The organism is Telluria sp. ZB4P37, from assembly GCF_059685855.1.
Genome location: NZ_JCASID010000004.1, coordinates 1 through 54,085, shown reverse-complemented (window position 1 = coordinate 54,085; position 54,085 = coordinate 1). Strand labels below are relative to the sequence as shown.

Genomic DNA, 54,085 nt, shown 5'->3' with positions numbered 1-54,085 from the left:
GGTGGCCTCGAACCCGGAACGCTCCAGCAGCGCGATCGCGTCGGCCTGCCGGTATTTGTAGCTGTTCTCGGTGTGGATGGTCTCGCCCGCCTGGAAGCTGCGGCCGCCGCCCGTCCAATGCACCTCCTGGGCGCGGGTTGCTTCCAGGTGCATTTCGACGCGGCCGCGCGCTTCATTATAGAAGCCATGGTGGCGCCATGCACGAACGTCGAAATCGGCCCCGATCAGGTGGTTCACGTGGCGCAGCGCATTGAGGTTGAAGGCGGCGGTCACGCCCAGCGCGTCGTCGTAGGCGGCGTCGAGGATGGATTTCTCCTTGACCAGGTCGATGCCGATCAGTACCGCGCCATCGTCACCGCATTGCCGGCGCAGGCGGCGCAGGAAGCCCTGGGCTTCGTCGGGCGTGAAATTGCCGAGGGAAGAGCCCGGATAGAAGAACAGGCGGCGCTCGGCCCTTACCGTCGGCGGCAGCTCGAAGCGGCTTGAAAAATCCATGCCCAGCCCTTCCATGGCAATCTGCGGGAAACGTTGGCGAAGGCGCAGCAGGGCGTCGTTCAGGAACTCGGCCGAGATGTCGATCGCGACATACTGGCTTGGGGCGAGCAGCGGGAACAGCGCGGCCGCCTTGGAGCAGTTGCCGGCGCCGAGGTCGACCAGGGTGGTGCCGGAGCCCGCGACCCGTGCGATCTCGGCGCCATGGCGCGCGAAGATAGCAGCCTCGGTGCGGGTCGGGTAATACTCGGGCAGTTCGCAAATGGCTTCGAACAGCTTGGAGCCGAGCGCGTCGTACAGGAATTTGGGCGAGATCCACGCATCGGGAGCGTCGAGCCCGGCATGCAGTTCGTCTGCGACGTGGGCATTGGCGGCGCGCGGCGGATCTTGCGTGCAGGAGGTGTGCATAAGCGTTATCATTCGTGCCGCCACTTCGCACCATGCGTCATGGCAAAGGGGTTACCGCTTCGAAGTTGCCGATTTGGCTATCATAGCGGAATACGGTTTTTTACCGCTTTCGCGTGGCGCGCAAACGTGGCGTGCGGCGTGAATGCCTCCGCTTCATCCCATTTCCAAAATTCAATGAGAAAGCCCGACATGACTTCGTTTTCGCCTTCGCGTGTCCTGAAATCCCTGTTCGCCGCCACCGCTACTGCCGGCCTGATGTTCGCCGCCGGCGGCGCATATGCCCAGAACACCCCGGGCGTGCTGCGCGTCTCGGCCATTCCCGACGAAGCGCCGACCGAGCTGCAGCGCAAGTTCAAGCCGCTGGGCGACTACCTGGCCAAGGCGACCGGCCTGAAGGTCGAGTTCACCCCGGTCACCGACTACGCCGCTTCAGTCGAAGGCCTGGTCAACCGCAAGATCGACATGGTCTGGTTCGGCGGCTTCACCTTCGTCCAGGCGCACGAGCGCAGCAAGGGCATGGTCACGCCGCTGGTGCAGCGTCTTGAGGACGAAAAATTCCGCTCGGTCTTCATCACCACCAACCCGGCCATCACCAAGCTGGACGACCTGAAGGGCAAGACCCTGTCCTTCGGTTCGGAATCGTCGACCTCGGGCCACCTGATGCCGCGCTCCTTCCTGCTGCGCGCCAAGATCAACCCGGACACCGACCTCAAGCGCATCGCTTTTTCGGGCGCGCATGATGCCACCGTCGCCGCGGTCGCGGGCGGGAAGGTCGATGCGGGCGCGCTGAACATTTCGGTCTGGGACAAGCTGGTCGAAGCGAAAAAGGTCGATCCGAAAACCGTGCGCGTGTTCTACACTACCCCCGGCTATTTCGACTACAACTGGACGGTCCGCAGCGACATGAATGCCGCGCTGAAGAAGAAGATCACCGACGCCTTCCTGGCGCTGGACGCTTCGACTCCCGAAGGCAAGGAAATCCTGGAACTGCAGCGCGCTACCAGATTCATCCCGACCAAGGTCGCGAACTACGCGGAAATCGAAGCCGCCGCCCGCAACGCCGGCCTGCTGAAGTAAGCGCTGTCCAGCCTCGACGATGACTTACAGGCTCGCCCAACTCACGGTACGCCACCTGGTGGCGGGGGCCGGCGTCGCCCCTGCCCTGCAGGCGCTCGACCTGGTCATCGAACCGGGCGAGCAGCTCGCCCTGATCGGCCCTTCGGGTGCCGGCAAGACTACCCTGCTCGCCACCCTCGCCTGCGCCCACAAGCCGGGCGAAGGCAGCTTCTCCGTCTTTGGCCAGGACCCGTGGACCCTGTCGCAGGCTGCCCGCCACCGCCTGCGCGCGCGCCTGTTCCTGGCGCCGCAGACGCCGCCGCTGCCGCCGCGCCAGCGGGTGGTGACCACGGTGCTGGCCGCGCGCCTGCCGCACATGGGTTTCTGGCAGGCCTTCGCTTCGCTGGTGCGCCCAAGTGACCCCGATGCCGCCCACGCCGCCCTGGCCCGCTTCGGCCTGGGCGACAAGCTGTATGCCCGCGTCGATCGCCTGTCCGGCGGCGAGCGCCAGCGCTGCGGCCTGGCGCGGCTGATGCTGTCCAGCGCCGAAGTCTTGCTGGTCGACGAGCCGATCTCCGCGCTCGACCCGGCCCTGGCGCAGCACACCCTGGCTACGCTGCAGCAGGAAGCCGGCGCGCGCCGCGCCACCCTGGTGTGCAGCCTGCACCAGGTCGAGATGGCGCGCGCCCACTTCCCGCGCCTGGTCGGCCTGCGCGACGGCCGCATCGTGTTCGACCTGCCGCGGGAAGCGGTAACCGATGCCATGATCGCGGCACTCTACGACAACGAACACGTGCAGCCGGCGTCCATGCATGCGCACGAATCGCCGGACCGGATCGCGGTCGGCGCTTGCTTCTGATGGGCTTCGCACGAACGGGACCTGCGCACCCGGACCCGGCCTGGCGCGGGCGCGTCATGGCAACCATCGTCTGCCTGGCCTTGCTGTGGCCAATGCTGGTGGCCAGCGAATTCAAGCCCTGGATCCTGTTCGATCCGCAAAGCCTGGCGGCCGCCGGCATGTTCTTGTCCGATTTCCTGCGCCCGGCGCTGGGCGCGGAATTCCTGGCCATGGTGCTGCGCGCGACCTGGCAGACGGTCGCCATCGCCACCGCGGGCCTGAGCCTGGCGCTGCTGGGGGCGATTCCCGCCACAATCATGATCACCGGGCGGCTGTCGGTATCGCTCCTGGGCACCAATCGCATGCGCCCGGTGTCAAGGCTCATCCGCCAGCTGCTGCGCTGGGTGCTGGTGCTGCTGCGCAGCGTGCCGGAACTGGTATGGGCGCTGCTGTTCGTGCGCATCGCCGGACTGGGCCCGACCGCGGGCGTGCTGGCGATTGCCCTGACCTATTGCGGCATGCTGGCCAAGGTGTATGCCGAGATCCTCGAGTCGAGCGACGCGCATGCCACGGACACGTTGCTGGCCAATGGCGCCGGGCGCCTGCCGGCGCTGCTGTATGGCGCGCTGCCGGCATCGTCGGCCGAACTGGTGTCCTACACCGTCTACCGCTGGGAGTGCGCCATTCGCGGCTCGGCGGTGATGGGTTTCGTCGGCGCAGGCGGCCTGGGCCAGCGCATGGACGAATCGACCAAGATGATGGCCGGCGGCGAAGTGGCCACCATGCTGGTCATGTTCGTGCTGCTGGTGGCCCTGGCCGACCTCGTGTCGAAACTGCTGCGCCGGAGGCTGGGATGACGCTAACAGTGCCCCCGCCGCCGCCACGCTCGCCCGGCACGATCCTGCTGCTGGCCGGATTGGCGTCGCTGGTGGTGGCCAGCTTCGCCTCGCTGCCCCTGCAATGGGCCGCCTTCTTCGCGCCGGAAGCCCTGGGCTCGGCGGCCGAATTCCTGGCCGGCTTCTCTCCGCCCGATACCGCGCCCGCTTTCCTGGCCAAGACCTTCGGGGCGCTGTGGGAGACGCTGGCCATGTCCCTGATCGGCACGCTGCTGGCGGTGGCCGGTGGCCTGGCGCTGGCCTTGCCGGCGTCCGGCCGCATGGGCGGGGCCTCGCGCGGCGCCATCCGCGCCCTGCTCAATGTCCTGCGCTCGATCCCGGAACTGGTGTGGGCTTCGCTGCTGCTGGTGGCGGCCGGCCTCGGACCCTTTACCGGAACCCTGGCGCTGGCCGCGCACACGACCGGCGTGCTGGGGCGCCTGTTTGCCGACGCGCTGGAGAACGTCGAACCGCTGCCGGAAACCACCCTGCGCACGAATGGCGCGGCGCCGCTGGCGGCCTTCCTGTACGCCGCCCTGCCGCAGGCGCTGCCGCAGATGCTGTCGTACGCGCTGTACCGGTGGGAGAACAATATCCGCGCCGCGGCGGTGCTGGGCGTGGTCGGGGCCGGAGGCCTGGGCCAGATGCTCAAATACCATCTGTCGCTATTCCAGATGCAGAGCGCGGCCACGGTGGTGATCGCGATGCTGCTGCTGGTGGCCATGGTCGACGCGGCCAGCTTCGCGCTGCGCCGCGCCCTCACCCGTTAAGCCTGGAAAGCCGATGCTCGTCCTCGACAATTTGAGCAAATCCTATGGCGGCCGCGTGGTGCTCGCCAGCCTGTCGCACAGCTTCCAGGGCGGCGAGTTTGTCGCCATCATGGGCGAATCAGGGGTGGGCAAGTCGACGCTGCTGAACCTCGTCGCGGGACTGGACGCCCCCGACAGCGGCCAGGTGATCGTGGACGGCACGCCGATGTCCGCGCTCGACGATGCCGCCGCCACCCGCCTGCGCCGCACCCGCATGGGCTTCATCTTCCAGGCCTTCCACGTGCTGCCCCACCTGACGCTGCGCCAGAACGTGGCGCTGCCGCTGCTGCTCAACCGGGAACCTGCCGACCGCGCCGACCAGATGCTGGAGGCGGTTGGATTGGGAGGGCGCGGCGAGGATTTCCCGCGCCAGCTCTCGGGCGGCGAACTGCAGCGGGTCGCGATCGCGCGCGCCCTGGTGCACCGCCCCGCCCTGCTGCTGGCCGATGAACCGACCGGCAACCTCGATCCCGAGACCGCCGCGGTCATCCTCGGCCTGCTGCGCCATGAAACCCGCGCCAGCGGGGCCGGTGCCATCATGGTCACCCACTCCCATGCCGCGGCCGCCATGGCCGACAAGGTGCTGGTCTTGAGTCGTTCCGGATTGAAATTAGCGTAAATTCCGCGAAGAAAGACCCAAATTCGGCGGTTTTGCGTTATACCCGTGAATCGTGCGTGACGTAATCGTAGTAATATCACAACGACCCGCCACCGAATAAGTGAACAAGAGCCAGGGCTTCCTCCAGAACAATCGGTTTGTCCCGAATCCATGTTTTCAAAATTCGGAGAAGCAACATGAGCGTACGACAGAAAAAACAGGAAATGCTCGCCGCTATGCATCGGGCCCGTGCAATGGAACCGCCGAGCTTTGTGCCCAACAAGCTACTGGACACGCTGATCGAGCGCATGCAGCTCAAGAACGACGCGGAGCTGTGCCGCGTGCTCGAGGTGCAGCCGCCGATCATCAGCAAGATCCGTCACCGCAAGCTCAATGTGGGCGCCACGATCCTGCTGCGGATGCACGAAAAATCGAACATCCCGATCCGTGAACTCAAGGAGCTGACCAGCGCCCCCATTCACTGATCGCTAGCCCGCTGCCGGCGGCCGCCCCGTTTTCAGCTGGGGCAGCGCCGCCAGCACCGCCTTGAGCGTGGCGATGTCGACCTGTCCCAGCAGGGCCACGCCCACGCGCAGCAGTTCACTCTTCTTGACGTCGACGCCGGCGCGCAGGCAGGCCCCCTTCACCTCGGCCAATACCGCGTATTCCTGCTCGGGCATGGTGAAGCTGTCGCGCACCAGCACCGGGCGCGCCGCCATGATGGTTTGCGGCGCCGTCGCCTGGAGCGCCGGCGCCCTGCGCACGGCTTTCCTTGGTGCGGGGTTCGACAGCGCTTTCGCTGCGGCTTTCACGGCAGTCTTGATGCCGGGCCTGGCGACTGGTTTGGCGACCGGTTTTGCGGCGGGTCTGGCAGCAGGCTTGACAGCCGGTTTTGCACGCTTGACCAAGGCGCTCTTGGCAGCGCGGGCCGGGGCTTTCGCCGTCTTGACTGGCACCGCTTTCGCGCGCGTTCCTGCTTTCGCTGCCGCTGCAACAGCGGCCGACTTCCTGGGCATTACCGACTCCATCATTCAACAAGCTAAACAATATAGTCGATTTGGGCCTGGACTGCCAGGCACCGCGCAGCTTCAGACCATGCGGGCGAACGCCGGCAGCCCCGGTGACAGGGCGAGACTACGCCGGTGCAGGTCCCACAGCGCGCCCACGCGCAAGCCGGCATGCACCGGCACCGTCTCGCCAATGCCGCACTCCTCCATCAGTGCCAGCAGCAGCGCCAGCCCGCCGGCCAGGTGGGGCGCACGTGCGGCAGGCGCCCAGGCCAGGCGCACCCGCGCGACGTGGCCGGTTTCGACGAAGCGCCGCCGCAGTCCGTAAAGGCTTTCGAGCGTCAGCCGCCCGTCCGCGATTCCTTCTTCCAGCACGATTTCGGCGAGCGCGCGCACGGTGCCGCAGGCGCCATACGCGATCGGCGGGTGGCGCCCGGCAAGCGTCGTCTCGGCAAAGCGGCTGCGCCCGGAGCGCACCGCGGCATCGAAACCGGCGGCATCGATGCGGCCGTCGGCGAAAAAGCTCAGGCTCTGGCGCACCGCGCCCACCGCAAAGGATTCGATGCACTCGATGGCCGGGCCGCGGCCCAGCACCAGTTCGGTCGAGGCGCTGCCGATGTCGAGCACCAGGCGCCGGTGCCCGTCGTCGTCGCCCAGGGTGCTGGCCACGCCCATGTAGACCAGGCGCCCGGCCTCGTCGTCGCCAATCAGTTCGATCGGACGGCGCAGCACGACTTCCGCGGCGGGCAGGAACACGCTCGCATTGCGCGCCAGGCGCAGGGCCGAGGTAGCAACGACGCGTACCGCCTGCGGGCGCCAGGACTCGAGGGTCTCGGCGAAGGCGCGCAGGCAGGCCAGCGCCCGGCGCAGGGCGGCCTCGCACAGGCTGCCGTCTTCTTCGAACGAAGCGGCCAGGTCTACCCTCTCGCACAGGCTGGCATCGAGCAGCAGTTCGCCGCCTTCGATGCGTCCGACGTGCAGGCGGAAACTGCCGGAGCCGAGTTCGACGGCGGCGTAGCGCGGAAGGTCCGGCGGTGTGATGGGCATGAAAGCTCCTGCTGCAAGAAAGCCGCAGGATACGTCCGCAATATGACGGCGATGTGACCGGCCCGTGAGGCTTGCGGCGCTAGGCCTTCAGGCCTCGACCGGGCTGGGCACCGCCTGGCTGACCCGGTTGCGCCCGCCGCTCTTGGCAGCCTGCAGGGCGTCGTCGGCGCGCTGGAACAGGGTCACGGTGCTGTCTTCCGGGCGCAGCACGGTCACGCCGAAGCTGGCGGTCATCGTGATCAGGGCCCGTTCGCTCTTGACCGGGGTGCTGGCAATCGCGGCGCGGATGCGTTCGGCCACGAGCAGGGCTTCATCGACGTTGGTGCGCGGCAGCAGGATCGCGAATTCGACGCCGACCAGGCGGCCGACCAGGTCGGAATCGCGCAGCTGGCGCTTGCACAGCTCGACCACGTTGCGCAGCACGGCGTCGCCGGCCGGATGGCCGTAGCTGTCGTTGACGCGCTTGAAGCCGTCCAGATCCAGCACCACCAGCGCGGTCGGCAGCCCCGGGCGGCGCGCCAGCGCCATCCAGGGCGCCAGGGCATGGAAGAAGCTGCGCCGGTTCGGCACATTGGTCAGCGGGTCCACCAGTTCCAGGCGCGCCAGTTCGCGCCCGGCGCGCTCGCGCCCGAGCAGCAGCATGCCGAAGCCGTTGGCCAGCATCAGGACGTAGAGCGCGGCGCTCGAGAGCTGGCGCAGCAGTTCGCTCGACAGCCAGCGCCAGCCGCCCGGCAACACCAGCACCGACAACCCGCGCAGGGCCACCACCAGGGCCAGCACGGCGGTGAGCAGCGCCAGGAAGCGCTGCAGCAGGCTGGCGCTGCGCCAGTTCGAGGCCAGCGCGATCGCGCCCAACAGGTAAAAAACGCCGAGCAGCAGCGACGAGGCGACGCTGCGCAGGCCCTGCTCGTCGATCAGGTAACAGATGAAGAAAGCGAAGATCCCGAGCGCGGCCGCCAGCAGCATCGGGCGGCGCCAGCCTTCGTGGCCATTGGTTTCCCAAGCCGCGCCGGCTTCGATCGCGACGCCGGCGAACAGCAGCGCATAGCCGCCCGGCAGTGCCAACGGCTCGGGCACCACGCCGAAGCCGCCCAGCGCCAGCAGGGTCCAGGCCCCGGCCTGCACCTGTTTCGACAGCGCCCAGGCGGCCAGCGCAGGCGGGCGCACCGGGCCATGGTCGTAGAAGGTCAGCACGGCGCACAGGGCCAGGTTACCCAGGGCCAGCACCAAGACCATCGTGGTCGCGTCGAGGTTCGTCATCGTTCGGGGTCCAGCGGCTTAGTATTCGTGTTCGACACGCTGGGTGCCGTCGCCGACCTTGCTGGCCCAGGCACGCGTAAAATAATCCTGCTCCTCCGGGTTGGGCGCCGCATGCCAGAACACGATCAGGGTGCCCTTGTGGTCGTGCAGCTGGGTCAGCTTCTCGACGAAGCCGGTATTGCCGGCATGCTCGGCCATGGCCATTGCGTAGCCGTACACGCGCTGCAGGCGCTCGATCCGGTCGGGCTCGGTCAGGGCGTTGGTGGCGGTAATGGAGGGATGGTCCAGGAACATGGGATCTTCCAGTTGTTCGAATGGTCAGCTTATCAGAAAGCGATGCTTCGCAACAAGCTGCGTCGAGTGCCTTTCCCTTCCCGGCACCGATGCGCCGCCATCATGGCGCGCATTTCATCCCTTACACTGGCCGCATGCCCGAACCGCGCAACCATCTTTCCCCGCCTGCCCCGATCGTCACGACCGTGGGCGACCGGCGCACCCTGGAATTCACGCCCGGCGACATCCAGAGCGAAATGCGGCTGTCGCGTCCTTGTGCGCTGGTGCTGGGCTATGCGCGCGCCATGATGTGCTTCGCGCTCCTGGTGCCGCGCCCGCGCCATATCGTGATGGTGGGCCTGGGCGGCGGCTCATTCGTCAAGTTCTGCCACCGCCATTTCCCTTGGGCGCGCCTCACGGTGCTGGAGGTGCGCGCCGACGTGATCGCGCTGCGCGGGCAGTTCCAGGTGCCGCCCGACGACGCCCGGCTGCGCGTGCTGCACGTCGATGCCGCCGTTTGGCTGTCCGGGCAGGACGCGATGGCCGACGTGCTGCTGGTCGATGGCTTCGACGCCGCCGGCCTGCCCCCCGCCCTGTCCAGCGCGGGCTTTTATGCCGACTGCAGGCGGGCCCTGCGGCCAGGCGGCGTGCTGGTAGCGAATATCTTTACCTATGATCCCGGCTATGTGACCGCGGTGCAACGCCTGCACGGCGCATTCGGCGGCGCCGTTTGTTGGCTGTCAGGCATGGCCGGCAACAACCAGATCCTGTTCGCGCAGCGCCCGCGGCATCCCGACGCCGCGCCCGGGCGCGCCCTTCGGCTCCTGCGCGACGCCCTTGGCAACCGGGGCCTGGGTGCGGCCCTGCCCAACCGCCTGCTGGCGCGGCTGGTGGTGGCATGGCTGGCCCGGCGCGGCAGGTCTGGAGCGGATTGACCCGCTGCTGGCGCGTGGATGCGGCCCATGCATACGACATTTCGTTTGCGGAAAACCACGCGCGTGTGACACACTTCACGTATTGATGCCTATCGGCAAGCCTTATCTCGTCACCATCCGGATCATTCCAATGCCGCGTCGCCTGCCCTTGTCGCTTACCCTCGCGGCGGCCCTTACGCTCGGGGGCGGCCTCGCCGTATCCGGCGCCCTGTTCCTGGGTGTCAGCCACCTCGAATACGAAAACATGGCGCTGGCCTTTGCCCAGCGCTCCAATGAGCGCGTCGCGGCGGTGCGCCAGGGCGTGAACCAGGCAGTCGAGCTTCTTACCGTCACCAACCAGTTGTTCGCCCGCGGGGAACCGGTCAGCCGCGAAAGTTTCCGTGACTTCACGGCGGCCCTGCTCGAGCGCCACCGCTATATCCAGGCCTTCAATTTCCACCGCTCGGTGCCGGGCGAGGCGCGTGCCGCCGTCGAAGCCGAGCTGCAGCGCATCCGGCCGGGCACCGTATTCACCGAACTCACGCCCGCCGGCCTGAAGCCCGCGCCAGTACGGGCGCGCTACCACATCGTCGACTACATCGAGCCGCTCGCCGGCAACGAGCGCGCCTTCGGCCTGAACATCACCGAAAACCTGCAGGTGATGAGCGCGCTCGAGATCGCCCGCGGCGAAGGCCGCGCCGCCGCCACCGACCTGTTCCGGCTGGCGCAGGACCCCAGCCACCAGCCGGCTTTCCAGCTGATCATGCCGGTGCTGGACCGCCAGGGCGTGCTGGCCGGCGATACCGCGGTCGTGATCCGCGGCCCAGAACTGGTGCGCGCCTCGCTGGCAGGCGCCGACCTGCTCGATTCGCGCGACATCTTCGTGTCGGTGTATGCAGGCGAACGCACCGGGCCCGAGGCCCTGCTGTTTTCCACCGGCGACACCCGCAAGCCGCCCGATAGCTGGCTGACCGGTTTCGTGGGCTCTGCGCACACCGGCCACAGCAGCGACCTGCTGCGCATCGCCGGCAAGATCTGGCGGATCGAAGTGGCGGCCGCCCCGCGTCCCTTCCTCCCGGACCACATGGCCTCGACCGCCCTGCTGGTCGGCGGCATCCTGATGACCGTAATGAGCACCGCTTTCGTGCAGGCTTCCGGCCGGCGCGCGCGCAAGGTCCAGCAACTGGTGCGCCAGCGCACCGCCGACTTGCGCCGAACCAACCGACGTTTGGTGGAAGACATGGCCGCGCGCGAACGCGCCGAGCGCGCCCTGCAGCAAAGCGAGCAGCGCTTCCGCCAGCTGGTATCGATGTCCTCCGACTGGTACTGGGAACAGGACCGCGAGCTGCGCTTTACCATGGTCACCGGCGGCTTCACCGAAAAAGCCGGCGTCGCCGTGGAAAGCCTGCTGGGCAAGACGCGCTGGGAATACGTGCCGGCCCTGCTCGAATCCGAGCAGGGGCGTGCCCACATCGCCCAGGTGCGCGCCCACGAACCCTTCGCCAACCTCGAATACCAGGTCATCGATCAGCACGGTGACACCCGCTGGTTCTGCGTGCACGGCCAGCCGGTGTTCGACGATGGCGGCGCCCTGATGGGCTACCGCGGCACCGGCAGCGACATCACCGAGCGCAAGCTCACCGAGCAGCGCGTGCACCACGTGGCCCAGCACGACGTGCTCACCGGCCTGCCGAACCGCTCGCTCCTGCAGGACCGGCTTGGCCAGGCGATCGCCTACGCCAACCGCAGCGGGCGCGCGATGTGGGTCATGCTGATCGACCTGGACCGCTTCAAGTTCGTCAACGACTCAATGGGCCACAAGGCGGGCGACGTGCTGCTGATGACGGTGGCGGCGCGCTTGAGCTCGTCGCTGCGCGACACCGATACCGTGGCGCGCCTGTCGGGCGACGAATTCGTCGTGATCCTCTCCGAGCAGCACGACGCGCCGCTGTCGAGCGACATCGTGCAGCGCGTGATGGATTCGGTGGCCCAGCCGGTCATGCTCGGTCCCAAGGAATTCTTCGTCACCTGCTCGATCGGAGTGGCGGTCTACCCGAGCGAAGGCACGCCGGCCGACAGCCTGATCGAGCACGCCGACATCGCGATGTACAGCGCCAAGAAGCTCGGCCGCAACAACTTCCAGTTCTACACCCCGGCCATGAACGAGGAGTCGATGGAGCGGGTGCGCATCGAAAGCGCGCTGCGCAACGCCCTCGAGCGCAACGAATTCGTGCTGCACTACCAGCCCCAGGTGGACCTGAAGACCGGCCAGATCGTCGGCATGGAAGCCCTGATCCGCTGGAAGCACCCGGAGCTGGGCATGGTGCCCCCTGGCCGCTTCATCGGCATTGCCGAGGAAACCGGCCTGATCGTGCAGATCGGCGCCTGGGTGATGCGCACCGCCTGTGCCCAGAACAAGGCCTGGCAGGATGCCGGCCTGGGCAAGCTGCGGGTGGCGGTGAATTTGTCGGCGCGCCAGTTCGGTGCGCCCGACTTGATCGCCGGGCTCGAATCGGTGCTGCTTGATACCATGCTGGACCCGGACTGCCTCGAGATCGAGCTAACCGAGAGCCTGTTCATGAGCGACGTCACCCCGGCGGTGGAACTCCTGCACCGGATGAAGTCGTTGGGGGTGAACCTGTCGATCGACGATTTCGGCACCGGCTTCTCGAGCCTGTCCTACCTGTCGCGCTTCCCGATCGACGTGCTCAAGATCGACCGCTCCTTCGTTGCCGACATCACCATTGACGCCAACGATGCGGCGATCGTCACCTCGATCATTGGCCTGGCCCACAACCTGAAGCTGGCGGTGATCGCGGAAGGCGTCGAGACCCTCGAGCAGCTCGACTACCTGCGCAGCCACGGCTGCGACGAGATACAGGGCTATTACTTCAGCAAGCCGCTGCCGACCGACGAGTTCGAAGCCATGCTGCGCCGCCGCCATTGCCTGCCGGCGCCCCACCAGCGCGAGCCTGAACCGGCCCTAGCTTGATGCAGATCGGCCGTGAATTGATAAATATCTAATCTAATTACATAAAAAGCTATTTATTTATAGCTAATCACTATCGTTGGTCTTAGAATACCTGTGTCTCTTTGGCAATCTTGGACCTACGGATATATATGATGATGAATGACACGGCTGACGTGGCCGTTGCTGCAAACCCAGCCGCGGCTCGTCGGCAGCGCACCGACAGCCGCACGCGCGACCTGATCAACCAGGCCATCGCGTCGGTACCGACCCTCGGGCTGCAGCGCGCAGCCGAATTCCTGGCGACGATGAACGTGCCGGCCGAAGTGGCGGTGCGGGTGCTGGTATATCCGAACCGGCGCCGCGCCAACTAAAGCAGGCGCGGCCCGGCTGTGACGGCAGCGTCTAGCGGCGCTGTTGTTCCTGCTGCTGGGTGATGTCGGCCAGCGATTCGCGGCCGCGCTCGGTCAGCGCATGGCCGCCGCCCTCGATCGGAGCGATATGCGACTTGGCGCTCAGGAAACGGGCGACGTCGTTGTCGATTGCCGCCGCAGGGTCGGTGGCCAGCGCCGTCAGGGCGTGCACGCAGCGGCGCAGGAACAGCACGGTCTGCCCCTTTTCCGTCAGGGCAATGCGCCCGTCGCGGGTAAATTCCATCATCTTCAGTCCCGACAGGCGCTTGGCATTGCGTCCCACGCAGGCACCCGGGGAATCGCGCTTGACACCACGGCGCACCAGCTCGAGTGCGTCGTATTCGTCCGTCGTCAGTTGTTCGTTCTTCATTCCTGCTTTCTTCAATCTAGGCGCGCCATGGTAACCGCCGCGCCGACCGAGGGCAAGCCTTGGCGCCGATTAGCGCACCATGCGCAGCGCCAGCAATCCGAGCCCGGCACTTGCGGCCAGTCCGATTGCCAGCGCCAGCCGCGCGCGGCGCAAGTAATACAGCGGGTGGCGGCCCAGGTAAATCGTGTCGTACAAGGTATGGCCCATTGTTCTCTCCGGCGTCACAGGACAGGCCCATTATAGGCAGCGCATCGTGTCAAGCGCATGACATGGATCGGGCAGCGCCTCGCCACGCGTGGCGCGCGCCGATGCCGGGGTGGGCCTGTTACGATCATACGACATCGACATCCCAACTGGAGCACAGCATGAATCAACCGACGCGACAAGTCGATCCGGCGGCAACCGGCCGCCCCCTGTATGACGAAGCCGATATCGGCAGCGGCGAAAAATCGCCGGGCGAAGCCGAGACCGAAGAAATGATCCGCCAGATCCCGCCCCTGCCCGCCGCCGGCAAGCAGCCCGAGCCCAAGTCTTCCCACCAACCGGGCACGCCAGCCACCTGATCCCTTCCCGCACCGCGTGCCCGCACCTGGGCGCGGGTGTGTGCAGCGGCAGGCGCCCTTACTTGGCCGCTTGCACTGCGCGCGTTTCGTCCTAAGCTGGAATGGGCAGCCGCCACAGGCCGCCCTGCCCGCGCCTGGCGCGCCGGCATTCCATTGACAGCGAGGGAGAAAAACATGAATCACCGCACTATCCTGAAAAGTGCCGCGGTCGTTTCGGCACTCTACGGCATCATCCTGGTCTTCGCGCCGAACACCTTGATGTCGATGTACGGCTCGCAAGCCGTCGAGGCGTCCGGGATGTATTTCGCCATGCTGTCGGGCGCCATGCTGCTGGGCTGGGCCGTCATGAACTGGGCCGCCAGCAACGCACCGGACATCGTCGAAATCCACTACGTCTTGCTGGGCAACCTGGCTTCACTGGTGCTGTCCTTCATCGTGACCCTGGTCCGGCAGCTCACGCATGCCGGCGCGCCGGACTCGGGCTGGATCAACGTGGGGATTTTCCTGGTGTTCTCGGCGCTGTTCGGCTACCTGTACAAGGCCAGCCCGGCCGGCTACAGGCTGCACGCCCGGGGCAGGCCGGCTTGACGCGGCCAAGGGGGCCGCGCGATAAAACTAGGCGGCCTTGATCGGCGGCTCGGGGAAGCGCGGTTCCTGCACCGGCGCATTGACCGGGTCGGGGACATCGTCGGGCACGGGCGGACGTGGATCGGGCGTCGGGGTACCGTTCGGCGTGTCGGGATCGGGAGTACTGTGGGCTTGCACGGGGGGTGAGCCCTGCAGCCTGGTGTCGTCAAGCATGCTCATGGTCAGCCTCTCGAAGAGGGCCTGTCCTACTGTGGCCCGGTGAAATGGCGGACGGCCTGGGCCGTCCGCCTGGGAACAAGCCGGATGGGGCTTAATGGCGCTCTTGCTGCTTGGCGCCGCCGCCCGCACCTTCGTTCTTGCCCGCTTTCTCGCGCGACATGTGGTCGTGGCTGCTCTTGTCGGTCTTACCGGCACGCTGCTTGGCCAGGTCTTCTTCGGACATGTGGTCGGACTGCTTGCTGTCCTGGGTACCGCCGGATTTGGATTGGGTCATGGTCATTCCTCCTGGATAGATGTGCTTGGGACGGCCGGGCGTGGCCGCTTCTGCGTTGGGGACAAGCCTAGCATGAATGACAATACCGGGACTTCAATCGTGCGCGCCAAATTCCCTCGAAACACTGTTTCCTCGGCTATAGTGGTCGCTCTTTTCCTTTCCCTGCCGACCATGCTACTGCACCGCATCCTGCTCTCCGGCCTGCTCGCCAGCGTGGCGGCCGGCGCCCAAGCCGCCGCCCCGATGAAACTAGCCGACTACCTCGCCCTCACCGGCCCCGCGCCGACTGCGCGCTATTCCTACGGTGAGGCGCCCTCGCAATTTGCCGAGCTATTCGTGCCCGCCGGCAGTGGACCCTTCCCGGTCGCGGTGCTGGTGCACGGCGGCTGCTGGACCAGCAAGTTCGGCGGCATCACCCAGCTGCGCAACATGGCAGGCGCACTCAGCGCGCGCGGCATCGCCGTGTGGAACGTGGAATACCGCCGCAGCGACGAGCCGGGCGGCGGCTATCCCGGCACTTACCAGGACATGCATGCCGCTCTCGACCTGCTGGCAAGCCAGGCCGGGCCGCACCGGCTCGACATGGAGCGCCTGGTCGCGGTCGGCCATTCGGCCGGCGGGCAGCTGGTGCAATGGATGGCCGGACGCGCACGGATTCCATCCGGCAGTCCCCTTTACCGCGCGCGGCCGGTGCCGGTGCGCGCCGTGGTCAGCCTCGGCGGCCTGGCCGACCTGCGCGGCGAAGCGGCCCTGATCAAGGCCAGCTGCGGCCGCGACACCGCCGAGCTGGCGGGCCTGCCCGGCCCGGGGCGCCCGGACGTGTTCACCGACACCAATGCGGCGGAACTCATGCCCAACGGCAGCCGCAGCTTCCTCGTCACCGGCGAACTCGACACGATCTCGCCGCCGCGCGTGGCCCACGACTACGCCGCGAAAGCGCGCAAGGCGGGCGACGCCGCGGAAGTGGTGATCCTGCCGGGCGCCAGCCATTACGACGAGGTGGCGGCCAGCTCGCCTGCCTGGCCGCAGGTACTGGAAGTGATCGAACGCGCGCTGGGCCTGCCCGCCAGGCCAACCGCGCCCTAGCCTGGTTTGGCCTGCCTGACAGGCCTGCGCACCTGGCTCCACAGATGGCGTCCCGGCTCACCTGTTTGCCCACCCGTATCCGTCGCGTGTCAGCCTTTCATGGGCTGGTTTGATCAACGCCCGACTCCCGAACAGCATGCGTAGAGATGCTTGCATCCGCTGGCGTCCCGGTGCCATTGGTTAATGCCCGTCTGCTCTGAAGCCACCCTATCAAGCGAGCATGTAGGGATGAAAGGGCTGAACAACAGGAACGGACATGTGCACTTTTTCTCTCGACCGCAGCCATGTAGTTTTCATTTCCTGCCGAGAGATTAACCTTCTCCAACCATCAGACAAGGACTATAACTAGAGGTCGGTGCATACCAAAGGAAAGGTCGCGAAAACAGGTTGTCCATTTCAACATTTGCAAAGAAGTGATGTTGGCGATTGCAGACCTGCCTTGATTGAAGGAGCCGTTATGACCAAGAGAAGAGACTTCCTTCGGATTGCCTCCAGTGCGGGTGTCTCCGCGTGCGCGGGAACAGTGCTTCCCAGGTTCGCGATGGCCCAAGGTGGACTGATCGCGACTACGCATTACATCGATCCAACCGCCATAGGTCCGGGTGACGGAACCCTTGCAAAACCTTTTCGCTCATGGACCAGCGTTTCCTGGGCGCCCGGTCACACTTACCTGCAAAAACGAGGCACCACGTATTCGGGTGTTTTCCAGGTGTCGGCGAGCGGCACTGCTTTTCAGCGCATCACAATCGGCGCTTATTATCGATCCAACGGCAGCGACGATACTTCACGGCCAAAACCGGTCATCATCTTGCCGCAGGCGCCAGCCACGCCGGCGAACGGCGCTTCAATCGCGATCTACAAGCAGGAGCGCGATTTCGTCACCTACCGTCATCTGGACATCCGGAATAGTGCCTTGCCGGAAGGGAGCGACGTGGCGATCATTTGGCTGGGCAATTACTGCGTTTTCGAAAATAACAATGTGACGTCGAATTGTGCCGGCGTATATATTTTCGAAAAAAACCATGTGACCGTCTCCGGATGCGTGCTCGACGTCATCAGCAACGCCGCCGCGTATGGCAATCAAGGGCTTCTGGTGGCCGGGAACGCCAATATCGACGACATCCGCCTGCTCAATAATATTGTCCGCCATCGGGGCGGAGGCACGGTGACCTCGTATGGCATCCGCTGTGAAACCTACGACAGCGCCGCCTTCCTCACGCGTCTTGTAATTCGCGGCAACCGCGTTTCTCCGCCATCCGGCGTCGCTTACAACCCGAACCGCAGAGCGATCGGCATCTACCTTATCCGGGGGGCCGCTGCCACACTGGACAACAATACCGTGACCGGTATGCTGACCGGCATCTTCATGAACGGTGGAGATCGCAACTATGTGGGCAACAATAACTGCAGCAACAATATGAATTTCGGAATTCATATCAGCGGCGTTTCCAGGTTTTACATTATCGAGCGCAATGTCTGCAATTCCAATGGCGGGACATTGGCTCCTACCTATTACGGCCGGGGTATCGAATTATCGTCGGCGGCCGGACAGGACGCCGTAACCGGACATACCATCCGCTACAACACTTGCAGGTTCAACTATAACTACGGCGGTCCGTTGGACAATGGTTCGGAAGGCGTTGGCATTGGTGTGGACGACGGGACCAGCAAGTGCTCGGTTTACGGAAACATTATTTCGAATAATGAAGGCAGCGGTATCCAAATGTACGGCGGCGGCGATCCGGCCAGGTGGCCTGACACAGGCGGTCACACGATCGATTCCAACAAGATGGGTTCAAACTGCAGCTTTTCCGTCCTCAATCGGCGTAGTGGAGGGAAAACACCGAGTCCATTTCAAGCGCATATTGCGCTGTCCTATATTTACGGCAGCCCAACCGTTGTCTCCAATAACAGGTTCTCGGGAAACACCCGTATGGGCGTCTACACCGACGGCACCGATTCGAACGTCACGATGGTCGGCAATGCCTAGCCAGGCATGCTGTGCCCGGCGAAATTATTGAAAGCAGCGCTGTAAATTGGCCTGGTAGCGTTGAACCCGGTGTGGAACCCGAGCCGGACAGCCACTGTACATAGGCGAAAACGCCAGCCTGGCGCCAGCGTTTCCTTATTTGCTCGTACCAGCTTTCAGGCGCGATCGACACGCCGCGCCAGCGGCGCCTCGATCTCCAGGTCGCCCAACGCGACCGCCACGCATGGCAGGATATATCCGTCGCGTTTCTCGTCAAACGAGAGCCCGGGCCATTCGATGGTGTGCGCCGCCTGCCCGCTGCGCAGGCGGCAGATGCAGGTGCGGCAAGTGCCGTTGCGGCAAGAGTTGGGCAGCTCGACGCCCGCCGCTTCGGCCGCCTTCAGGATGCTGGCACCGGGATCCGCCGAGAAGGCAATGCCGGATGGCTGGAGCGCGATGGTAGGGCTGGTCATGCCCGCGATTGTAGCGTCGCTGGCCTCTTTCCGTAGAGTTCGTTGTCGCACAGACCCGCCCCCGGCGCCACACTATTCTGAGGTTTCCAAAAGCAAGCATTGCAGGAAATCAAATGAAAAAATCGCAGACCCTCCCCCTCCTCCTGGCCGCCCTGATGGCCGGTCTTCCACTTGCCCAGGCCCAGCAGGCCGCGCCGGCACAGCCGGCCTCCCCGCCAGCACCTGTCCCGGCGCCCGCGCCCATGGCTGCTCCCGGCGCGCCGCAGGCTGCCGCCGCACCGCAGGCAGCGACTACGCGCGCCGCCCCAGCCAATTCCAAGCAGGCGAAATTCGAGCGCAACCTGCGCGCCCAGGTGCTGCTCGACCGCGCGCGCTTCTCGCCCGGCGAGATCGACGGTGCCTACGGCTCCAACATGCGCCAGGCCCTGAACGGCTTCCAGGCGGCGCGCAAGCTGCCCGTCACCGGCAAGCTCGACGAGGCTACCTGGAATGCGCTGAACGCCGACAACAGTCCGACCCTCACCACCTATACGCTGGCCGAATCCGACGTGGCCGGCCCGTTCGAGACCATCCCGACCGAAATGATGGAGAAGGCCGCGCTCAAGACGCTGGGCTATGAAAACGTGCTCGAGGGACTGGGCGAGAAGTTTCACGCCAAGCCGGCCATGATCGCAAGCCTGAACCAGGGCAAGGATCTCAACAGCGCAGGCACCCAGATCCAGGTGCCGAACGTGATCGGCAAGCAGCCGCTGGCGAAAGCCGCGAAAGTAGTGATCGACGGCAGCACGCGCACGCTGCAGTTGCTCGACGCGGCCGGCGCCCTGCTCGCCCAATATCCGGTCTCGACCGGCAGTGCCAACGATCCGCTGCCGATCGGCACCTGGAAAATCGAAGGCGTGCACGCCAACCCGACCTACCACTATAACCCGAAACTGTTCTGGGATGCCGAGCCGGGCGACAAGAAGGCCAAGATCGCGCCGGGCCCGAACAATCCGGTCGGCGTGGTCTGGATCGACCTGTCCAAGCCGCACTACGGCATCCACGGCACCCCGGTGCCGGGCCACGTCGGCAAGACCGAATCGCACGGCTGCATCCGCCTGACCAACTGGAGCGCCGCCGAAGTCGCAGGCGCCGTTGCCAAAGGCCTGGAAGTCGTACTGCAGGAGTGATTCCCGTCGTATTTTTTAAAAAAGTGATCGGAGAACAAGAATGAAATGGTTGATGACTTTCCTGCTGGGCGTGGTGGTCGGCGCCAGTGGCCTGTTCCTGTGGCTGCGCGAGATCCCGGACGATCCGGCCCCGGTGGTGGTGGCTACTGCGCCGGCGCCGGTCGCCGCGCCCGCGCCGCCGGTCGATGCCGCGGCTTCCGGCTCGGTGGTGCAGACCGACCTGGCCGAGGCCGACCTGCCGCTGCGTCCATCGAGCGCGCAGTCGAGCGCCAACGTGCCGGCCCCGGCCGATGCGGTGTCGGCCCAGGCCAAGCTGCTGGTGCCGGTGCAGGGGGTCAAGGCGGCCAGCCTCACCGACACGTTTGACCAGCCGCGCGGCAACCAGCGCCACCATGAAGCGCTCGACATCGTGGCCGCGAAAGGCACGCCGGTCGTGGCGGCCGCCGACGGCAAGGTCGAAAAGCTGTTCCAGAGCAAACCGGGCGGGACGACCCTGTACCAGTTCGACCCGAGCGGCAAGTACGCGTATTACTACGCGCACCTGGACCGCTACGCCGACGGCATCAAGGAAGGCATGGAACTCAAGCGCGGCGACGTGCTCGGCTATGTCGGCGTGAGCGGCAATTCCGACCCGAACGCGCCGCATCTGCACTTTGCAGTAGTCGAGCTGACGCCCGAGAAGCAGTGGTGGAAAGGCACGCCGCTCAATCCATATCCCTTGATGACGGATTGAGCGTCCAGTAAGGCTGGTCAGGTTCCAGGGGGCGGCGCCGGCTCGTCCACGTCCGCCCCGACATTGATCGCCGCATAGGCGCGCTGCACCGCGACCGCTTCCTTGCTGTCCTTGCCGTACAGCTCGGTGGCCGCTTCGATCATCTTGGCGCGCGCATCGGCATAGTTCGTCGACGAGGTGAACTTGGTCGTGTTCGCATGGAACCAGATGCGGAAGGCCTTGTCTAGACCGATGCCGGTCATGGCGGCCGGCTGCTTCACCAGGTATTTGCTGTAATAGTCGCCGCTACTATCGGCGCGCGAACCCTTGGCCAGGAAATAGAACATGCGGTTGTTCGGACCGCTGCTGTAGTGCACGTCCAGCCGGCGCAGCGAGCTGCTCCAGGCATCCGGGCTGCTGCCGTCCTTGCTCGGCCGGTACATCCAGCGCAGCGGCGTCGCATTGCGGCTGATTTCCGTCCCCAGCTGCCAGTCGTTGCCCTCTTCCGGGAAGGTATCGCCCTTGCCGCCGGCGCGCGCATAGGCTTCGACGATCTCGCCCGAGATGTCCGACGACGATTCGTTGAGCCCACCCGACTCCCCTGAATAAATCAGGCTTGATGTGGCTGCGGTAATCCCGTGGCCCATCTCGTGGCCGATCACGTCGATCGATCCCAGGCTGGTGAAATAGGTGCCGTCGCCGATAAACATGCAGCGGCAGGTGTCGCTGTAATAGGCGTTGTCGTAACCGCGGTTGACGTGGGCGGCGATATAGGTCGCGGTGTCGCGGCCGTCGAGCGAGAGCCAGCCCAGCACGTTCTTGTGCGCGTCATACGTATTCATCAGGCCCCACATCGCGTTCACCGCCGCCGTCTGGCCATTGATGCCGGTTGTGCTGCTGCCTTCGACGAACTGCTTGCCGTCGCCCCAGACGTTGGTCGCATTGTTGTATACCTTGCCCGCGCTGCTGCCGTTGTTGGCATTGGTGATCGCCATGGCCCCGAAGGTGCCGCCCTTGCCGCGCTCGGGGTCGAGCATCTGGTAGCTGCCGTTGACAAGCAGGGTGCTGATGGGCACCTCGCCGTTGTACTGGCTCTTGCCGGTGCCGAGGACGGTCTGCAGCATGTTCCACTGGTCGAGCACTGCGCCGTCGCGCGCGCTGATCACGGTATCGAAATAGACCGGCTGCTCGCCAAGGCGCATGCGGGTGCTGACCAGGTAGGCCAGCTCGTAGCGCTCGACCGCGTCCTGCACATCCAGCGCATTGAGTTCGGCTTCCTCCTTGGCGCCGGCGCCGACCACGCGCTGCATGCGCATCAGCGGATAGATCAGCAATTCGGCGCGCGGCGGCACCACGTGCACCGTGCCCGGTACCAGGGTCGCCAGCGCCGCCGCGATCGCGGCGCGGGTAGCAATCTGCGGCTGTACGCTGAAGCTGGCGGTCAGCGCGCCGAGCCGGTTCGAGCTGCCCTTGCCCAGGTGCAGGCGGCGTTCCGAGGCCGATTCGGACAGCACCTTCGCGCTCTTGTCGAGCACGATCACCGATTCGGAGCCGAACACGCGCAGGCCCTTGTAGGTATGCGCGGCGCGCAGCACCTGGGTGCCATTCGCGCCCGGATGCTGGGCGGTCAGCTTGTAATGGTGGTCCTGGTCCAGGCCCTTGGCCTGGCGCTGCCCCGTCAGATGTCCGAGCACCGAGGCGCGGACCTTGACGCTCAGCGTCGTGTGGGGACTCATGGTGGGCGCCGCGGCCAGCGGCAGGTGCGCAAACAGCAAGGCAGCGCCGAACAGCGCGGCCGGGAAAGTGGTGTGCGGGGTCATCTCGTCTCCGTCCGTGGAAGCACGGTTCCGAGATGGACCGTGCATCGGACAGTGTGGACGAGCCTGGCAGAACGGATTTGCTCAGGCGCAATAGCCGCGCTCGCAGGGTGGCCGGCTTTTCCGGCCGCGCGTTCACATCACGGTGATGCTGCCTATGCGGCTTTTCAACTGCTGGTTGAACGCGTGGGCAAGGAACTTGCCCACGCTACGGGTTAACGATAGCTCTTGGTGTGCTCATAGCGCACATAGCGCTCATCCTCGTCACGGTCGCGGCGCTTCATCAGATACACCGCCGTCCCCACCACCGCCGCGGCAATCGCCACCTTCTTGGCCAGGCCCGCCGGATTGTGCTTCATCTCCGCCTTGATGCCCATCTCGCCCAGCACGTTCGGGATGTGCCCGCGCGCCAGGTCTTCGGCGATGCCTTCGACCACATTGACGCGGTCGGCCAGCAGCAGGAGCAGCCAGTGGCGCAGGTCGTTCTCGCTGGCGTTGAAGGCCAGGCGCCGGATCATGCCGGACAACCCGGACGGCGGCTGCACGGTGCCGAACAGCTGGGTGATGCCCGGGCGCTCGCTCGAGACCAGCACCTCGACCTTTTCCTGCTGTTGCTGCGGATCGCCCTGGGGCTGGTTGATGAAGCGCGGCGGGGTGCGTTCCATCGGCACGCCGGGACGGTCCTTGCGGTCGAGGTCGGCGCCCCAGCCCTTGATGTGCTGCAGCTCGTCGCGCGAAGGGCGGCGCGGCGCGATGTGGCCCTGGCTCGGGTGCTGCTGGATGTGACCGTGATCGTGGTCGTGGCCGTGCTTGTGTTCAACGATATCGCGTTCCATGCTCGCTCCTTAATTCGTGGTGCTGGCCGCTACCTTGCGCACCTGGTTGGCGTTCGGCGGGATCAGGACGGTCTTGATGCACTCATCGAGCTTTTCCGAGAAGATGTGATATGCATCCGACACTTCTTCCAGCGGCACCCGGTGGGTGATGATTTCCTTCGGATTCAAACGCCCTGCGCGGATGTGCTCGATCAGGCGCGGCAAGTGACGGCGCACGCTGGCCTGGTTCATGCGCAGGGTCAGGCCCTTGTTCAGCGCATTGCCGATCGGGACCGCATTGAAGGTCGGACCATACACGCCGACGATCGACACGTTGCCGCCCTTGCGCACCGAGTTGATGCACCAGTGCAGCGCGGTGGCGGAGCCCGCCTGCGCCATCATGTAGCGGCCGGTAAGCGTCTGCATGGCATTGCCCGAGGCTTCGCAGCCGACCGCGTCGATGCAGACGTCGGCGCCCATCCAGTCGGTCATCTTCTTGATGTGCTCGGCCATATCGCGCACTTCCTTGAAGTTCACGATCTCGCACTGGGCATAGCGCTTGACGAATTCGAGGCGGTATTCGACGTGATCGACCACGATCACGCGGCCCGCGCCCATCAGCCAGGCCGACTTGGCGGCAAAGATGCCCACCGGCCCGGCGCCGAACACGACCACCGTATCGCCCTCCTTGATGTCGCCCATCTCGGCAGCCTGGTAGCCGGTCGGCACGGCGTCGGTCAGCAGCACGGCATCGTCGTCGTGGATGTCGTCGGGGATGATCATCGGGCCGACGTCGGCCATCGGCACGCGCACCAGTTCGGCCTGGCCGCCGTCGTAGCCGCCGGCGGTGTGCGAATAGCCGTAGATCGAGCCCACGGCGGTGGATTGCGCATTCATGTTGTGGCAATTGCCGTAGAGTTCGCGGTCGCAGAAGAAGCAGGACCCGCAGAACACGTTGAACGGCACCAGCACCTTGTCGCCCACCTTCAGCTTCTGGACTCCCGGGCCGACTTCTTCCACCACGCCGATGAACTCATGGCCGAAGGTGTGGCCGACACGGGTGTCGGGCACCAGGCCATGGTACAGGTGCAGGTCCGAGCCGCAGATGCACGAGCGGGTAACGCGCACGATGGCGTCGCCGGGGTGCTCGATGACGGGATCGGGCTTGTGTTCGGCGCGGACGCGGTACGGTCCGCGGTAGTTCATTGCCAGCATAAGTCCTCCTCGAAAAGGTCGTCACACAGTCACGACGCCCGCCAGCTCGGCAGGCCTATGAATTTACGTTATGACAAAACGCCGTGGATTGCGATACGCGCACGGAAACGAACGCGGCTTTTCTCGCACAAACGGGCGCCAAGGGCGCCCGTCGGGAACAAGTCCTACAGCGAACGACTTACAGCTGCCGTGCGTCGAAGGTGTTGCACTGCTCGACCTTGCCGCTGTCCAGGCCCCGGGTGAACCAGCGCACGCGCTGGGCCGAGCTGCCGTGGGTGAACGAGTCCGGCACCACCTGGCCCTGCGACTGGCGCTGCAGCGCGTCGTCGCCGATGGCGGTGGCGGCGGCCAGGGCGGTTTCGACGTCGCCCTTCTCCAGGATCTGTTCGCGCTGGTTGGTGCGGTTGGCCCAGACGCCGGCGAAGCAGTCGGCCTGCAGTTCGAGGCGCACCGACAGCGCATTGCCTTCTTTTTCGGAAGCGCGCTGCTGGGCGTCATGGACCTGGCCGGACACGCCCAGCAGGTTCTGGACGTGGTGCCCCACCTCGTGCGCGATCACATAGGCCTGGGCGAACTCGCCTTCCACCTTGAAGCGCTGCTGCATCAGGCGGAAGAAGCTCAGGTCGATATACACCTGGCGGTCGGACGGGCAGTAGAACGGCCCGGTGGCGCTGCGCCCGGTGCCGCAGGCGGTATCGGTGGCCTGTTCGAACAGCACCAGCCGGGCCGGCTGGTATTGCGCGCCCTGCTCCTTGAAGACCTGGGCCCAGACGTCTTCGGTATAGGCCAGCGTGGTCTTGACGAACTGGGTCTCGCGGTCGTTCGCGGGTGTCGCAGCCGGTCCCTGGGGCTGCTGCTGGACCTGCACCGGTCCGCCTCCGCCGCCAAGAAACACGCTCGGGTCGATGCCGAATACCGCGCTGCCAATCAGCGCCAGCACCAGGGTGCCGATACCCACCGACTTGCCGCCGAAACCGCCGAAGCCTCCACCACCGCCACCGCCGCGGCGGTCTTCCACGTTGTCGCTCTGCCGGTCACCTTCCCATTTCATCGTCCTGCCTCCTCATGTTCGTTTGTGTCTGGCACTGCCTGGGCCGTCTCAGCGGCCCGGATGGCGCCTGAGCGTGCTCGTATCGTCGCGCTCGCGCGCGTCCTTGGTACGGAAATCGTCGTGCGTCGCCAGCCCGGCCTTCGCCTCGTCCTGCAGTTCGCGCTCGTGGCGCTCACGTGCGACTTCCCGCTCGATCCTGCCCGTCGGTGTGTCGATGCCCTTGTTGCCCATGCTGTTACTCCCGGTTGCGAGTTGAATCCTTGTCTGTTCGAGTATGGGCAAGGGGCCGGGTTCGGTATGTTCGAACATTCACATAGTGGGGAAATATCTGGACGACAATCGGGTCCCGGGAGGCTAAGTGAAGCCGCGCACGGTAAGGATGCGCCCTGCATGCGAAGCTGGGCGCCATGACAACTCCCCATGCCAAGGCACTGGTTGCCCTGGGCCGCTACCTGCGCGCCCAGGACTACCGTTTCATCACGGTGACGCCCGCCACCCACCGCCGCATCAACCGCCGTCCCGGCAAGGAACGCAGCGCCGACCTGCGCGGGATCTTCGGCTGGAGCCGGCCGTTCGCGGAAAACGAGGTGGCGCCCGAACTGGTGGCGCTGATGGGTACGGCCGGCATCCTCGAGCGCGAGGGCAGCCTGCTGCGCTCGACGCTGCGCGCCTCGACCCTGGGCGAACTGCTGCTGTTCCACTCGGCCTACCCGACCGAGGACGACGACGCGGTCTTCTTCGGTCCCGACACCTACCGCTTCGTGGGCACGATGGAACGCGCCTTCCCCTGGCTGGGCTCGGGCCCGGTGCGGGCGATCGATCTCGGCTGCGGCGGCGGGGCCGGCGCGCTGGCCATCGCCCGGGCCTTCCCGCACGCCGACGTGGTGGCGGCCGACATCAATACCAAAGCCCTGGCGCTTACCAGGGTGAACAGCGAGCTGGCCGGCGTGCACAACCTCATGGCCTGCAAGAGCGATCTGTTCAACGAGGTGGAAGGCGATTTCGACCTCGTGGTGTCGAACCCGCCGTATGTGCTGGACCCATGCGAACTGCCCTACCGCCATGGGGGCGGCATGCGCGGCGCCGAGCTGTCGGTTCGCATCGTCAAAGAAAGCCTGGCGCGGCTGCGCCCGGGCGGCTGCCTGATGCTGTACACGGGCGTGGCGATCGCCGGCCCGGTCGACGAATTCCTGGAAGCCATCCGCCCCGACCTGGACGCCCTGTGCGACCACTGGAAGTACGACGAACTCGATCCGGACATCTTCGGCGGGCAGCTGGGCGAGCCGGGCTATGAAGACGTGGAACGGATCGCGGCAGTGTGGCTGCACGCGATCCGGCGTTAATTCCGGTTACTTGCCGGCCTGCTCCAGGAAGAAGGCCAGCATCTCCGTCGAGGCGCACGGACCGTTCGCATCCGTATGCGACCCCGCCGCCTTGCCGCCCATCCAGGCATGCGCCGCGCCGTGCACGACCCATTGCTCCGCGTGGCGGCGCCCGCCCGCATCGCGCCAGCTCGTCTTGGTATAGGCGCGTCCCGCTTCGCCGCGGGTTGACTCCTTCGTCAAGGCGCTTGCACCCGAGCTTGGGTGGGCGTCGGCAAACTGGCGCAGCACCGCGTCGCCATTGCCCGGGCTGACCACGTGGTCGGCGTCGCCATGGAAGACGATGATCGGGACCGCCTTGCCCAGGGTCGCCGCCTTGCCCGGCTTTTTCATGGCATGCAGGCCGGAGATCATGTCCTTGCCGCTGCCGGCCGCCAGGCCCGAGTGCACGCCGACTGCCGCGTACAGGTCCGGATACTCGGCGCCCAGGATGGCCGCCATCGCGCCGCCCGCCGACAGGCCGGCCACGAACACGCGCTTCGGGTCGGCGCCCTGCTCGGCCACAAGCTTGCGCGTCATGCCGGCAAGGATCGCCGGCTCGCCCTGGTCGCGCTGCTGCTGGGCGGCGTCGAACCAGTTCCAGCAGCCGTTATGGTTGGCGCTGCGGTCCTGCTCGGGATACAGCACCAGGCAGCCCGCTTCTTCCGCGACCAGGTTCATGCCGGTGCCGGCGGCAAAATCGCCCGCGTTCTGGGTGCAGCCGTGCAGCATCACCACCAGGGGACGCGGCCCTTCGGCGGCCTTGGCCGGGATATAGAGCTTGTAGCGGCGCTGGCCGGCACTGCAGGCGAAGCTGCCGTCGATGACGGTGCCGGGCGCCAGCTCCTCGGGCGCTGCGGGCGCGTGCTGCTTCCAGAAATCGGCGGCTTTTGGCAGCGGACTCCTGCGGGCGGCCTTGCGCGGCATGGCGCTGCGCCCGAAGGCTGGCGGCGGGTTCAGGTCGACGAAGGCAGGTTCCGCCTCAAAGCCGGACCCGGCCTGCGCGGTTTCCCGCATGGTGTCCATCTGCGGCGCCACCAGGCCCGCCTGCTTCAGCGCACGCTGGATGACGTCGGCGGCGCCGGTCGGGTTGTTGGAACGAACCAGCTTGGCTGACTCCATCATTTGCTGGACGAACTGATCTAGTTGCTTCATGGAAATTCCTTTATTGCGAGAGTATGCGGTCTGCCAGCACCTGCCGGGTGGCGGGTGCGGCAATGAATGCGCCCAGGACCTGGACCGACGCAATTGCCTGGTCGGCCAGCTCGGGCGTGACCTCGTCTTCGATCACGGCCAGTCCCAGTACGTGGATCTCGAGGCGCTGGCCGGAGGCGACAACTTCTTCGAGCTCGCGCCGCGAATAGCGGTGCTGTCCGAGCACGTAGCGCTTGCGCAGGACGGTTTGCCGGATCGACTCGGCGTGGACTTGCAGCTGGTTGCGGATGGCCGTGCGCACGAAGTCGGTGCGGTTCGAATAAAAGCCTTCGCCCACCAGTAAATCCATCTGGGCCAGGTCGACCAGGCCGACGTTGACGGTGACTTTATCGCTGTCGGGCAGGCGCTGCGGGGATGAGACAAGTTTCATGTTTTGGCTCCTTATACTCCAAGTGGAGTATAACCAGAGTATTTCAAGGCCATCGCCAATTTAATTTGTCGTGTTGTCGCTTCGCTATCCTGCCGTCGGGAATCGTGTTGGATGGGCAATGGTACGCCGGGTCAGGGAGCGCCACGTAGAATGAACGCCCATTGTCTTCAGGAGAACTCCATGAAACGCACGGCACTCATCGCAGGCATTACCGGCATCGGCGGTAACCACGTGGCCCGTGAATTGCTGGCGAATGGATGGGAAGTGATCGGCCTGTCGCGCCGCCCGCCGAAGGATCTGCCGGGCGTGCGGCACGTTTGCGCCGACCTGCTCGACCCGGCCGGCCTGGCCAGAGCCCTCGCCGGCGTGGCGCCGACCCACGTCTTCATCACCACCTGGATGCGCCAGGACACCGAGGCCGAGAACATCCGCGTCAATGCCGCCCTGGTGCGCAACCTGCTCGACGCACTCTCGCCGCAAAAAAGCCTGCGCCACGTCGCCCTGGTCACGGGCCTGAAGCACTACCTCGGCCCGTTCGAGGCCTATGCCAGCTCGGGCACCCTGCCCGCCACCCCGCTGCGCGAAAGCCAGCCGCGCCTGCCGCTGGAGAATTTTTATTATGCGCAGGAAGACGAGATGTACGCTGCGGCCGAGCGCGACCGATTCACCTGGACCGTGCACCGCCCGCACACCATCATCGGGCTGGCCGTGGGCAATGCCATGAACCTCGGCACCACGCTGGCCGTCTACGCCACCATCTGCAAGGAGGCCGGGCGCCCCTTCCAGTTCCCCGGTTCCGAGGCGCAGTGGAAGGGTCTGTCGGACGTGACCGATGCGCGCATGCTGGCCAAGCAGCTGGTCTGGGCGGCCGATACGGACGCGGCGCGCAACGAAGCCTTCAATATCGTCAACGGCGACGTGTTCCGCTGGAGCTGGCTGTGGCCGAAGCTGGCCGAATGGTTCGGCGTGGAGGCTGCCGGGTTCAATGGCAGCATCCAGCCGCTGGAGGCGGCAATGGCGAACGACGCCGGGCTGTGGCGCGAGATCGCCGGGCGCCATGGTTTGACGGAGCCGAATCTCGACCGGCTGGCGTCAAGCTGGCATACCGATCTCGATCTGGGCCGGCCGCTGGAAGTGATGACCGACATGGCCAACAGCCGCCGGCTGGGCTTTACGGCCTACCAGGCGACCGATCAATCCTTCTTCGATTTGTTCGCGCGGCTGCGCGCGGAGCGCCTGATCCCGTAAGAGATCTACGCGTTCGCCTGCGCGCGGCCGCTGCGTGCCGCCAGCACGGCAAATACGGCGGCAATGACCAGCAGCCCCGCGCTGAGGCTGAAGGTGGCGCGGTAGCCGCTGGTGTCGAACAGCAGCCCGCCCACCAGCGCGCCGAACATGATCGCCAGCTGCACCACCGCGACCATCAGGCCGCCGCCCGCCTCGGCATCTTTCGGCAGCGTGGTCGCCAGCCAGGTCCACCACCCGACCGGGGCGGCGGTGCCGACCAGTCCCCAGATTCCCAGCAGGACGGCAACCACCGGCAGCACGCCGCCCAGGCCGATCAAGGCCACCGCGATCAGCGCCATCAGCGCCGGGGTGACGACCAGGGTCCGGTACAGGTGCCCCTTGAGCAGGCCACCGATCAGAATCGTCCCCACGAAGCCGGCCAGGCCAATGGCGAGCAGCAGCAGCGACAGCGTGACGGTATCGACCCGGGTCACCTGCTCCAGGAAAGGGCGCAGGTAGGTAAACAGCGCGAACTGCCCCATGAAGAAGAAGCTGGCGGCGGCCATGCCGAAAGCCACTTCCGGGCGCTTGAGCAGCGTCCAGGCGCTCGCGGCCACCTGCCCGCGCTGGACCGGCATCGACGGCAGGCTGGCCAGCTTCCATGCAAAAGCCAGGGCCGCGACCGGAACGACGCAAAAGAAAGCGCCGCGCCAGCCGACGATCGCCCCTAAAAAGCTGCCCAGGGGCGCAGCCACCACGGTGGCCAGCGCATTGCCGCCATTGACGATGGCCAAGGCGCGCGGTACCTGGTGCAGGGGCACCAGGCGCATCGCGGTGGCCGCCGACATCGACCAGAAGCCGCCGATGGCCACGCCGATCAGGGCGCGGCCGACCATGAACCAGAAATAATTCGGCGCGAATGCCGCCAGGGTGCCTGATGCCATCATCAACACCGTCAGGGCCAGCAGCAGCAACCTGCGGTCGAAGCGCCCGGCAAGGCGCGCGATGAACAGGCTCGTGATCAAGGCAAAGGCACCCGAGATCGCGATGGCCTGCCCTGCCTGGCCCTCGCTGATGCCGAGATCTGACGCGATCGGCGTGAGCAGGCTGACCGGCATGAACTCGGAAGCGACCAGCACGAAGGCGCCCAGTGCGAGGGCGAACACGGCGCCCCAGGCCGCGGGCTGGGTGCGTTCGGCCGGAGCGGCCTGGGGGGTGATGGTGAGGTTCGGATTCATGCTCTGCCTCTTCAGGCGGCCAGCGTGCTGCTGTCGATGACGAAGCGGTATTTCACGTCGCCCTCGAGCATGCGCTCATAGGCCGCGTTGATCTGGTCGGCGCGGATCATCTCGATGTCCGCGACGATACCGTGCTGCGCGCAAAAGTCGAGCATCTCCTGGGTCTCAGGAATTCCGCCGATCATCGAGCCGGCCAGCGAGCGGCGCTTGCCCACCAATGTGAACACGGCCGGCGACGGATGCGGCTCGGCCGGCACGCCGACCAGGGTCATGGTGCCGTCTCGCTTGAGCAGGGCCATGAAGACGTCGAGGTCGTGCGGGGCGGCCACGGTGTTGATGATCAGGTCCAGGCTTTGCGCATGGGCCGCCATCGCCGCCGGGTCGCGCGAGACCACGACTTCGTCGGCGCCGAGCAGCTCGGCATCCTTGCGCTTGGATTCCGACGTGGTGAAGGCCACCACGTGGGCGCCCATCGCGTGGGCCAGCTTGATGCCCATGTGACCGAGGCCGCCGATGCCGACGATGCCGATCTTCTTGCCCGGGCCGGCCTGCCAGTGGCGCAGCGGCGAGTACGTGGTGATGCCGGCGCACAGCAGCGGCGCCACCGCCGCCAGCCGGGCTTCCGGATGACGCACGCGCAGCACGTAACGCTCGTTGACGACGATCTGCTCCGAGTAGCCGCCCAGCGTATGGCCCGGCGCATCCGCGGTCGGGAAATTGTAGGTGCCGGTCATGTGGTCGCAGTAGTTCTCCAGGCCTGCCTCGCAATCGGCGCAATGGCGGCAGCTGTCGACCAGGCAGCCGACGCCGACCAGGTCGCCCCGCTGGAAGCCCGAAACATGGGCGCCGACGCTGGCGACGCGCCCGACGATCTCGTGGCCGGGCACGCAGGGATAGAGGGTGCCGGCCCATTCGCCGCGCACCTGGTGCAGGTCGGAGTGGCATACGCCGCAAAAGGCGATGTCGATCTGGACGTCGTGCGCGCCGGGTGCGCGGCGGGCGATGGCGATCGGTTCGAGCGGCTTGTCGCCGGCGTGGGCGCCGCAGGCGTTGATGGTCATGAGTAGGCCTTCCTGTTCTGGTGGCGCGCAGGCGCAGGAGCGCGCCCGGGAGTCCAGCATGGTAGTGGCAAACCGGTGGCGCGAACGGGGCGGCGTTTGCATGGGCTTATGAATGCACCTCATTAATCGCTGCTAGAATTGAATACACCCCATCACGAATACACAGAAAACCCATGGCCCGCGAGAATATCAACGACATCCTCGTCTTCATCGCCGTGGCCCGCGAACGCAGCTTCACGCGCGCGGCGGCCAAGCTGGGCATGACCCAGTCGGCGCTCAGCCACATCGTGCGCTCGCTCGAAGCGCGCCTGGGCGTGCGCCTGCTCACCCGCACCACCCGCAGCGTCTCGCCCACCGAGGCCGGCGAACGGCTGCTGCTGAACGTGGCGCCGCGCATCGACGAGATCGAGGCGGAGATCGCCGCCGTGAGCGACCTGGGCGACAAGCCGGCCGGCACCATCCGCATCACCGCGATCGACAACGTCATCGACAACGTGCTGTGGCCGCGGATCGCGCCGATCCTGCCGCAATACCCGGACCTGCACGTCGAGATCACCGCCGACTACCGCATGGTCGACATCGCGGCCGACCGCTACGACATCGGCGTGCGCTATGGCGACCAGGTGGAAAAGGACATGGTCGCGGTGCGCCTGACGCCCGACGTGCAGACCATGATCGTCGCCTCGCCCGCCTATTTCGCCTGGCATGCCATCCCCGCCACGCCGCAAGACCTGATGAAGCAGAACTGCATCACCCTGCGCCTGGCCAGCAGCGGCGGCATCTACGCCTGGGAGCTCGAACGCGACGGCCAGGCGCTGGAGCTGCGGGTGCGCGGCCAGTCGATGTTCACTACCGGCTACCACATGCTGAACGCCGCGCTGAGCGGCTGCGGTGTGGCCTACCTCACCGAAGACCTGGCGGCCAGCCACGTGCGCGAGGGGCGCCTGATCAGCGTGATGCAGGACTGGTGCCCGAAGTTTCCCGGCCTGCACGCCTATTATCCGAGCCGCCGCCATTCCTCGCGCGCACTGGCGCTGGTGATCGACGCAATCCGGCACAAGGGTTAGTCAAGCGCCTGCCGTAAATACGGCGCGACGGCGGCAGTTGCAAGGCGTACAATGAATCAACGATTCTTTCCCTGCATCCCACTGCCGCAAGGAGCACACCTGTCATGACTGGTCCCGAGCTGCTGCGCGCCATCCTCACCAGCGCATCCAGCGTCGCGATCGTCGTCACCGACCGCGAGGGACTTCTCCTGAGCTGCAACGTGGGCGCCCATTCGCTGTTTGGCCTGTCGAACGCCATGGCCGGCACCGACAGCGCCGTGATCTTCACACCACCCGACCGCGCGGCCGGGCTCCCGCAGCAGGAGATGCGCGAGGCGCTGGCCAAAGGCGAGGTCAAGGTTACCCGCGTACACCGTGCGGTGGGTGCAGGCTATGGCCGCTGGATCGAAAGCCGCCTGACGCCGATGTTCGACACCAATGCCGACCATATCGGCTTCATGCGCATCGCCCAGGATGTGACCGAACGGCAACAGCATGACCAGGCGATGCTGAAGGAGCTGGAAACCGATACCGTGTCCGGCCTGAACAACCGGCGCGTCTTCGACGAACGCCTCGAGGAAGCCGCGGCGCTGGGCATCCGCACCAACGGCACCCTGGTCCTGCATCTGATCGATCTCGACCTGTTCAAGCAGGTCAACGACACCCTTGGCCATAGCGCAGGCGACGAAGTGCTGCGGATGGTGGCGGAGCGCATCACCAGCGTGACGCGCGCATCCGACACGGTCGCCCGCTTCGGCGGAGACGAATTCGCGGTGCTGCAAACCGGGGCCGGCTCGCCGATCGATGCCGCGGTGCTGGCCAACAAGCTGATCACGCTGCTCAGCCAGCCGATGGTGGTGATGGGCCACGAGGTCCGGGTCACGGCCAGCATCGGCATCGCGGTGGCCCCCCTGGACGGCTGGGTTCCGGGCGAACTCCTGCGCAAGGCCGACGTGGCGCTCTACCGGGTCAAACACAGCGGACGCAATCACTTCGGCTACTACACCCCCGAGCTGGACGTCGAATCGCGCAACTACAGCCGCGACATGGCGGCGGTGCGCCAGGCGGTAGGCGAAGAGCGCTTCCACCTGCTGTACCAGCCGATCATCGCCACCGACAGCGGCAAGCTGCGCTCGGTGGAAGCCCTGCTGCGCTGCGACCACCCCGCCCTGTCCGGGCGGCCGATTCCGGAGGTGATCGAACTCATTCGCAAATCCGGCCTGATCCCCGACATGAGCCGGTGGATCGTGCAGCGCGTCTGCGAAGAAGCAATCGGGTTCACCGACGGCCAGGCGCGCTATCCCGTCGGCCTGAACCTGTGCGCGCGCGAACTGTCGGATTACCACATGGTGGCGCTGATCGACGCCGCCATGCGCCGCACGGGCATCGGAGCCGATGGCATTTCCGTCGAACTCACCGAGCACGCCTTGTTCGAAAGCCATGAGATCGGGCGCGGGGTGCTCGATGCGCTGAGCATGCGTGGCCTGTCCATCGCGCTGGACGATTTCGGCACCGGTTATTCTTCGCTGAGCCACCTGACCTCCTTGCCGATCAATGTGCTCAAGCTCGACATCGCGTTCGTCCGCCCATTGGCGCACAGTCCCGAGATAAGAACCGTGGTCAGTGCGATCATCACCCTGGCGCATACGCTGGGCATCGCCGTCGTGGCCGAAGGAGTGGAGACCTCCGAGCAGTTCGAGTTCCTGCGCGAACAGCACTGCGACGCGGTGCAGGGCTATTATTTCTCGCGCCCCTTGTCGGCAGCCGCCATGTGCGCGTACGCGAACGGGGCCCGGCCAGCCTGAACACGGTGTCCGGGTGACATCCTCCGCGCGCCTGCCGCGGGGCCTTCCGGTATAGTGCCCGGATGACGACAACTACCACCGACCGGCACGACGTACGCGTCAACGACCGCGAACAGCTGATCTACCTGCTCACCGAAGCGGCCGAAATCGAACAAGGGCTGATGTGCACCTACCTGTACGCCGGCTGGAGCCTGAAGCAGTCGGCCGGCGAATCGGTCACGCCTGCCCAGCTGGAAGCGATCGGCCGCTGGCGCCGCGAGATCCGCAGCGTCGCGATGGAAGAAATGGCCCACCTGGCCACTGTCAATAACCTCTTGATGAGCATTGGTTCGCCGCCGCATTTCCGGCGCCAGAATTTTCCGGTGCCGCCGGGCTACCACCCCGCCAGCCTGGTGGTGCGCCTGGCGCCGCTCACGCGCGATACGCTGGCCCATTTCGTCTACCTGGAGCGTCCCGAAGGCATGGAGATGGCCCAGGCCAGGGGCTTCGAGACGGCCACCAGCTACCAGCGCCGCCCGCATGCCACCCGGCTCACGCCGACCGCGGAAGACTACGACACCGTCGGCCACCTGTACCGCGGCATCCAGCAGGGTTTCGAGACCCTGGCCGAACGCCTGGGAGAGTCCGCCCTGTTCGTGGGCAGCCTTGAGGCCCAGCTCGGGCCGGACATCATGGACCTCCCCGGACTGGCGACGGTCACCGACCTGCGCAGCGCCGTGCTGGCCATCGACACCATCATCGAACAGGGCGAAGGCGGGCGGCGCGACAGCGAGGAATCGCATTACGCGCGCTTCGTCGCGATGGCGGCGGAATACGACGCCTTCCTGCGCGACGATCCGGCCTTCGTGCCGCACCGCGACATCGTCTCCGACCCGGTCATGTTCGCGCCGATCGGCGACGCGCCCGGCTGCCACGTCAGCGCGCCCGACAGCGCGCGCGTGCTCGACCTGGCCAATGCCAGCTATGGCCTCATGCTGCGGCTGCTCGCCAGCGGCACCGGCACGCCGCAGTCCCCTGCCGCGCGCCGCATGGAAATCGACGGCGCAGTCAACCTGATGCACGTGGTGCATGCGCTAAGCGTGCTTCTCACCACCCTGCCGGCAGGCAGCGAACCGACGCCGCGCGCAGGCATGAACTTCCACCTGCCGCGCAGTGGACTTGCCCTGCCCCAGCGCGAAGCCGGCGCCGCGCTGCTGGCCGAACGCGCCAGCGAAATCGCGCTGGCTCTCGACGTGCTGGCGGCCTCGGCTCCCGGTTTGGACGCGACATTGGCCGGCGCCTTGCACGAGCTGGCAGCCACCCTGGTCACGCCGGCGGCAAGGAGCTGAACGCCGCCGGCGCCCTGCCGGCTGGTGCTTACTTCCCGACCTGCTCGTCTGACCTTCTCCATCCACTCGACCACCTTGCCCTCCAACTGCTCCTGGATCGCCAGGTGGGTCATGGCGGTCGTGGGCAAGGCGCCCTACATTCGCCGCCTGTCGTTCGATGCAGGAAGAACAGCATGCAAGAAGTCACCGTAGTCATCGGCGCCGGGTCGATCGGCCAGGGGCCGGATGGCGCCTTCATCACCGGCAGCGATTTCCTGATGGACGGCGGCGTGACCGCGTCGTTCTACTACGGCGAGCTGGCGCCGCAATGAAGCTTCGGCGTGATCAGCCGGCTTGTCCCGGCTCCTGGCCCGAGTAAACGATTGCCGGGTCCTGCCCCGCGTACAGCAGCTCGACCAACGCGGCGCGCCGGCGCAGGACCGCGCGCTGGTTGATCGAACCCTTGTCGGTGATTTCACCGCGTTCGGCCGATGGCGGCTCGGCCAGCACGAGGGCGCGCGCTATGCGGCTTGCGCTGCCGCCGCCCTTCCCGAGGCTGTGAACCAGGGCTTGAAAATACCCGCGCACCGGACCCGCGGCCAGCACCTCTGCCGCGCTGGCGGAATCGGGCAGGCCACTCAGGCTGCGGCATTGCGGCAGGTTCGGGATGATCAACAGTCCGACCTCGGCGCGCTCATGGCCGGCGATGACGGCGTCCTGCACATACGGCGCGCCTTCGTGCACCACGCGGCTGCGCAGCGTGCCGACGCTGACCCAGGTACCGGTGGATAACTTGAAGTCTTCCGCCAGGCGGCCATCGAACACGAAGCCCAGCCGCGGCCGGGCCGCATCCAGCCACTTGACGGCATCGCCCGAGCAGAAGAAGCCCTCGTCATCGAACATCAGCGCCGTTTCCCCAGGCGACTTCCAGTACCCAGGCGTGACGCCGGGACCGCGGTAGCGTAGTTCGAGCTTGTCGCCGCATGGCACCAGCTTGACTTCGAGGCCGGGACTGGGCACACCCAGCTCGCCCGCGCGCGCGTCTTCACGCATCGTGAACAGGGCGCAGGGTGCCGTCTCGGTCATGCCCAGGCCCGTCGCCATCCGGATCCGCTGGCCGCACGCCGCTTCGGCGCCGGCGTGCAGCGCGTTCCAGACCGGCTGCGCCAGTGCGGCGCCGGCGTGGAACTGCAGCTGCAGGCGGCTGTAGAAATGCTCGCGCAGGGCGGGATCGAGTGCGAGCGCGTGCGCCAGGTCGTCCCATCCCTTGGGCACGTTGAAATGGATGGTCGGCGCGATCTCGCGCAGGTTGGCGATGGTCTGCCTGAACAGCTGCGGGGCCGGCTTGCCGTCGTCGATGTACAGGGTGCCGCCGTTGAACAAGACCAGGTTGAAGCTCTTGTTGCCGCCGAAGGTATGGTTCCATGGCAGCCAGTCGAGCAGCACCGGTGGCGCTTCGGCCAGGAAAGGCCAGACCTGCAGCAGTGCCTGCATGTTGCTGCACAACATACGGTGGGTATTTATTACTGCTTTTGGCTGCGCGGTAGAGCCCGAGGTGAACAGGAACTTGGCAATCGTGTCCGGGCCGACGGCTTGCATGGCCTGGTCCACCGCGGCGCCGGGCGCGGTGCACGCCAGTGCCGAGAACAGCGTCGCCCTACCCCCGGATGGCATGCCGCTTGCCACCACGAACTCGACGTCCGGGCCGCAGGTCCCATCCACTGCGGGGCCGAATGCGCGGCCGTCGGCGGCAAACACCAGGCCGGGATCGAGCAGCTCCATGATCTGCCGCAGCTTGCCGAAATCCCGTGAGGCCAGCGAATAAGCCGGGGAGATCGGGGCGTAGGGAAGGCCAATGTACTGGCAGGCCAGGGCCAGCATGGCGTGGTCGAGGTCGTTCCCGGACAGGATCACCACCGGCCGCCGGGCCGACAAGCCGCGCTGCAGGAGCGCCTGCCCGATCGATCGCGCATGGCGCAGCGCCTCGATGTAGGTGATGTGGCGCCATGCGCCATCGGCGCCGCGCCGGGCAATGAAGCTGCGCTCCGGCGCCTGCATCGCCCAGTGGCGCAGGCGATCCGTCGTGCGCACGACATAGCCGCCGAGCGGCGCCGCCGCCTTCACATAGGTCGCGCCCTTGGCCGTGCGGACCTGTACCGCGTCGTCGCCGAACGCTACCGGGCGGTAGCGGGCGTGTGCATCCATGCTCCTGCCTCCCTTGTTTCCTTCATCGCCCAGCACCTGCTGTTGCCACAGGTTGCCGCCTGCTCTTGATTCTTGCACATTATTGTTCGCCACGTCAGCGGCAAGCGCGCCGGCGCCGGCCGGCCGGGGCCAGAGCTGAGGAACTTTGTGACCGTTCAGGTGTCACTCATCATGTAGCCGCTCAGGGAACGGTCTGTCATGTCCATCATCCGGGAACATCGCCAGCCAGGAATGGCGCGCCCAGAAAACGCGCCGCAGCCCTGCACCTTCCCCCGAACCTGGGCTGCGTTTGTCCTGGTGCTGGCCGTGCTCCTGCCCTTCCCTGCCTTTGCCGCCGCCGTCGGGCTGCTGGCGATCGACGGCGCCATCGGCCCGGCCAGTGCCGACCACATCGTGCGCAGCCTCGAACGCTCGGCCGGGCAGGGGCAGCAACTGCTCATCCTCAGGATGGACACGCCGGGCGGGCTCGACACCTCGATGCGCACCGTGATCAAGGCGATCCTGGCGTCCCCGGTGCCGGTCGTGGCCTGGGTGGCGCCGGGCGGTGCGCGCGCGGCCAGCGCCGGCACCTATATCCTGTATGCGAGCCATATCGCGGCCATGGCGCCGGGCACCAATGTAGGGGCGGCCACGCCGGTGGAAATCGGGATCGGGCCGCAGCAGCCCGGCCCCGCGGGCCCGGGCGCGGGCGCACCGCCGAAAAAGGACGGGCAAGGCGAGGCTGACGCCGACAAGGCCGAATCGTCATCCGCCATGAAGGCCAAGACCATCAACGACGCTGCCGCCTACCTGCGAGGACTCGCGCAACTGCGTGGCCGCAATGCCGACTGGGCCGAGCGCGCGGTGCGCGAATCCGTCAGCCTGAGCGCCGACGAAGCCTTGCAGCAGAATGTCATTGAGTTTGTCGCCGCCAACGTCCCTGCCCTGCTCGCCCAGCTCGACGGCCGCAAGGTCATGGTGCTGGGACAGGAGCGGCGCCTGGCCACCAAGGGCGCGGTTCTGGTCGAATTCCTGCCGGACTGGCGCACCGACGTGTTGGCGGCGATCACCAATCCCGCCGTGGCCCTGCTACTGATGACCATCGGCATCTACGGCCTGGTGTTCGAATTCATGAGCCCGGGCGCGGTGGCGCCGGGGGTGATCGGCGCCATCTGCCTGCTGCTGGGGCTGTACGCCCTGCAGCTGCTGCCGGTGAACTACGCCGGCCTGGCGCTGATCGTGCTGGGGCTGGCCTTCATGATCGGCGAAGCCTATTTGCCCAGCTTCGGCATCCTCGGCCTGGGCGGGATCGCCGCCTTCGTTGCCGGCGCCCTCATGCTGATCGACACCGAACTGCCCGGCTATGGCATCCCGCCGGGCCTGGTCGGCACGCTGGCAGTGGCGAGTGCCCTGATCCTGTTCGGCACGGCGCGCCTGGCCTTGAAAACCCGGCGGCGCCCGGTGACCAGCGGCGCTGCCGGGCTGATCGGCGCGTTGTGCGCCGTGGAGAACGTGGCTGCGCGCGATGCCAGGGAGGCGTGGGTCCGCATCGAAGGCGAGCTGTGGCGTGCGGTCAGCGTCGAGCCGCTGCACCTGTCCCAGACCGTGCGCGTGGTCGGCCGGACCGGACTGACCCTGGAAGTCGCCCCCGTTGCCCAACCCTGAGGAGAATGACGATGTTTTCCGGTATCGGTATCGGCCTTGGCGGCCTGTTCTTCCTGCTGCTGGCGCTGCTGGCCTCGGCGATCCGGGTGCTGCGCGAATACGAGCGTGGCGTCGTGTTCCAGCTGGGACGTTTCTGGGGCGTGAGGGGGCCGGGGCTGGTGATCATCATCCCGGTCCTGCAGCAGATGGTGCGGGTCGACCTGCGCACCATCGTGCTGGACGTGCCGACGCAGGACGTGATCTCGCGTGACAACGTGTCGGTGAAGGTCAACGCCGTGCTCTACTTCCGCGTGGTCGACCCGGAGCGCGCCATCATCCAGGTCGCCAATTACCTGGAAGCGACCAGCCAGCTGGCCCAGACCACCCTGCGCGCCGTGCTCGGCAAGCACGAACTCGACGAGATGCTGGCCGAGCGCGAACGCCTGAACCTGGATATCCAGCAGGTGCTCGATGCCCAGACCGATGCCTGGGGCATCAAGGTCGCCAATGTCGAGATCAAGCACGTCGACCTGGACGAATCGATGATCCGCGCCATCGCCCGCCAGGCCGAGGCCGAGCGCGAGCGGCGGGCCAAGGTGATCCATGCGGAAGGCGAGCTGCAGGCCTCTGAAAAGCTGCAGCAGGCCGCCTTCGTGCTGGCGCAGCAGCCGGGCGCGATGCAGCTGCGCTACATGCAGACGCTGGGAGCGATTGCGGGCGACAAGTCCTCGACCATCGTGTTTCCGCTGCCGATCGAATTACTCGACGTGGTGGCGGCGCGGGCGCGCAGTCCAGCGGCGAAATAAACCGGGCAAGGCCGGGGGGGACAGGCCAGGCAGGCATGGAATTGAGATGTCACTTGATCTGCATCATCCGCACTCCTGACAAGACCCGGTACTCGGCGTAGAGTCGGGAATCAGGTGCACAGACACGAAAGGACCAGCCATGTACAAGACCATCATCGTGCATGTCGACGACAGCCCGTCGATGGACGCCCGGCTGCAGGCGGCCGCCTGGCTTGCCAATGCTCACGATGCGCACCTGGTCGGCAGCGCCGCCACCGGCATGTCCTGGCCGGCCTTCGTGCTGATGGCCGGCTCGATGCGGGTCGCGCCGCGCGAAGACTTTGACGCCTTGCGCACAGCGGCGCGCAACAGCCTGCAGGGGTTCGCCACGCGCGCCCGGAGGCTGGGCGTGCAATCCCTCGAGGAGCGCATGGTCGAGGACGAGCAGCGCCTCGCGCTGCTGCTGCAGTCGCGCTACGCCGACCTGGCCGTGCTCGGCCAGGACGCGGGCGAGTCGGCCGCGCCGCGCGGGCTGCCCCAATACCTCGCCCTGAACGGCCCCAAACCCGTGCTGGTGGTGCCGCCGGCCTATGCCGGCGAGCCGCTTGCCGACCATGTTGTCGTCGGCTGGGACGCCAGCGCGCAGGCGGTGCGCGCCATTGACGCCGCCCTGCCCGTGCTGGTGCGCGCCGCCACGGTGCACCTGGCCCTGGTCAATCCGGACCGCGAATCCGGCCTGCACGGCGACGAGCCCGGCGCCGACATGGCCCTGTTCCTCGCCCGCCACGGCGTCCGGGTCGAGGTCGTCAACGAGCGCACGCAAGCCGCGGCCGGCGACGCCCTGCTGGAGATCGCGCGCGCCACCGGCGCCGGGCTGCTGGTCGCCGGCGCGTTCGGCCACAGCCGTTACCGCGAGATCCTGCTCGGCGGGGTCACCCGGGTGCTGCTCGAGCGCGCGCCGGTGCCGGTGCTGCTGGCACACTGAGGCCATGGCGGATCAGCCATGAACCAGCCCGGTTTCCCTCCCTCCGGCGTGCAAGAGCGCGATGCCAGCGCCTGGCAAGGCACGCACCACGACTATCCCGAATCGGACGTCGGCCATGCCGCGCTCGACCTGCCCCTGCACGCCTGGCTGGGGCGCTTCACCGGCAATGTGTCGCCGGCGGCGCTGGCCATGGCCTGGGTCGACTGGAGCAGCCACCTGCTGCTCTCGCCCGACAAGCAGGCCGAACTGGCGGCGCACGCGGCCTCGGCCTCGCTGCGCTGGCTCCAGTATTGCGCCGGGGCCGCGGCGTCCAGCCTGGCCGAACCGGTGGCGCCGCTGGCCCAGGACAAGCGCTTTGACGAGCCGGACTGGCACCGCTGGCCCTTCAACGTGCTGAGCCAGGGCTTCCTGTTGCAGCAGCAGTGGTGGCACCGCGCGACCAACAGCGTGCGCGGCATGTCGCGCCATCACGCCGATGTCGCCACCTTTGTCGCGCGCCAGCTGCTCGACTGCGCCGCACCGTCGAACTTCGTCGCAACCAACCCGGTGGTGCTGCGCACGAGCTGCGAGCGCGGCGGCATGAACCTGGTGGCCGGCGCCGCGCGCGCAGCTGGCGACGCCTGGCGCGCAGCGACCGGCGAAGCCGAGCTCCCTACCTTCCAGCCTGGCCGCGACGTGGCCTGCACACCGGGCAAGGTGGTGCTGCGCAACCGCCTGGCCGAGCTGCTGCGCTACGACCCGGTCACGCCGGAGGTGCATGCGGTGCCGCTCCTGATCGTGCCGGCCTGGATCATGAAGTACTACGTCCTCGACCTGTCGCCCCACAATTCCCTGGTGCGCTACCTGGTCGAGCATGGGCATACGGTGTACGTCGTCTCCTGGAAGAACCCGGACGCGGGCGACCGCGACCTGGGGCTGGACGACTACCGCCAGCTCGGCGTCATGGCGGCGCTCGATGCGATCGCCTGCGACACCGGCTCGCCCCAGGTCAATGCCTGCGGCTACTGCCTGGGCGGCAGCCTGCTGGCGATCGCCGCCAGCGCCATGGCGCGCGACCACGACCGGCGCCTCGCCAGCCTCACGCTGCTGGCGGCCCAGGTCGATTTCACCGAGCCGGGCGAGCTGTCGCTGTTTATCGACGAGAGCGAGGTCAGCTTCCTGGAAGCGGCGATGTGGAGCCAGGGCTACCTCGACACGCGCCAGATGGCCGGCGCCTTCCAGCTGCTGCGCTCGAACGACCTGATCTGGTCGCGGCGGCTGCGCCACTACCTGCTCGACGTCCCGGACCGCCATACCGACCTGATGTCCTGGAACGCCGACGCCACCCGCATGCCCTACCGAATGCATTCCGAATACCTGCGGCGCCTGTTCCTGAACAACGACCTGGCCGGCGCCCGCTACCGGGTCGGCGGCAAGCCCGTCTCGCTCACCGACATCGCGGTGCCGATCTTCGCGCTCGGCACCCGCACCGACCATGTCGCCCCATGGCGTTCGGTGTACAAGATCGGGCTGCTGACCGATACGGAAGTGAGCTTCCTGCTGACCTCCGGCGGACACAATGCCGGGGTGGTCGCCCCGCCCGGCGATGCGCGCCGCAGCTACCAGCTCGCCACCGCGGCGGCGGACGCGCCCTATAAGGACCCGGAGCGCTGGCAGCACGAAGCGCCGCAGTACGAAGGCAGCTGGTGGCCGGCCTGGGAGGCCTGGCTGGCGGCGCGCGCCGGTCCGCCCACCCGGCCGCCGGCGAACGCACCCACCCTGGGACCGGCGCCCGGGCAATACGTGCTCGCCCCTTGACCATACCTGCCGGCAGCTTCCGCGAAGGCCCGCGCGCGCCGCCGGCCACGCGCAAGGAGGCGGGTTTCACGCCAGGTACTGGCCGCCGTTGACGTCGAAGGTCGCGCCGGTAATAAAAGCGCTGTCCTCCGAGGCGAGGAAGGCGACCACGCGTCCGACCTCCCCTGGGGTGCCCAGGCGCCCGACCGGAATGGCGGCGACGATCCCGCGCAAGGCCTCGGGCGGCACCGCCGCCATCATCGCCGTATCGCAGTAGCCGGGCGCCACCGCGTTGACGGTGATGCCATGTCCGGCATTTTCCAGCGCCAGCGCCTTGGTGAAGCCGAGGATGCCGGCCTTTGCGGCCGCATAATTGACTTGCCCGGCCTGCCCCTTGCGGCCATTGACCGAACTGATGTTGACGATGCGCCCGGCATGCCGCGCGCGCATGCCGCCGATAACATGGCGCGTCACGTTGAACACCGATCCGAGGTTGGTATGCATGACCTGCCACCATTGTTCCGGGCTCATCTTGTGGAACATGCCGTCGGCCGTGATGCCGGCATTGTTGACGAGGACGTCGACCGGGCCGAGCAGCTCCTCGACCCGGGCCACGCCGTCGCGGCATGCCTCGAAGTCGGCCACGTCCCAGCGCAGGGCCAGGATGCCGGTCTCGTCCTGCATGCAGCGCGCCGCCGCCTCGTCGCTGTGATAGCTGGCCGCCACCCGGCAGCCCGCATCGCGCAGGGCGATGGCGATTGCCCGTCCCAGCCCGCGCGTGCCGCCCGTTACCAACGCAATCTTGTCCATGTCATCCTCCTTGCCAGTGTTGACCGGGCCGAGTGCCGGCTGGCAGCTCAGCGCCGCATCGCCCTGCCGAAGCGCGACAGGGCGAACGAAAACAGTGCGGCGCCGATCGCCGGCAGGGCCCGGAAGTCCAGGCAGCGGGTCGATCCAGCATAGGCGCCCCATCCAGAATGCCTCGGATGCCGTCCAATGGCGCAAACGGAACTGCAAACGGAACTTCAAGAAGGTGGGCCGGGCCCGGCCGCCTTGCTAGCCGAGGCAGATCCCAAGGTCGAGCGCAGTGCGCACCGTGTCGCCGTCGACCGGCACGCGCCTGTTGCGGCCGGCGACCCGGGCCAGCGGCACGGTGCCGATATCATGCTCGGCCAGGGTTACCATGATGCCGGACTCGCCACGCGCCAGTGCGCGCACGGCGGCGGCGCCGAAACGCGCCGCGACCACGCGGTCGAATGCCGAGGGGCTGCCGCCGCGCAGCAGATGCCCCAGCACCACGCTGCGGCATTCCTTGCCGGACCGCTCGGCCAGCCGCGCCTCGACCCAGGCCCCGATGCCGCCCAGGCGCTCGGCCTGCCCGACGGTGGCGGCCGCCTGCACGGCGCGCGCCCCGCCGACCGGCTGCGCGCCCTCGGCCGCCACCACGATGGCATGGCGGTGGCCCGCCGCGTCGCGCTGCGCGATGGCCGCGGCGACCGTGTCGATGTCGAAAGCGATTTCAGGCAGCAAGATGGCGTGGGCGCCGGCCGCCATCCCCGCGTGCAGGGCGATCCAGCCGGCGTAGCGGCCCATCACCTCGACCACCATGACGCGGTGCTGGCTGTGGGCGGTGGTGTGGAGGCGGTCGATGCATTCGGTTGCGAAGCCGACCGCCGTGTCGAAGCCGAAGGTCTGGATGGTGTGGTCGAGGTCGTTGTCGATGGTCTTGGGCACGCCCACCACCGCCAGCCCTTTCCGGTGCAGGCAGTCGGCGATTTCCATCGAGCCGTCGCCGCCGACCGCGACCAGCGCCTCGATGCCACGCCGGCGGCACAGGGCAAGCAGCTCATCGGAGCGGTCCTGTTCCGCCAGGCTGCCGTCGGGCTGGCGTACCGGGAAACGCAAGGGGTTGCCGCGGTTGGTGCTGCCGAGGATGGTGCCGCCGAGATGGCCGATGCCGTGCACCGCATCGGCCGTCAGCCGCACGACCGGCTCGCCCAGGCACTGGTCCGGCGCCAGCAGGCCGTTGAAGCCGTCGCGGATGCCGTGGCATTCCCAGCCCAGCCGCCCGGCCGCGAGCACCACCGCGCGGATGACGGCGTTCAGGCCGGGCGCGTCCCCGCCGCCGGTGGCGATCGCGATGCGCTTGACGGGTGTATGCATGGGACCTCGCTTTGCTACGCTCGATGCCGGGCCTGAAAATATAGCATGGGACGGCGCCGCCACGTGCAGCGCGCCCGCGACGCTGGCGTGCACGCCGGGCTGGAGCATCAGGAACCACACCAGGGCCCCACCCAGCAGACAGGGCCAGGGGGACATCACGCGCGGGCGCCGGTTCATCGGTAAAAGGCCGCCGACCGTCGAGGACGAAACGGAAAGCCGTGGCGCATGCGATGCCGGCTTGCGCAGCACCGTTTGCGCCCGCCAGGATTTTTCAGGCGGATGGCTCGCCCTGCCCGATCGGCGCTATACTGGCCTGGCGCGGGCGTGCCCCGCAAGCGCGTTACTGTGAACGCCGATCAATCCGGATGGAGCCCATATGTTCCACGAGAGAGTGTGTGTCGCCACCGATGGCTCCGACCTGGCCGTCAGGGCCGCCCAGATGGGCGCCGTACTGGCGCATGCCGGCGCCGGGCGCATGATCGCGGTCTCGGTGGCGCAAGCGCAGGTCGCCACGCCCGGGAACGGCGCCGCCACGCCAGAAGCCCAGGCCAGGCTCGCACGCGCGGAACAGGCGGCACGCGCGCATGTCGCCAACGTTGAACGCATAGCCCGCACCGCCGGAGTCAGCTGCGAAACGGCCACGCCGGTGGCGCCGGCCCCCGGACCGGCCATTCTCCAGGCAGCAGCAGACCATGGCTGCGACCTGATCGTGATGGGCACCCATGGCCCGAACGACGCCAACCCCCTGTTCACGGGCAGCAATGCACAGTATGTGCTCGCCAATTCGACGATTCCCGTGTTGCTGCTGCGCGATCCGCGCGACGCCTCGCAGCCGGAATTCGTCGAAGGCGCCGGCTAGGTGCCAGGACGGCGCCGCCGACGGCCGGGCCCGGCAAATTCGGCGGCATTCAGCCCCGGCATGGGAGCTCCTGCGGGAAAGGATGGGGTGCTGCGCTCAGCGTGCCATCAGCACCGGCACCGTCGCGCTGCGCAGCATGGTGATGCTGGCGCCGCCCAGGATCAGTTCACCGAATTGCGAATGGCCGTAGCACCCCATCACGACAGGTCGCTGAAGCGTCCGAGCCGGGCCAGTGCATCGCTGGCCAGGGTTAAATACGCTGGTATCGTCGTTCATGATCCGGCGTGGAGAAAATGGCGCGCCGGTCCAGTCGATTGTTGTGCTTCGCCACGCTGCCGGAGGCTGCCCTATGAGCATACGCAACCTGAACCACATGTTCGCACCGGCATCGGTGGCAGTGATCGGCGCCCCGGACCCTCCGGGCGGTGTTGGCGCCACGGGCCTGGCGCTGGCGGAAAACACGCGCATGCAGGCACTGGCGCGCGCCCTCGGCTTCGACCTGGCCCCGGCGGCGGACGCAATGGTGGCGATGCGGCGCCGGCTGGACGCCGCCGGGGAGGCTCCGTGGGCAAACATATCCTGATCATCCAGGGCCACCCGGACGGCGCCGGGCAGCACCTGTGCCATGCGCTGGCCGAGGCCTATGCCGAGGGCGCGCGTGCCGGCGGCCACAGCGTCGAGACCATCGAGCCGGCGCGCCTCGGGTTTGCGCTGCTGGCCGATCCGCACGACTGGCTCGAGGGCGAGCTGCCCGCGGCGCTGCTGCCGGCGCAACAGGCGATCGCGCACGCCGCGCACATTGTGCTGGTCTATCCGCTCTGGCTGGGCGACATGCCGGCCCTGCTCAAGGGCTTCCTGGAACAGGTGCTGCGGCCGGGCTTCGCGCTGGCGCGCGCGCCGGCCAATCCGCTCAAGGCGGGCCTGCTGGGCGGGCGCAGCGCACGCATCATCGTCACCATGGGCATGCCGGCGCCGGTCTACCGGTGGTTCTACCGGGCCCACAGCCTGCAGGTCCTGCGCCGTAACATCCTGGGCTTTGCCGGCATCGCGCCGGTGGGCGCGACCGTCATCGGCGGCGCCGGCGACATGCCGGCGGAACGCTTTGCACGCTGGTGCGAACGGCTGCGGCGCCTGGGCGAGCTCGCCGCCTGAAGCGTCGCCGCTCAGTGCCGCCCCACGCGCGCCGCCAGCAATGTACGCAGCCCGAGGGCGGCCAGCGCGAGCGCGGCGGCCAGCACGGCGGCGCCCGGCGCAAGCGGCGGGGGCGGCGCCAGCAGCAGCATCGACGCGGCCGCGGGCAGGTAGAGCGCCAGCGCCAGCAGCAGCAGGGCGACGGCGGCGATGCTCAAGAACACCGGATTGGCCGCGCGCAGCACGCCCTGGCCCCGCGGCGCTGGCGGTTCGCCGGCAGCAGCGCCAGCTTGCACAGCACCGGCCCGGCAAATCCGGCCGCGCGCGCTTCAGGCCCGGGCAGCCGCCACAGCGCCCATCCATACAGCGCCGCCACCAGCACCAGCACCAGCACCCACAGCCCTTGCACCAGTGCGTTAACGAGCGCGGCGCGCCAGAACAGCGCCTCGTCGCGCCCGCGCGGCGGCTGCTCCATCAGGTCGGTCTCCGGCGGCTCGTTCTCGAATGCCAGCGTGCAGGCCGGATCGATCACCAGCTTCAGGAACACGATATGCAGGGGTACAGCATCGCCGGCCAGCCCGGCAGCAGGGGAGCTCGGCGGCTTCGTGGGCGACGTTGACGCCGTCGCCGGTCATGGCCACCATCGCCCCGCCGTGCTGCAGCGCCTGCGCGATGCGCAGTCTCTGCTGCGGCGCCCATCGTCAGCAGGGGCGCGGCGCCAGCTCGACGCGGTCGCGGCCGTTCGACTTGGCCTGGTAGAGCGCGGTGTCGGCCGCGGCCAGCACTGCCTCGAAGTCCGCATGCTGCGGCGCCAGCGCGGCAATCCCTATGCTGATCGTGCACCGCGCGGTTCCCGTCGGGGTCTCCAGGCGAATGGCAGCCACGGCCGTGCGCATGCGCTCGGCGCAGGCCAGTGCGTCGTTTTCATCCGTCTCGGGCATGACGCAGGCGAATTCCTCGCCGCCGATCCGCCCGAAATAGTCGCTCGCGCGCAGCTCGGTGGAACAGGCTTGGCACACCGCGCGGATCAGGGCGTCGCCCGTCGGGTGTCCATAGGTATCGTTGACGCGCTTGAAGTGGTCGATATCGAGCATGCCGATGGCCAGCGGATGCCGGTAGCGCCGGGCCAGCGCCACGTCATGGGTCGCGAGCTCGACCAGGTAGCCGCGGGCCAGGACGCCGCTCAGGCTGTCGTGATGGGCGGACCAGGCCAGCGCACGCTCGGTGAGGAAAGCGGCGCGCCGCCATCGCCCGTGGCCGATGGCGACGACCAGGGCCAGGCCCAGCGTGACCAGGTAGACCAGGGCGCAGCTGCCAAACAGCCGTGGCGGCAGCACCGCCGCGCCGAGGATGAGGAACAACAGCGACGGGAACAGGACCAGCAGCAGCAGGCGCGGCACGCGGGGTTCGACCAGCGCGAGCGGAAACATGACGCCGGTGATCGCGGGCAGTGCCAGTACCAGGCCATCGGGCAACAGCGCCGCGCTGACGATCATGGCGCTGCAATGGGTGCCATATACGAGGACGCAACGCCAGGCAACCGCGATGCGGCCGTTCCACGAGAAATAGCCCAGCGCGCCTGCCAGCACCAGCGCGAGGCGCAGCTTGGTGGTGGCAGGGGCCTGCTGCGGCGCGATCCAGTAGTCCCAGGCGCTGAACAGGAACACGCCGACGCCGAATGCGGCGCCGAGCGCAGGCAGCATCCCGGACAGCGCGCGGTCGAGCGCCTTGCCGAAATCGCGTTCGTCCACGCGGTCCAGGGTGCCGAGCATGCGGGCGAGCTGCGCACGTGCGCCGTGGCGGGGCTGGCCCGCGGGGTCATGCTGCGTGGCAGCCGGCCCCTCCCCTGCCACAGCCGGTTTGTCCTCGTGGCTTGCGAACGGCGGCATCGCTGCGCTGCCGGGCCGAGGGGAGGCCAGGGCCGCCTAAACCGGGGCCGCGGCAGGTCCGAGGCCGCCCTGTGCGGGCGCGTGCCCGCCCGCCGGGGCCGGGCGCATGACCATCACGGGCACCGGTGCATAGGCCAGCACCGACTGGGTCACGCTGCCGGCCAGCAGCCGGCTCAGCCCGCGCCGTCCGTGCGAGCCCATGATAATCAGGTCGCACCCCTGCTCGCGCGCCGTATCGACGATGACTTCGCCAGGGTCGAGCGAGAATTTGGTCAGCGGCGTGCAACGTACCCCGGCCAGGCGGGCCCGCTCGGCGATCGCGGTGACAAATGCAAAGGCATGGTCGAGCAGCACGTCGACCTGCTGGCCCGGGTCGAGCACCATGGCTCCATCGAGAGACTGGAGTACGGGCTCGGGCACGGCGACGGACAGCGCGACGATCTCGCTGCCGCATGCCTGGGCAAACTCGATGGCCGCGGCGACGGCGTCGTTGGAAACGGGCGAGCCGTCGGTCGGTACCAGGATGCGCTTGTACATGGTTGTTCTCCTGTGTGGGCGCGGCCCTAGCGATGCACCATGACCGGGATCGCACTGTGCACGAGCACCTTCTGTGTTTCGCTGCCCAGCAACAATCCCTTGATACCCTTGTGGCCATGCGAGGCCATGACGATCAGGTCGCACCGGTTCGCGCGCGCGGTGGAGATGATGGCCTCGTATGGATTATCGGATACGGCCAGCACGGAAGTACAGGGTACACCGGAATCGCGTGCGGCGGCCGACACTTGGTCGAGCAGGCGCTGGCCACTCGCCTGGCTGGCGGCGTCGTATTCGTCGCGGGTCTGCTCCAGCATCTCGGCGTCGGTGGTGAAGGTATGGAACTCCGGCACGGCGGTCATGGCGACCACCTCGGCCCCCACGCTGCTGGCGAAGTCGACGCCCGCCAGGATGGCGCGCCGGGATGCCTCCGAACCGTCGGTTGGCAGCAGTATTCGCTTGTACATTGTAAGCTCCTGAAGTAAGCCGGCGCTGCCGGCGGGCGCCGCCAGGCGGGCTGGGTGCTCCCCCGGAGCAGGATCACCGGCAGCGGCGAACAGGCCAGCACCAGCTGCGAGCCATCGGTGGGAACGAGGATCTTGCGGAACATGGTGGCCTTCGTGGGGTCCATGCGAACTTGGATAGCCTGGAACCCAGTCTGGTCTTATAGATCAACAATTTCTTTGACCTGGATCAAAAGCGCCTAACAATGTGGCAGGTCGCTGCGTCGTCGCAGGCCGCGGAACCATTGACGCGTTGGCATCCCCAAATGAACGGGGCCTTGCAGCAGCAGCTCGACGGCTGCGGGCGCACCGACTTCCAGGGAGGCAGCGCCGGGGCGCTGTACGACAGCATCACGGGCAAGCTGTTTGCGCTGCCGGACGACACCCGTGTGTGGCCGGGCCATGACTACCATGGCCCGGCGGTATCGACCATCGAGCCGCAACCTGGGCCTGCCGCACGGCTCCTGGGCAGCAAAGCGCCCCGCCGCCTGCCGCCTCAATCCACGGCCGCCGCCGCCAGCGCCGTCATGTTGACGATCCGCCGCACCGTCGCGCTCGGGCTCAGGATGTGCACCGGCTTGGCCGCGCCCAGCAAGATCGGCCCGACGGTCACGCCCTTGCCCGCTGCGACCTTGAGCACATTGAACAGGATGTTGGCCGCGTCCAGCGAAGGCATCACCAGCAGATTGGCGCTGCCCGCAAAGCCGTCCGGGATCTTGTAGAGGTCGCGGATTTCTTCCGACAGCGCCGCGTCGCCGTGGACCTCGCCGATCACCGACAGATCCGGCGCAGATTCTTTGAGCAGTTCGCGCGCTTCGCGCATGCGGCGCGCGGATGGGCGGTTTGATGAGCCGAGCGACGAATGAGAGAGCAGCGCCACCCGCGGCTCGAGCCCGAACTGGCGCAGCATCGCCGCGCCCAGGCGGGCGATTTCCGCCAGTTCCGGTGCGCTCGGCTGGTCGTTGACATAGGTATCGGTAATGAACAGCGTGTGCTTGTCGAGCACCAGCGCATTCATTGCCGCCAGCACGCCGACGCCCGGCGCCATGCCGATCTCGCTTTGTACGTGCACCAGGTGGCTGTCGTAGCTGCCCTCCATGCCGCAGATGAGCGCATCGACCTCGCCCGCTGCCAGCATGCGCGTGCCCTGCAGCGTGGCCTCGCCCTCGAGTTCCATCAGCGTGTAGTCGACGTCAAGCTGCAGCCGCAAGCCCGCTTCCCTGATCGCGCGCTCGACCTTGGCCTTCTCGCCGATCAGCACCGGATAGGCGATGCCTTCATCGACCACGGTCTGCACCGCGCGCAGCACGCGGGTATCCATGCCTTCGGCATAGGCGACCCGGCGCGGACGCGCCTTGGCCTGGGCAAACACCGGTTTCATGAAGAAGCCGGTGTGGTAGATCATCTGCGCCAGCTTGTCGCGGTAGGCCGCCATGTCTTCGATCGGGCGGGCCGCCACGCCGGATGTCGCCGCAGCTTCGGCCACGCGCGGGGCGATCGCCGCCAACAGGCGCGGGTCGAAGGGTTTCGGGATGATGTATTCCGGACCGAAGGAGAGATCCTGGCCCTCGTAGGCCGAGGCCACCACGTCGCTGGCTTCGGCTTCGGCCAGTTCGGCAATCGCGGTGACACAGGCCAGCTTCATCTCGTCGGTGATGCGGGTGGCGCCGCAATCGAGCGCGCCGCGGAAGATGTAGGGAAAGCACAGGACGTTGTTGACCTGGTTCGGGTAGTCCGAGCGGCCGGTGGCGATGATGCAGTCGGGCCGCGCGGCGCGCGCCACTTCCGGGCGGATTTCCGGTTCCGGATTGGCCAGCGCCAGGATCACCGGCTGCGCCGCCATGGTCTTGACCATGGCGCCGGTGAGCACGCCCGCGGTCGAGCAGCCGAGGAAGACGTCGGTTCCATGCATGATGTCGGCGAGCGTGCGCGCATCGGTGGCCTGGGCATAGCGCGCCTTGTTGGCTTCCATGTCGGCCTCGCGGCCGACGTAGATGACGCCCTTGGAATCGGTGACATAGATATTCTCGCGCTTCACGCCCAGCAGCACCATCATGTCCAGGCAGGCGATCGCCGCCGCGCCGGCGCCGGAGGCGGCCAGCTTGATCTGCCCAATGTCCTTGCCCACCACCTTGAGCGCATTCAGGAGCGCGGCGGTGGAGATGATCGCGGTGCCGTGCTGGTCGTCGTGGAAGACCGGGATGTTCATCCGCTCGCGCAGCTTCTTCTCGATGTAGAAGCATTCCGGCGCCTTGATGTCTTCCAGGTTGATGCCGCCGACCGTGGGCTCGAGCATGGCGATCGCGTCGACCAGCTTGTCCGGGTCCATTTCGTCCAGCTCCAGGTCGAATACGTCGACCCCCGCGAATTTCTTGAACAGGCAGCCCTTGCCTTCCATGACCGGCTTGGAAGCCAGCGGGCCAATGTTCCCCAGCCCCAGCACGGCGGTGCCGTTGGTGATCACGGCCACCAGGTTGGCGCGCGAGGTGTACTCGGCGGCCATGTTCGGGTCCGCGGCGATCTCCTCGCAGGCATAGGCCACGCCCGGTGAATAGGCCAGCGACAGGTCGCGCTGGTTCGACAGCGGCTTGGTGGCGACCACCTCGATCTTGCCGCGGGTCGGGCTGCGGTGGTACTCCAGCGCGTCGGCGCGCAGCTGGGTGTCGCGGGATTGGTCGTTGCTGGATTCCGTGCTCATCGTGTCTCCTGTTGTTTTCGTGTGCGGGAGCGGCCTTGCGCCTGCTGGCAAGCCTACCTGTCGAAAAGCCATCATTGCAACACGAAATGGGAAAAGCCATCACTTCGGATGATTTTTGGGAGAAGGATGGGTACGAGGATGGGATTCGCCCACATGCTGCGGGCCGCCCTCGCGCAAGTATGCGCGAGGCTTCGCATCCAACGCGGGAGCCATGCAGATGGCTCCCTCCTTCCGCGTACGCAATAAAAAAGCTCCCATGCGGGAGCTTTTTTATTACTACTGGCGGAGAGGGTGGGATTCGCCCACATGCCGCAGGCCGCCCTCGCGCAAGTATGCGCGAGGCTTCGAATCCAACGCGGGAGCCATGCAGATGGCTCCCTCCTTCCGCGTACGCAATAAAAAAGCTCCCATGCGGGAGCTTTTTTATTACTACTGGCGGAGAGGGTGGGATTCGAACCCACGGTACGATTTAACGTACGCCTGATTTCGAGTCAGGTACATTCGACCACTCTGCCACCTCTCCTGAAACGGTGTTGCGGTCGCTGTAAGCGAGGCCGAATTATAGCGAAGGATCGAACTTCGTGGAAGAGGAAAAAGTACGGCAAGTTAATTTTCTTCAAAGTTGGCTTGCACCCCAGTAGGAAAGGAAATTTCACGTGAGCCTGCTGGGTGACAGGAAATTTCACGAGGTCGCTATGGATGCATTGCCAGGACTGGAGTGAGACTCCCTGCGGGAGCCTGGAAGGGTGGGATTCGCCCACATGCCGCAGGCCGCCCTCGCGCAAGTATGCGCGAGGCTTCGCATCCCACGCGGGAGCCATGCAGATGGCTCCCTCCTTCCGCGTTACATAATAAAAAAGCTCCCATGCTGAACTGACCCCGTAAAGTTGGACGGTTGGTTTAATGAGCGGCCAAGGGCTGGGTTCTGTATTGCACAGGACTCAGCCCTTTTAGTTTCATCTTGATGCGGTCGTGATTGTAATAGCGGATGTATTTCTTGAGACCCGTTTTTAGTTCGTCGATGC

General features: G+C 66.9%; 57 protein-coding genes, 1 tRNA gene and 2 pseudogenes (1 of these 60 cut by a window edge). 29 read left to right on the top strand and 31 right to left on the bottom strand.

Features of this window, described 5'->3' with window-relative positions; translation table 11 throughout:
- Nucleotides 1–900, bottom strand: the 5' portion of a protein-coding gene (egtD, locus tag AC56K1_RS09570; protein ID WP_497157610.1) for an L-histidine N(alpha)-methyltransferase. It extends 84 nt beyond the left edge of the window; only the first 900 of its 984 coding nucleotides appear in the window; its start codon is at nt 898–900; its stop codon lies beyond the left edge, outside the window.
- A gap of 189 nt (nt 901–1,089) precedes the next feature.
- Here egtD and AC56K1_RS09565 point away from each other — a divergent pair, with 189 nt between their 5' ends.
- The 6 genes from AC56K1_RS09565 (at nt 1,090) to AC56K1_RS09540 (ending at nt 5,561) form a co-directional block, all read left to right on the top strand.
- Entirely contained in the window at nt 1,090–1,977 is an 888-nt protein-coding gene (locus tag AC56K1_RS09565) for a putative selenate ABC transporter substrate-binding protein (RefSeq protein ID WP_497157609.1), read from the top strand.
- Between the two features lie 19 nt (nt 1,978–1,996).
- Entirely contained in the window at nt 1,997–2,815 is an 819-nt protein-coding gene (locus AC56K1_RS09560) for a phosphonate ABC transporter ATP-binding protein (protein ID WP_497157608.1), read from the top strand.
- On the top strand, nt 2,815–3,651 hold the full coding sequence (locus tag AC56K1_RS09555) for a PhnE/PtxC family ABC transporter permease (protein ID WP_497157607.1): 837 nt from the start codon (nt 2,815–2,817) through the stop codon (nt 3,649–3,651). Before AC56K1_RS09560 ends, AC56K1_RS09555 begins: the two co-directional genes overlap by 1 nt.
- Complete coding sequence (phnE, locus tag AC56K1_RS09550; RefSeq protein ID WP_497157606.1) at nt 3,648–4,439, top strand: phosphonate ABC transporter, permease protein PhnE; 792 nt, start codon at nt 3,648–3,650, stop codon at nt 4,437–4,439. Before AC56K1_RS09555 ends, phnE begins: the two co-directional genes overlap by 4 nt.
- A gap of 13 nt (nt 4,440–4,452) precedes the next feature.
- Entirely contained in the window at nt 4,453–5,097 is a 645-nt protein-coding gene (locus AC56K1_RS09545; RefSeq protein ID WP_497157605.1) for an ABC transporter ATP-binding protein, read from the top strand.
- A gap of 176 nt (nt 5,098–5,273) precedes the next feature.
- A complete protein-coding gene (locus tag AC56K1_RS09540; RefSeq protein ID WP_497157604.1) occupies nt 5,274–5,561 on the top strand; it encodes a hypothetical protein in 288 nt (95 codons plus the stop codon).
- A 3-nt stretch (nt 5,562–5,564) separates the two neighbouring features.
- Here the strand turns inward: AC56K1_RS09540 and AC56K1_RS09535 are convergent, their stop codons facing one another.
- From AC56K1_RS09535 to AC56K1_RS09520, 4 genes are all read right to left on the bottom strand, one after another.
- Nucleotides 5,565–6,092 carry a hypothetical protein gene (locus tag AC56K1_RS09535; RefSeq protein ID WP_497157603.1) on the bottom strand — a complete coding sequence of 176 codons (528 nt, stop codon included), beginning with the start codon at nt 6,090–6,092 and terminating at the stop codon, nt 5,565–5,567.
- 72 nt (nt 6,093–6,164) lie between these two features.
- Nucleotides 6,165–7,130 carry a Ppx/GppA phosphatase family protein gene (locus AC56K1_RS09530; RefSeq protein WP_497157602.1) on the bottom strand — a complete coding sequence of 322 codons (966 nt, stop codon included), beginning with the start codon at nt 7,128–7,130 and terminating at the stop codon, nt 6,165–6,167.
- Nucleotides 7,131–7,217: 87 nt separating this feature from the next.
- Nucleotides 7,218–8,390 (bottom strand): GGDEF domain-containing protein, encoded by a 1,173-nt coding sequence (locus AC56K1_RS09525; protein WP_497157601.1) that lies wholly within the window; start codon nt 8,388–8,390, stop codon nt 7,218–7,220.
- Between the two features lie 18 nt (nt 8,391–8,408).
- Nucleotides 8,409–8,684: a hypothetical protein gene (locus AC56K1_RS09520; protein ID WP_497157600.1), complete on the bottom strand. Its 276-nt coding sequence runs from the start codon at nt 8,682–8,684 to the stop codon at nt 8,409–8,411.
- Nucleotides 8,685–8,818: 134 nt separating this feature from the next.
- Here AC56K1_RS09520 and AC56K1_RS09515 point away from each other — a divergent pair, with 134 nt between their 5' ends.
- The 3 genes from AC56K1_RS09515 (at nt 8,819) to AC56K1_RS09505 (ending at nt 12,919) form a co-directional block, all read left to right on the top strand.
- Nucleotides 8,819–9,598, top strand: a complete 780-nt coding sequence (locus tag AC56K1_RS09515) for a class I SAM-dependent methyltransferase (RefSeq protein WP_497157599.1) — start codon at nt 8,819–8,821, stop codon at nt 9,596–9,598.
- Between the two features lie 130 nt (nt 9,599–9,728).
- A complete protein-coding gene (locus AC56K1_RS09510; protein WP_497157598.1) occupies nt 9,729–12,569 on the top strand; it encodes a bifunctional diguanylate cyclase/phosphodiesterase in 2,841 nt (946 codons plus the stop codon).
- A 128-nt stretch (nt 12,570–12,697) separates the two neighbouring features.
- The gene (locus AC56K1_RS09505; RefSeq protein WP_497157597.1) at nt 12,698–12,919 is read left to right on the top strand and encodes a hypothetical protein; all 222 of its coding nucleotides are present in this window, start codon (nt 12,698–12,700) and stop codon (nt 12,917–12,919) included.
- A 31-nt stretch (nt 12,920–12,950) separates the two neighbouring features.
- Here AC56K1_RS09505 and AC56K1_RS09500 read toward each other — a convergent pair whose 3' ends face one another.
- A complete protein-coding gene (locus AC56K1_RS09500) occupies nt 12,951–13,328 on the bottom strand; it encodes a hypothetical protein (protein ID WP_497157596.1) in 378 nt (125 codons plus the stop codon).
- A gap of 69 nt (nt 13,329–13,397) precedes the next feature.
- Nucleotides 13,398–13,535: a hypothetical protein gene (locus AC56K1_RS09495; RefSeq protein WP_497157595.1), complete on the bottom strand. Its 138-nt coding sequence runs from the start codon at nt 13,533–13,535 to the stop codon at nt 13,398–13,400.
- Between the two features lie 158 nt (nt 13,536–13,693).
- Here AC56K1_RS09495 and AC56K1_RS09490 point away from each other — a divergent pair, with 158 nt between their 5' ends.
- Nucleotides 13,694–13,891 carry a hypothetical protein gene (locus AC56K1_RS09490; protein WP_497157594.1) on the top strand — a complete coding sequence of 66 codons (198 nt, stop codon included), beginning with the start codon at nt 13,694–13,696 and terminating at the stop codon, nt 13,889–13,891.
- A 174-nt stretch (nt 13,892–14,065) separates the two neighbouring features.
- Nucleotides 14,066–14,479, top strand: a complete 414-nt coding sequence (locus AC56K1_RS09485) for a hypothetical protein (protein WP_497157593.1) — start codon at nt 14,066–14,068, stop codon at nt 14,477–14,479.
- A 27-nt stretch (nt 14,480–14,506) separates the two neighbouring features.
- On the opposite strand, the gene AC56K1_RS09480 is transcribed toward AC56K1_RS09485, so the two are convergent.
- Together AC56K1_RS09480 and AC56K1_RS09475 are read right to left on the bottom strand one after the other, a co-directional pair.
- Nucleotides 14,507–14,698 (bottom strand): hypothetical protein, encoded by a 192-nt coding sequence (locus tag AC56K1_RS09480; protein ID WP_497157592.1) that lies wholly within the window; start codon nt 14,696–14,698, stop codon nt 14,507–14,509.
- 91 nt (nt 14,699–14,789) lie between these two features.
- Nucleotides 14,790–14,972: a hypothetical protein gene (locus AC56K1_RS09475; RefSeq protein ID WP_497157591.1), complete on the bottom strand. Its 183-nt coding sequence runs from the start codon at nt 14,970–14,972 to the stop codon at nt 14,790–14,792.
- A gap of 171 nt (nt 14,973–15,143) precedes the next feature.
- Here AC56K1_RS09475 and AC56K1_RS09470 point away from each other — a divergent pair, with 171 nt between their 5' ends.
- Together AC56K1_RS09470 and AC56K1_RS09465 are read left to right on the top strand one after the other, a co-directional pair.
- Nucleotides 15,144–16,058: an alpha/beta hydrolase gene (locus AC56K1_RS09470; RefSeq protein ID WP_497157590.1), complete on the top strand. Its 915-nt coding sequence runs from the start codon at nt 15,144–15,146 to the stop codon at nt 16,056–16,058.
- Nucleotides 16,059–16,515: 457 nt separating this feature from the next.
- Entirely contained in the window at nt 16,516–18,048 is a 1,533-nt protein-coding gene (locus AC56K1_RS09465) for a right-handed parallel beta-helix repeat-containing protein (RefSeq protein ID WP_497157589.1), read from the top strand.
- Nucleotides 18,049–18,203: 155 nt separating this feature from the next.
- Here AC56K1_RS09465 and AC56K1_RS09460 read toward each other — a convergent pair whose 3' ends face one another.
- On the bottom strand, nt 18,204–18,500 hold the full coding sequence (locus tag AC56K1_RS09460; RefSeq protein ID WP_497157588.1) for a 2Fe-2S iron-sulfur cluster-binding protein: 297 nt from the start codon (nt 18,498–18,500) through the stop codon (nt 18,204–18,206).
- Between the two features lie 113 nt (nt 18,501–18,613).
- On the opposite strand from AC56K1_RS09460, the gene AC56K1_RS09455 reads away from it, so the two are divergent.
- Both AC56K1_RS09455 and AC56K1_RS09450 read left to right on the top strand, forming a co-directional pair.
- Entirely contained in the window at nt 18,614–19,669 is a 1,056-nt protein-coding gene (locus tag AC56K1_RS09455) for a L,D-transpeptidase family protein (RefSeq protein ID WP_497157587.1), read from the top strand.
- 40 nt (nt 19,670–19,709) lie between these two features.
- A complete protein-coding gene (locus AC56K1_RS09450; protein ID WP_497157586.1) occupies nt 19,710–20,402 on the top strand; it encodes a M23 family metallopeptidase in 693 nt (230 codons plus the stop codon).
- 17 nt (nt 20,403–20,419) lie between these two features.
- Here the strand turns inward: AC56K1_RS09450 and AC56K1_RS09445 are convergent, their stop codons facing one another.
- The 5 genes from AC56K1_RS09445 to AC56K1_RS09425 all read right to left on the bottom strand — a co-directional run bounded on the left by AC56K1_RS09445 (nt 20,420) and on the right by AC56K1_RS09425 (nt 25,510).
- Nucleotides 20,420–22,201 (bottom strand): M4 family metallopeptidase, encoded by a 1,782-nt coding sequence (locus AC56K1_RS09445; protein ID WP_497157585.1) that lies wholly within the window; start codon nt 22,199–22,201, stop codon nt 20,420–20,422.
- Nucleotides 22,202–22,413: 212 nt separating this feature from the next.
- A complete protein-coding gene (locus AC56K1_RS09440) occupies nt 22,414–23,034 on the bottom strand; it encodes a hypothetical protein (protein ID WP_497157584.1) in 621 nt (206 codons plus the stop codon).
- Nucleotides 23,035–23,043: 9 nt separating this feature from the next.
- Complete coding sequence (locus AC56K1_RS09435; RefSeq protein ID WP_497127332.1) at nt 23,044–24,228, bottom strand: zinc-dependent alcohol dehydrogenase; 1,185 nt, start codon at nt 24,226–24,228, stop codon at nt 23,044–23,046.
- Nucleotides 24,229–24,406: 178 nt separating this feature from the next.
- On the bottom strand, nt 24,407–25,279 hold the full coding sequence (ypfJ, locus tag AC56K1_RS09430; protein WP_497157583.1) for a KPN_02809 family neutral zinc metallopeptidase: 873 nt from the start codon (nt 25,277–25,279) through the stop codon (nt 24,407–24,409).
- Between the two features lie 48 nt (nt 25,280–25,327).
- Nucleotides 25,328–25,510: a hypothetical protein gene (locus AC56K1_RS09425; protein WP_497157582.1), complete on the bottom strand. Its 183-nt coding sequence runs from the start codon at nt 25,508–25,510 to the stop codon at nt 25,328–25,330.
- Nucleotides 25,511–25,686: 176 nt separating this feature from the next.
- On the opposite strand from AC56K1_RS09425, the gene AC56K1_RS09420 reads away from it, so the two are divergent.
- The gene (locus AC56K1_RS09420) at nt 25,687–26,622 is read left to right on the top strand and encodes a methyltransferase (RefSeq protein ID WP_497157581.1); all 936 of its coding nucleotides are present in this window, start codon (nt 25,687–25,689) and stop codon (nt 26,620–26,622) included.
- 6 nt (nt 26,623–26,628) lie between these two features.
- On the opposite strand, the gene AC56K1_RS09415 is transcribed toward AC56K1_RS09420, so the two are convergent.
- Entirely contained in the window at nt 26,629–27,795 is a 1,167-nt protein-coding gene (locus tag AC56K1_RS09415) for an extracellular catalytic domain type 1 short-chain-length polyhydroxyalkanoate depolymerase (protein WP_497157580.1), read from the bottom strand.
- 10 nt (nt 27,796–27,805) lie between these two features.
- Complete coding sequence (locus AC56K1_RS09410) at nt 27,806–28,225, bottom strand: CopG family transcriptional regulator (protein ID WP_497157579.1); 420 nt, start codon at nt 28,223–28,225, stop codon at nt 27,806–27,808.
- A gap of 180 nt (nt 28,226–28,405) precedes the next feature.
- Between AC56K1_RS09410 and AC56K1_RS09405 the strand changes: the two genes are divergently transcribed.
- On the top strand, nt 28,406–29,473 hold the full coding sequence (locus tag AC56K1_RS09405; RefSeq protein ID WP_497157578.1) for an SDR family oxidoreductase: 1,068 nt from the start codon (nt 28,406–28,408) through the stop codon (nt 29,471–29,473).
- A gap of 5 nt (nt 29,474–29,478) precedes the next feature.
- On the opposite strand, the gene AC56K1_RS09400 is transcribed toward AC56K1_RS09405, so the two are convergent.
- Together AC56K1_RS09400 and AC56K1_RS09395 are read right to left on the bottom strand one after the other, a co-directional pair.
- The gene (locus AC56K1_RS09400; RefSeq protein WP_497157577.1) at nt 29,479–30,690 is read right to left on the bottom strand and encodes an MFS transporter; all 1,212 of its coding nucleotides are present in this window, start codon (nt 30,688–30,690) and stop codon (nt 29,479–29,481) included.
- 11 nt (nt 30,691–30,701) lie between these two features.
- Nucleotides 30,702–31,751 (bottom strand): NAD(P)-dependent alcohol dehydrogenase, encoded by a 1,050-nt coding sequence (locus tag AC56K1_RS09395; RefSeq protein ID WP_497157576.1) that lies wholly within the window; start codon nt 31,749–31,751, stop codon nt 30,702–30,704.
- 173 nt (nt 31,752–31,924) lie between these two features.
- On the opposite strand from AC56K1_RS09395, the gene AC56K1_RS09390 reads away from it, so the two are divergent.
- The 4 genes and pseudogenes from AC56K1_RS09390 to AC56K1_RS09375 form a co-directional block, all read left to right on the top strand.
- A complete protein-coding gene (locus AC56K1_RS09390; protein WP_497157575.1) occupies nt 31,925–32,818 on the top strand; it encodes a LysR family transcriptional regulator in 894 nt (297 codons plus the stop codon).
- A 104-nt stretch (nt 32,819–32,922) separates the two neighbouring features.
- The gene (locus AC56K1_RS09385; RefSeq protein ID WP_497157574.1) at nt 32,923–34,602 is read left to right on the top strand and encodes a putative bifunctional diguanylate cyclase/phosphodiesterase; all 1,680 of its coding nucleotides are present in this window, start codon (nt 32,923–32,925) and stop codon (nt 34,600–34,602) included.
- Between the two features lie 62 nt (nt 34,603–34,664).
- On the top strand, nt 34,665–35,930 hold the full coding sequence (locus AC56K1_RS09380; protein WP_497157573.1) for a ferritin-like domain-containing protein: 1,266 nt from the start codon (nt 34,665–34,667) through the stop codon (nt 35,928–35,930).
- A gap of 203 nt (nt 35,931–36,133) precedes the next feature.
- Nucleotides 36,134–36,241, top strand: a pseudogene (locus AC56K1_RS09375) (SDR family oxidoreductase); the annotation flags it as partial.
- 13 nt (nt 36,242–36,254) lie between these two features.
- On the opposite strand, the gene AC56K1_RS09370 reads toward AC56K1_RS09375, so the two are convergent.
- A complete protein-coding gene (locus tag AC56K1_RS09370) occupies nt 36,255–38,114 on the bottom strand; it encodes a feruloyl-CoA synthase (protein ID WP_497157572.1) in 1,860 nt (619 codons plus the stop codon).
- Nucleotides 38,115–38,312: 198 nt separating this feature from the next.
- Between AC56K1_RS09370 and AC56K1_RS09365 the strand changes: the two genes are divergently transcribed.
- The 4 genes from AC56K1_RS09365 (at nt 38,313) to AC56K1_RS09350 (ending at nt 43,304) form a co-directional block, all read left to right on the top strand.
- Nucleotides 38,313–39,758: an NfeD family protein gene (locus AC56K1_RS09365; RefSeq protein WP_497157571.1), complete on the top strand. Its 1,446-nt coding sequence runs from the start codon at nt 38,313–38,315 to the stop codon at nt 39,756–39,758.
- Nucleotides 39,759–39,769: 11 nt separating this feature from the next.
- Nucleotides 39,770–40,543, top strand: a complete 774-nt coding sequence (locus tag AC56K1_RS09360; RefSeq protein WP_497157570.1) for a slipin family protein — start codon at nt 39,770–39,772, stop codon at nt 40,541–40,543.
- Nucleotides 40,544–40,682: 139 nt separating this feature from the next.
- A complete protein-coding gene (locus AC56K1_RS09355) occupies nt 40,683–41,507 on the top strand; it encodes a universal stress protein (RefSeq protein WP_497157569.1) in 825 nt (274 codons plus the stop codon).
- An 18-nt stretch (nt 41,508–41,525) separates the two neighbouring features.
- On the top strand, nt 41,526–43,304 hold the full coding sequence (locus tag AC56K1_RS09350; RefSeq protein ID WP_497157568.1) for a PHA/PHB synthase family protein: 1,779 nt from the start codon (nt 41,526–41,528) through the stop codon (nt 43,302–43,304).
- Nucleotides 43,305–43,370: 66 nt separating this feature from the next.
- Here the strand turns inward: AC56K1_RS09350 and phbB are convergent, their stop codons facing one another.
- Nucleotides 43,371–44,093 (bottom strand): acetoacetyl-CoA reductase, encoded by a 723-nt coding sequence (gene phbB, locus AC56K1_RS09345; RefSeq protein WP_497157567.1) that lies wholly within the window; start codon nt 44,091–44,093, stop codon nt 43,371–43,373.
- Between the two features lie 246 nt (nt 44,094–44,339).
- Nucleotides 44,340–45,446 carry a 6-phosphofructokinase gene (locus tag AC56K1_RS09340; RefSeq protein ID WP_497157566.1) on the bottom strand — a complete coding sequence of 369 codons (1,107 nt, stop codon included), beginning with the start codon at nt 45,444–45,446 and terminating at the stop codon, nt 44,340–44,342.
- 376 nt (nt 45,447–45,822) lie between these two features.
- On the opposite strand from AC56K1_RS09340, the gene AC56K1_RS09335 reads away from it, so the two are divergent.
- Nucleotides 45,823–46,305 (top strand): universal stress protein, encoded by a 483-nt coding sequence (locus tag AC56K1_RS09335; protein WP_497157565.1) that lies wholly within the window; start codon nt 45,823–45,825, stop codon nt 46,303–46,305.
- Nucleotides 46,306–46,401: 96 nt separating this feature from the next.
- Here AC56K1_RS09335 and AC56K1_RS09330 read toward each other — a convergent pair whose 3' ends face one another.
- On the bottom strand, nt 46,402–46,581 hold the full coding sequence (locus tag AC56K1_RS09330; RefSeq protein WP_497157564.1) for a hypothetical protein: 180 nt from the start codon (nt 46,579–46,581) through the stop codon (nt 46,402–46,404).
- A gap of 73 nt (nt 46,582–46,654) precedes the next feature.
- Between AC56K1_RS09330 and AC56K1_RS09325 the strand changes: the two genes are divergently transcribed.
- On the top strand, nt 46,655–46,888 hold the full coding sequence (locus tag AC56K1_RS09325; RefSeq protein ID WP_497157563.1) for a hypothetical protein: 234 nt from the start codon (nt 46,655–46,657) through the stop codon (nt 46,886–46,888).
- Entirely contained in the window at nt 46,870–47,457 is a 588-nt protein-coding gene (locus tag AC56K1_RS09320) for an NAD(P)H-dependent oxidoreductase (protein ID WP_497157562.1), read from the top strand. The genes AC56K1_RS09325 and AC56K1_RS09320 overlap by 19 nt, the downstream gene beginning before the upstream one ends.
- Before the next feature lie 11 nt (nt 47,458–47,468).
- Here AC56K1_RS09320 and AC56K1_RS09315 read toward each other — a convergent pair whose 3' ends face one another.
- From AC56K1_RS09315 to AC56K1_RS09295, 5 genes are all read right to left on the bottom strand, one after another.
- The gene (locus AC56K1_RS09315; protein ID WP_497157561.1) at nt 47,469–47,660 is read right to left on the bottom strand and encodes a hypothetical protein; all 192 of its coding nucleotides are present in this window, start codon (nt 47,658–47,660) and stop codon (nt 47,469–47,471) included.
- Nucleotides 47,651–47,983: a cation transporting ATPase C-terminal domain-containing protein gene (locus AC56K1_RS09310; protein WP_497157560.1), complete on the bottom strand. Its 333-nt coding sequence runs from the start codon at nt 47,981–47,983 to the stop codon at nt 47,651–47,653. Before AC56K1_RS09310 ends, AC56K1_RS09315 begins: the two co-directional genes overlap by 10 nt.
- Before the next feature lie 154 nt (nt 47,984–48,137).
- On the bottom strand, nt 48,138–49,325 hold the full coding sequence (locus AC56K1_RS09305; protein ID WP_497157559.1) for a GGDEF domain-containing protein: 1,188 nt from the start codon (nt 49,323–49,325) through the stop codon (nt 48,138–48,140).
- Nucleotides 49,326–49,361: 36 nt separating this feature from the next.
- Entirely contained in the window at nt 49,362–49,862 is a 501-nt protein-coding gene (locus tag AC56K1_RS09300; RefSeq protein WP_497157558.1) for a universal stress protein, read from the bottom strand.
- 26 nt (nt 49,863–49,888) lie between these two features.
- The gene (locus tag AC56K1_RS09295) at nt 49,889–50,326 is read right to left on the bottom strand and encodes a universal stress protein (protein ID WP_497157557.1); all 438 of its coding nucleotides are present in this window, start codon (nt 50,324–50,326) and stop codon (nt 49,889–49,891) included.
- A 326-nt stretch (nt 50,327–50,652) separates the two neighbouring features.
- On the opposite strand from AC56K1_RS09295, the pseudogene AC56K1_RS09290 reads away from it, so the two are divergent.
- Nucleotides 50,653–50,832: pseudogene (locus AC56K1_RS09290) on the top strand (MBL fold metallo-hydrolase); the annotation flags it as partial.
- 26 nt (nt 50,833–50,858) lie between these two features.
- Here the strand turns inward: AC56K1_RS09290 and AC56K1_RS09285 are convergent.
- From AC56K1_RS09285 to AC56K1_RS09275, 3 genes are all read right to left on the bottom strand, one after another.
- Nucleotides 50,859–53,060, bottom strand: a complete 2,202-nt coding sequence (locus AC56K1_RS09285; protein ID WP_497157556.1) for an NADP-dependent malic enzyme — start codon at nt 53,058–53,060, stop codon at nt 50,859–50,861.
- A gap of 433 nt (nt 53,061–53,493) precedes the next feature.
- A tRNA-Ser gene (locus AC56K1_RS09280) sits at nt 53,494–53,583 on the bottom strand.
- 377 nt (nt 53,584–53,960) lie between these two features.
- Nucleotides 53,961–54,085 (bottom strand): IS3 family transposase (locus AC56K1_RS09275; protein ID WP_497157813.1); only part of this gene is annotated, 125 nt, incomplete at its 5' end.

Bases quoted from the DNA above. Each gene is read 5' to 3' on its own strand.
- AC56K1_RS09465 (WP_497157589.1), top strand. From the start codon at position 16,516: ATGACCAAGAGAAGAGACTTCCTTCGGATTGCCTCCAGTGCGGGTGTC.
- AC56K1_RS09415 (WP_497157580.1), bottom strand. From the start codon at position 27,795: ATGAAGCAACTAGATCAGTTCGTCCAGCAAATGATGGAGTCAGCCAAG.
- AC56K1_RS09565 (WP_497157609.1), top strand. From the start codon at position 1,090: ATGACTTCGTTTTCGCCTTCGCGTGTCCTGAAATCCCTGTTCGCCGCC.
- AC56K1_RS09540 (WP_497157604.1), top strand. From the start codon at position 5,274: ATGAGCGTACGACAGAAAAAACAGGAAATGCTCGCCGCTATGCATCGG.
- AC56K1_RS09285 (WP_497157556.1), bottom strand. From the start codon at position 53,060: ATGAGCACGGAATCCAGCAACGACCAATCCCGCGACACCCAGCTGCGC.
- AC56K1_RS09405 (WP_497157578.1), top strand. From the start codon at position 28,406: ATGAAACGCACGGCACTCATCGCAGGCATTACCGGCATCGGCGGTAAC.
- AC56K1_RS09360 (WP_497157570.1), top strand. From the start codon at position 39,770: ATGTTTTCCGGTATCGGTATCGGCCTTGGCGGCCTGTTCTTCCTGCTG.
- AC56K1_RS09440 (WP_497157584.1), bottom strand. From the start codon at position 23,034: ATGGAACGCGATATCGTTGAACACAAGCACGGCCACGACCACGATCAC.
- AC56K1_RS09480 (WP_497157592.1), bottom strand. From the start codon at position 14,698: ATGAGCATGCTTGACGACACCAGGCTGCAGGGCTCACCCCCCGTGCAA.
- AC56K1_RS09325 (WP_497157563.1), top strand. From the start codon at position 46,655: ATGAGCATACGCAACCTGAACCACATGTTCGCACCGGCATCGGTGGCA.
- AC56K1_RS09335 (WP_497157565.1), top strand. From the start codon at position 45,823: ATGTTCCACGAGAGAGTGTGTGTCGCCACCGATGGCTCCGACCTGGCC.
- AC56K1_RS09545 (WP_497157605.1), top strand. From the start codon at position 4,453: ATGCTCGTCCTCGACAATTTGAGCAAATCCTATGGCGGCCGCGTGGTG.
- AC56K1_RS09460 (WP_497157588.1), bottom strand. From the start codon at position 18,500: ATGACCAGCCCTACCATCGCGCTCCAGCCATCCGGCATTGCCTTCTCG.
- AC56K1_RS09555 (WP_497157607.1), top strand. From the start codon at position 2,815: ATGGGCTTCGCACGAACGGGACCTGCGCACCCGGACCCGGCCTGGCGC.
- AC56K1_RS09340 (WP_497157566.1), bottom strand. From the start codon at position 45,446: ATGCATACACCCGTCAAGCGCATCGCGATCGCCACCGGCGGCGGGGAC.
- AC56K1_RS09485 (WP_497157593.1), top strand. From the start codon at position 14,066: ATGAATCACCGCACTATCCTGAAAAGTGCCGCGGTCGTTTCGGCACTC.
- AC56K1_RS09495 (WP_497157595.1), bottom strand. From the start codon at position 13,535: ATGGGCCATACCTTGTACGACACGATTTACCTGGGCCGCCACCCGCTG.
- AC56K1_RS09435 (WP_497127332.1), bottom strand. From the start codon at position 24,228: ATGCTGGCAATGAACTACCGCGGACCGTACCGCGTCCGCGCCGAACAC.
- AC56K1_RS09455 (WP_497157587.1), top strand. From the start codon at position 18,614: ATGAAAAAATCGCAGACCCTCCCCCTCCTCCTGGCCGCCCTGATGGCC.
- AC56K1_RS09305 (WP_497157559.1), bottom strand. From the start codon at position 49,325: ATGCCGCCGTTCGCAAGCCACGAGGACAAACCGGCTGTGGCAGGGGAG.
- AC56K1_RS09425 (WP_497157582.1), bottom strand. From the start codon at position 25,510: ATGGGCAACAAGGGCATCGACACACCGACGGGCAGGATCGAGCGGGAA.
- AC56K1_RS09355 (WP_497157569.1), top strand. From the start codon at position 40,683: ATGTACAAGACCATCATCGTGCATGTCGACGACAGCCCGTCGATGGAC.
- AC56K1_RS09395 (WP_497157576.1), bottom strand. From the start codon at position 31,751: ATGACCATCAACGCCTGCGGCGCCCACGCCGGCGACAAGCCGCTCGAA.
- phnE (WP_497157606.1), top strand. From the start codon at position 3,648: ATGACGCTAACAGTGCCCCCGCCGCCGCCACGCTCGCCCGGCACGATC.
- AC56K1_RS09410 (WP_497157579.1), bottom strand. From the start codon at position 28,225: ATGAAACTTGTCTCATCCCCGCAGCGCCTGCCCGACAGCGATAAAGTC.
- ypfJ (WP_497157583.1), bottom strand. From the start codon at position 25,279: ATGAAATGGGAAGGTGACCGGCAGAGCGACAACGTGGAAGACCGCCGC.
- AC56K1_RS09445 (WP_497157585.1), bottom strand. From the start codon at position 22,201: ATGACCCCGCACACCACTTTCCCGGCCGCGCTGTTCGGCGCTGCCTTG.
- AC56K1_RS09535 (WP_497157603.1), bottom strand. From the start codon at position 6,092: ATGCCCAGGAAGTCGGCCGCTGTTGCAGCGGCAGCGAAAGCAGGAACG.
- AC56K1_RS09520 (WP_497157600.1), bottom strand. From the start codon at position 8,684: ATGTTCCTGGACCATCCCTCCATTACCGCCACCAACGCCCTGACCGAG.
- AC56K1_RS09370 (WP_497157572.1), bottom strand. From the start codon at position 38,114: ATGGATGCACACGCCCGCTACCGCCCGGTAGCGTTCGGCGACGACGCG.
- AC56K1_RS09390 (WP_497157575.1), top strand. From the start codon at position 31,925: ATGGCCCGCGAGAATATCAACGACATCCTCGTCTTCATCGCCGTGGCC.
- AC56K1_RS09365 (WP_497157571.1), top strand. From the start codon at position 38,313: ATGTCCATCATCCGGGAACATCGCCAGCCAGGAATGGCGCGCCCAGAA.
- AC56K1_RS09560 (WP_497157608.1), top strand. From the start codon at position 1,997: ATGACTTACAGGCTCGCCCAACTCACGGTACGCCACCTGGTGGCGGGG.
- AC56K1_RS09330 (WP_497157564.1), bottom strand. From the start codon at position 46,581: ATGAACGACGATACCAGCGTATTTAACCCTGGCCAGCGATGCACTGGC.
- AC56K1_RS09300 (WP_497157558.1), bottom strand. From the start codon at position 49,862: ATGTACAAGCGCATCCTGGTACCGACCGACGGCTCGCCCGTTTCCAAC.
- AC56K1_RS09510 (WP_497157598.1), top strand. From the start codon at position 9,729: ATGCCGCGTCGCCTGCCCTTGTCGCTTACCCTCGCGGCGGCCCTTACG.
- AC56K1_RS09490 (WP_497157594.1), top strand. From the start codon at position 13,694: ATGAATCAACCGACGCGACAAGTCGATCCGGCGGCAACCGGCCGCCCC.
- AC56K1_RS09420 (WP_497157581.1), top strand. From the start codon at position 25,687: ATGACAACTCCCCATGCCAAGGCACTGGTTGCCCTGGGCCGCTACCTG.
- AC56K1_RS09470 (WP_497157590.1), top strand. From the start codon at position 15,144: ATGCTACTGCACCGCATCCTGCTCTCCGGCCTGCTCGCCAGCGTGGCG.
- AC56K1_RS09380 (WP_497157573.1), top strand. From the start codon at position 34,665: ATGACGACAACTACCACCGACCGGCACGACGTACGCGTCAACGACCGC.
- AC56K1_RS09515 (WP_497157599.1), top strand. From the start codon at position 8,819: ATGCCCGAACCGCGCAACCATCTTTCCCCGCCTGCCCCGATCGTCACG.
- AC56K1_RS09525 (WP_497157601.1), bottom strand. From the start codon at position 8,390: ATGACGAACCTCGACGCGACCACGATGGTCTTGGTGCTGGCCCTGGGT.
- AC56K1_RS09350 (WP_497157568.1), top strand. From the start codon at position 41,526: ATGAACCAGCCCGGTTTCCCTCCCTCCGGCGTGCAAGAGCGCGATGCC.
- AC56K1_RS09400 (WP_497157577.1), bottom strand. From the start codon at position 30,690: ATGAATCCGAACCTCACCATCACCCCCCAGGCCGCTCCGGCCGAACGC.
- AC56K1_RS09295 (WP_497157557.1), bottom strand. From the start codon at position 50,326: ATGTACAAGCGAATACTGCTGCCAACCGACGGTTCGGAGGCATCCCGG.
- AC56K1_RS09530 (WP_497157602.1), bottom strand. From the start codon at position 7,130: ATGCCCATCACACCGCCGGACCTTCCGCGCTACGCCGCCGTCGAACTC.
- phbB (WP_497157567.1), bottom strand. From the start codon at position 44,093: ATGGACAAGATTGCGTTGGTAACGGGCGGCACGCGCGGGCTGGGACGG.
- AC56K1_RS09450 (WP_497157586.1), top strand. From the start codon at position 19,710: ATGAAATGGTTGATGACTTTCCTGCTGGGCGTGGTGGTCGGCGCCAGT.
- AC56K1_RS09505 (WP_497157597.1), top strand. From the start codon at position 12,698: ATGATGATGAATGACACGGCTGACGTGGCCGTTGCTGCAAACCCAGCC.
- AC56K1_RS09385 (WP_497157574.1), top strand. From the start codon at position 32,923: ATGACTGGTCCCGAGCTGCTGCGCGCCATCCTCACCAGCGCATCCAGC.
- AC56K1_RS09500 (WP_497157596.1), bottom strand. From the start codon at position 13,328: ATGAAGAACGAACAACTGACGACGGACGAATACGACGCACTCGAGCTG.
- AC56K1_RS09475 (WP_497157591.1), bottom strand. From the start codon at position 14,972: ATGACCCAATCCAAATCCGGCGGTACCCAGGACAGCAAGCAGTCCGAC.